The organism is Pelovirga sp. (assembly GCF_059864205.1).
The window spans coordinates 1-57,371 of record NZ_JCBCBS010000217.1; the positions used below are offsets into that span (position 1 = coordinate 1).

General features: G+C 53.7%; 54 protein-coding genes (1 of these 54 running past the window's edge). 37 read left to right on the plus strand and 17 right to left on the minus strand.

What is annotated here, in order from left to right; translation table 11 throughout:
• The coding region (locus AC6F7T_RS13480) for a U32 family peptidase (RefSeq protein WP_500719670.1) at positions 1-2,205 on the minus strand (2,205 nt) is incomplete at its 3' end.
• 235 nt (positions 2,206-2,440) lie between these two features.
• Here AC6F7T_RS13480 and AC6F7T_RS13485 point away from each other — a divergent pair.
• The 5 genes from AC6F7T_RS13485 (at position 2,441) to AC6F7T_RS13505 (ending at position 7,279) form a co-directional block, all read left to right on the plus strand.
• Positions 2,441-3,472 (plus strand): TRAP transporter substrate-binding protein DctP, encoded by a 1,032-nt coding sequence (locus AC6F7T_RS13485; RefSeq protein WP_500719672.1) that lies wholly within the window; start codon positions 2,441-2,443, stop codon positions 3,470-3,472.
• A gap of 197 nt (positions 3,473-3,669) precedes the next feature.
• On the plus strand, positions 3,670-4,692 hold the full coding sequence (locus AC6F7T_RS13490; RefSeq protein ID WP_500719788.1) for a TRAP transporter substrate-binding protein DctP: 1,023 nt from the start codon (positions 3,670-3,672) through the stop codon (positions 4,690-4,692).
• Between the two features lie 163 nt (positions 4,693-4,855).
• Positions 4,856-5,365, plus strand: a complete 510-nt coding sequence (locus tag AC6F7T_RS13495; RefSeq protein WP_500719674.1) for a TRAP transporter small permease subunit — start codon at positions 4,856-4,858, stop codon at positions 5,363-5,365.
• Position 5,366: 1 nt separating this feature from the next.
• Entirely contained in the window at positions 5,367-6,653 is a 1,287-nt protein-coding gene (locus AC6F7T_RS13500; RefSeq protein WP_500719675.1) for a TRAP transporter large permease subunit, read from the plus strand.
• Between the two features lie 200 nt (positions 6,654-6,853).
• Positions 6,854-7,279 (plus strand): universal stress protein, encoded by a 426-nt coding sequence (locus AC6F7T_RS13505; protein WP_500719677.1) that lies wholly within the window; start codon positions 6,854-6,856, stop codon positions 7,277-7,279.
• Between the two features lie 8 nt (positions 7,280-7,287).
• On the opposite strand, the gene AC6F7T_RS13510 is transcribed toward AC6F7T_RS13505, so the two are convergent.
• Together AC6F7T_RS13510 and AC6F7T_RS13515 are read right to left on the minus strand one after the other, a co-directional pair.
• Positions 7,288-7,965, minus strand: a complete 678-nt coding sequence (locus AC6F7T_RS13510) for a DUF480 domain-containing protein (protein ID WP_500719679.1) — start codon at positions 7,963-7,965, stop codon at positions 7,288-7,290.
• A gap of 180 nt (positions 7,966-8,145) precedes the next feature.
• The gene (locus AC6F7T_RS13515) at positions 8,146-8,706 is read right to left on the minus strand and encodes a Spy/CpxP family protein refolding chaperone (protein WP_500719681.1); all 561 of its coding nucleotides are present in this window, start codon (positions 8,704-8,706) and stop codon (positions 8,146-8,148) included.
• 228 nt (positions 8,707-8,934) lie between these two features.
• On the opposite strand from AC6F7T_RS13515, the gene AC6F7T_RS13520 reads away from it, so the two are divergent.
• Positions 8,935-9,642, plus strand: a complete 708-nt coding sequence (locus AC6F7T_RS13520; protein ID WP_500719683.1) for a response regulator — start codon at positions 8,935-8,937, stop codon at positions 9,640-9,642.
• Positions 9,643-9,648: 6 nt separating this feature from the next.
• Entirely contained in the window at positions 9,649-11,022 is a 1,374-nt protein-coding gene (locus AC6F7T_RS13525; protein WP_500719684.1) for an ATP-binding protein, read from the plus strand.
• A 311-nt stretch (positions 11,023-11,333) separates the two neighbouring features.
• Here AC6F7T_RS13525 and AC6F7T_RS13530 read toward each other — a convergent pair whose 3' ends face one another.
• From AC6F7T_RS13530 to nadA, 12 genes are all read right to left on the minus strand, one after another.
• Positions 11,334-11,915 (minus strand): methyltransferase domain-containing protein, encoded by a 582-nt coding sequence (locus AC6F7T_RS13530; protein ID WP_500719686.1) that lies wholly within the window; start codon positions 11,913-11,915, stop codon positions 11,334-11,336.
• Between the two features lie 127 nt (positions 11,916-12,042).
• Entirely contained in the window at positions 12,043-12,513 is a 471-nt protein-coding gene (locus AC6F7T_RS13535; protein WP_500719688.1) for a DUF1499 domain-containing protein, read from the minus strand.
• 7 nt (positions 12,514-12,520) lie between these two features.
• Positions 12,521-12,703 carry a 4-oxalocrotonate tautomerase DmpI gene (dmpI, locus tag AC6F7T_RS13540; RefSeq protein ID WP_500719690.1) on the minus strand — a complete coding sequence of 61 codons (183 nt, stop codon included), beginning with the start codon at positions 12,701-12,703 and terminating at the stop codon, positions 12,521-12,523.
• 9 nt (positions 12,704-12,712) lie between these two features.
• The gene (gene cls / locus AC6F7T_RS13545; RefSeq protein WP_500719692.1) at positions 12,713-14,131 is read right to left on the minus strand and encodes a cardiolipin synthase; all 1,419 of its coding nucleotides are present in this window, start codon (positions 14,129-14,131) and stop codon (positions 12,713-12,715) included.
• Positions 14,132-14,244: 113 nt separating this feature from the next.
• Positions 14,245-14,589, minus strand: coding sequence for a hypothetical protein (locus tag AC6F7T_RS13550; protein ID WP_500719693.1), 345 nt, complete (start codon positions 14,587-14,589; stop codon positions 14,245-14,247).
• Positions 14,590-14,698: 109 nt separating this feature from the next.
• Positions 14,699-17,518: an excinuclease ABC subunit UvrA gene (uvrA, locus tag AC6F7T_RS13555; protein ID WP_500719695.1), complete on the minus strand. Its 2,820-nt coding sequence runs from the start codon at positions 17,516-17,518 to the stop codon at positions 14,699-14,701.
• A complete protein-coding gene (gene pdxA, locus AC6F7T_RS13560) occupies positions 17,515-18,537 on the minus strand; it encodes a 4-hydroxythreonine-4-phosphate dehydrogenase PdxA (protein WP_500719696.1) in 1,023 nt (340 codons plus the stop codon). The genes uvrA and pdxA overlap by 4 nt, the downstream gene beginning before the upstream one ends.
• Positions 18,538-18,646: 109 nt before the next feature.
• Positions 18,647-19,486, minus strand: a complete 840-nt coding sequence (locus tag AC6F7T_RS13565; RefSeq protein ID WP_500719698.1) for a diguanylate cyclase domain-containing protein — start codon at positions 19,484-19,486, stop codon at positions 18,647-18,649.
• A 21-nt stretch (positions 19,487-19,507) separates the two neighbouring features.
• Complete coding sequence (locus tag AC6F7T_RS13570) at positions 19,508-20,458, minus strand: SurA N-terminal domain-containing protein (protein WP_500719700.1); 951 nt, start codon at positions 20,456-20,458, stop codon at positions 19,508-19,510.
• Positions 20,459-20,483: 25 nt separating this feature from the next.
• Positions 20,484-21,482 carry a peptidylprolyl isomerase gene (locus AC6F7T_RS13575; RefSeq protein ID WP_500719701.1) on the minus strand — a complete coding sequence of 333 codons (999 nt, stop codon included), beginning with the start codon at positions 21,480-21,482 and terminating at the stop codon, positions 20,484-20,486.
• Between the two features lie 64 nt (positions 21,483-21,546).
• Positions 21,547-25,035, minus strand: a complete 3,489-nt coding sequence (gene mfd / locus AC6F7T_RS13580) for a transcription-repair coupling factor (RefSeq protein ID WP_500719703.1) — start codon at positions 25,033-25,035, stop codon at positions 21,547-21,549.
• An 80-nt stretch (positions 25,036-25,115) separates the two neighbouring features.
• Positions 25,116-26,033, minus strand: coding sequence for a quinolinate synthase NadA (gene nadA, locus AC6F7T_RS13585; protein ID WP_500719704.1), 918 nt, complete (start codon positions 26,031-26,033; stop codon positions 25,116-25,118).
• Positions 26,034-26,269: 236 nt separating this feature from the next.
• Between nadA and AC6F7T_RS13590 the strand changes: the two genes are divergently transcribed.
• From AC6F7T_RS13590 to AC6F7T_RS13645, 12 genes are all read left to right on the plus strand, one after another.
• A complete protein-coding gene (locus tag AC6F7T_RS13590; RefSeq protein WP_500719706.1) occupies positions 26,270-26,641 on the plus strand; it encodes a twin-arginine translocase TatA/TatE family subunit in 372 nt (123 codons plus the stop codon).
• Positions 26,634-27,401 (plus strand): twin-arginine translocase subunit TatC, encoded by a 768-nt coding sequence (gene tatC, locus AC6F7T_RS13595; RefSeq protein ID WP_500719708.1) that lies wholly within the window; start codon positions 26,634-26,636, stop codon positions 27,399-27,401. Before AC6F7T_RS13590 ends, tatC begins: the two co-directional genes overlap by 8 nt.
• A gap of 232 nt (positions 27,402-27,633) precedes the next feature.
• Positions 27,634-29,112, plus strand: a complete 1,479-nt coding sequence (locus tag AC6F7T_RS13600; RefSeq protein ID WP_500719710.1) for an ATP-binding protein — start codon at positions 27,634-27,636, stop codon at positions 29,110-29,112.
• Entirely contained in the window at positions 29,109-30,476 is a 1,368-nt protein-coding gene (locus AC6F7T_RS13605) for a sigma 54-interacting transcriptional regulator (protein WP_500719711.1), read from the plus strand. The genes AC6F7T_RS13600 and AC6F7T_RS13605 overlap by 4 nt, the downstream gene beginning before the upstream one ends.
• 212 nt (positions 30,477-30,688) lie before the next feature.
• Positions 30,689-31,087: a response regulator gene (locus AC6F7T_RS13610; protein ID WP_500719713.1), complete on the plus strand. Its 399-nt coding sequence runs from the start codon at positions 30,689-30,691 to the stop codon at positions 31,085-31,087.
• 11 nt (positions 31,088-31,098) lie between these two features.
• A complete protein-coding gene (locus tag AC6F7T_RS13615; RefSeq protein WP_500719715.1) occupies positions 31,099-32,562 on the plus strand; it encodes a Do family serine endopeptidase in 1,464 nt (487 codons plus the stop codon).
• A 196-nt stretch (positions 32,563-32,758) separates the two neighbouring features.
• Positions 32,759-33,136, plus strand: coding sequence for a lipopolysaccharide assembly protein LapA domain-containing protein (locus AC6F7T_RS13620; protein WP_500719716.1), 378 nt, complete (start codon positions 32,759-32,761; stop codon positions 33,134-33,136).
• On the plus strand, positions 33,090-33,842 hold the full coding sequence (locus AC6F7T_RS13625; RefSeq protein WP_500719718.1) for an SDR family NAD(P)-dependent oxidoreductase: 753 nt from the start codon (positions 33,090-33,092) through the stop codon (positions 33,840-33,842). Before AC6F7T_RS13620 ends, AC6F7T_RS13625 begins: the two co-directional genes overlap by 47 nt.
• A 92-nt stretch (positions 33,843-33,934) precedes the next feature.
• Positions 33,935-34,660, plus strand: coding sequence for a hypothetical protein (locus AC6F7T_RS13630; protein WP_500719719.1), 726 nt, complete (start codon positions 33,935-33,937; stop codon positions 34,658-34,660).
• A 133-nt stretch (positions 34,661-34,793) separates the two neighbouring features.
• Positions 34,794-35,372 carry an isochorismatase family protein gene (locus tag AC6F7T_RS13635; protein WP_500719721.1) on the plus strand — a complete coding sequence of 193 codons (579 nt, stop codon included), beginning with the start codon at positions 34,794-34,796 and terminating at the stop codon, positions 35,370-35,372.
• Positions 35,372-35,722: a TraR/DksA C4-type zinc finger protein gene (locus tag AC6F7T_RS13640; RefSeq protein WP_500719723.1), complete on the plus strand. Its 351-nt coding sequence runs from the start codon at positions 35,372-35,374 to the stop codon at positions 35,720-35,722. Before AC6F7T_RS13635 ends, AC6F7T_RS13640 begins: the two co-directional genes overlap by 1 nt.
• Positions 35,723-35,725: 3 nt before the next feature.
• Positions 35,726-36,163, plus strand: a complete 438-nt coding sequence (locus AC6F7T_RS13645; RefSeq protein WP_500719724.1) for a DMT family transporter — start codon at positions 35,726-35,728, stop codon at positions 36,161-36,163.
• Positions 36,164-36,201: 38 nt separating this feature from the next.
• Here AC6F7T_RS13645 and AC6F7T_RS13650 read toward each other — a convergent pair whose 3' ends face one another.
• The gene (locus tag AC6F7T_RS13650; protein ID WP_500719726.1) at positions 36,202-36,573 is read right to left on the minus strand and encodes a DUF3024 domain-containing protein; all 372 of its coding nucleotides are present in this window, start codon (positions 36,571-36,573) and stop codon (positions 36,202-36,204) included.
• Positions 36,560-38,401, minus strand: coding sequence for a UbiD family decarboxylase domain-containing protein (locus tag AC6F7T_RS13655; RefSeq protein WP_500719728.1), 1,842 nt, complete (start codon positions 38,399-38,401; stop codon positions 36,560-36,562). The genes AC6F7T_RS13650 and AC6F7T_RS13655 overlap by 14 nt, the downstream gene beginning before the upstream one ends.
• 250 nt (positions 38,402-38,651) lie before the next feature.
• Between AC6F7T_RS13655 and AC6F7T_RS13660 the strand changes: the two genes are divergently transcribed.
• The 18 genes from AC6F7T_RS13660 to nuoH all read left to right on the plus strand — a co-directional run.
• Positions 38,652-39,275, plus strand: a complete 624-nt coding sequence (locus AC6F7T_RS13660; protein WP_500719730.1) for a TetR family transcriptional regulator — start codon at positions 38,652-38,654, stop codon at positions 39,273-39,275.
• A 429-nt stretch (positions 39,276-39,704) separates the two neighbouring features.
• The gene (locus AC6F7T_RS13665) at positions 39,705-40,040 is read left to right on the plus strand and encodes a hypothetical protein (protein WP_500719732.1); all 336 of its coding nucleotides are present in this window, start codon (positions 39,705-39,707) and stop codon (positions 40,038-40,040) included.
• Positions 40,041-40,049: 9 nt separating this feature from the next.
• A complete protein-coding gene (locus tag AC6F7T_RS13670) occupies positions 40,050-40,553 on the plus strand; it encodes a molecular chaperone TorD family protein (protein ID WP_500719734.1) in 504 nt (167 codons plus the stop codon).
• 92 nt (positions 40,554-40,645) lie between these two features.
• Positions 40,646-42,841: a molybdopterin-dependent oxidoreductase gene (locus AC6F7T_RS13675; protein WP_500719736.1), complete on the plus strand. Its 2,196-nt coding sequence runs from the start codon at positions 40,646-40,648 to the stop codon at positions 42,839-42,841.
• A 3-nt stretch (positions 42,842-42,844) separates the two neighbouring features.
• Positions 42,845-43,414 (plus strand): 4Fe-4S dicluster domain-containing protein, encoded by a 570-nt coding sequence (locus tag AC6F7T_RS13680; RefSeq protein ID WP_500719738.1) that lies wholly within the window; start codon positions 42,845-42,847, stop codon positions 43,412-43,414.
• An 11-nt stretch (positions 43,415-43,425) separates the two neighbouring features.
• Positions 43,426-44,601 carry an NrfD/PsrC family molybdoenzyme membrane anchor subunit gene (nrfD, locus tag AC6F7T_RS13685; RefSeq protein ID WP_500719739.1) on the plus strand — a complete coding sequence of 392 codons (1,176 nt, stop codon included), beginning with the start codon at positions 43,426-43,428 and terminating at the stop codon, positions 44,599-44,601.
• 140 nt (positions 44,602-44,741) lie between these two features.
• The gene (locus AC6F7T_RS13690; RefSeq protein WP_500719741.1) at positions 44,742-45,926 is read left to right on the plus strand and encodes a rhodanese-like domain-containing protein; all 1,185 of its coding nucleotides are present in this window, start codon (positions 44,742-44,744) and stop codon (positions 45,924-45,926) included.
• A 134-nt stretch (positions 45,927-46,060) separates the two neighbouring features.
• Positions 46,061-46,993 (plus strand): ATP-binding cassette domain-containing protein, encoded by a 933-nt coding sequence (locus AC6F7T_RS13695; RefSeq protein ID WP_500719743.1) that lies wholly within the window; start codon positions 46,061-46,063, stop codon positions 46,991-46,993.
• The gene (locus AC6F7T_RS13700; RefSeq protein WP_500719744.1) at positions 46,977-47,765 is read left to right on the plus strand and encodes an ABC transporter permease; all 789 of its coding nucleotides are present in this window, start codon (positions 46,977-46,979) and stop codon (positions 47,763-47,765) included. The genes AC6F7T_RS13695 and AC6F7T_RS13700 overlap by 17 nt, the downstream gene beginning before the upstream one ends.
• A gap of 108 nt (positions 47,766-47,873) precedes the next feature.
• Positions 47,874-48,770, plus strand: a complete 897-nt coding sequence (gene hslO / locus AC6F7T_RS13705) for an Hsp33 family molecular chaperone HslO (RefSeq protein ID WP_500719746.1) — start codon at positions 47,874-47,876, stop codon at positions 48,768-48,770.
• 371 nt (positions 48,771-49,141) lie between these two features.
• Positions 49,142-49,498: an NADH-quinone oxidoreductase subunit A gene (locus AC6F7T_RS13710; protein WP_500719748.1), complete on the plus strand. Its 357-nt coding sequence runs from the start codon at positions 49,142-49,144 to the stop codon at positions 49,496-49,498.
• A complete protein-coding gene (locus AC6F7T_RS13715) occupies positions 49,489-50,001 on the plus strand; it encodes an NADH-quinone oxidoreductase subunit NuoB (protein WP_500719750.1) in 513 nt (170 codons plus the stop codon). The genes AC6F7T_RS13710 and AC6F7T_RS13715 overlap by 10 nt, the downstream gene beginning before the upstream one ends.
• Before the next feature lie 36 nt (positions 50,002-50,037).
• Positions 50,038-50,520, plus strand: coding sequence for an NADH-quinone oxidoreductase subunit C (locus tag AC6F7T_RS13720; RefSeq protein ID WP_500719752.1), 483 nt, complete (start codon positions 50,038-50,040; stop codon positions 50,518-50,520).
• A 48-nt stretch (positions 50,521-50,568) separates the two neighbouring features.
• Positions 50,569-51,747, plus strand: coding sequence for an NADH dehydrogenase (quinone) subunit D (nuoD, locus tag AC6F7T_RS13725; protein ID WP_500719790.1), 1,179 nt, complete (start codon positions 50,569-50,571; stop codon positions 51,745-51,747).
• Positions 51,748-51,774: 27 nt separating this feature from the next.
• Complete coding sequence (gene nuoE, locus AC6F7T_RS13730) at positions 51,775-52,287, plus strand: NADH-quinone oxidoreductase subunit NuoE (RefSeq protein ID WP_191154327.1); 513 nt, start codon at positions 51,775-51,777, stop codon at positions 52,285-52,287.
• Between the two features lie 40 nt (positions 52,288-52,327).
• Positions 52,328-54,109, plus strand: a complete 1,782-nt coding sequence (nuoF, locus tag AC6F7T_RS13735; RefSeq protein ID WP_500719754.1) for an NADH-quinone oxidoreductase subunit NuoF — start codon at positions 52,328-52,330, stop codon at positions 54,107-54,109.
• A gap of 33 nt (positions 54,110-54,142) precedes the next feature.
• Positions 54,143-56,614 (plus strand): molybdopterin-dependent oxidoreductase, encoded by a 2,472-nt coding sequence (locus AC6F7T_RS13740; protein ID WP_500719756.1) that lies wholly within the window; start codon positions 54,143-54,145, stop codon positions 56,612-56,614.
• Between the two features lie 87 nt (positions 56,615-56,701).
• Positions 56,702-57,371, plus strand: partial view of an NADH-quinone oxidoreductase subunit NuoH gene (nuoH, locus tag AC6F7T_RS13745; protein ID WP_500719758.1) — the 5' portion only. 392 nt of this gene lie beyond the right edge of the window; only the first 670 of its 1,062 coding nucleotides appear in the window; it begins with the start codon at positions 56,702-56,704; its stop codon lies off the right edge, out of view.

Genomic DNA, 57,371 nt, shown 5'->3' on the forward strand with positions numbered 1-57,371 from the left:
TCTAAAGGAAAAGGGGGTTTCACTGAACAACCAGGTCAACCCCTGGCGCTGATGAACCCGGTAGGTATCGTTACGGTCAGAAAGAACCGGGCCTTCGCTGCGCAGCTGGCGGACGCGGATGCGCGAGGTCAGCAGGGGAACCCTCCCATAGACCATGAGGCTGGTGGGCACCGGCAGTTGGCGTGAGAGGATGGCCGCGAGGTTGTCGCGATCATCCTCGATATAGAGTTCAACATCAGCGATGTTCAGCGCGTTCCAGGCGGCGACCGCCTGGCTGTTAAGAGCAAAGAGGCGATAGCTGCTGTAGAGTTTGAGATCGGTGATCCCGTCAAACAGGGGGAAGTGGCCGAGATTGCTCAGGCGAAACCGGCGAAAGCCGGCCTGCACCAGGGTACGGATGGCCACTTGATGGTCCTGCCAGTCCTGGTCAAAAAGGACGAAGGGGAGGTCCCAGATGATCTGGTCGGCACGGCGACGTAGTTTGTCGGCCTGTTGCAAACTGTGGCTGTTGATCGGCAGCAGCAGGGCATCGATCAGCTCGTTATTGAGCAGATGCTGCTCGCGGGTATCGCCAAGTAGTGCCCGGAACTCTGACTTCCGGTGGGGCTTGCCGGCGGCCGGCAGCAGGGAAGCGACGGCGGCCTGGCGCTGATCGTGGCGCCGCCGCTGGATGTCCTGTTGGCGAGCCAGACGCAGATCGCGATAAAAGGTGCGGCGGATCTGTTTGAGCTGTTTTGGGGGGATGACAATCGCTGGCAGTTCGCCACAGATTAAGGATCCAAGAACGAAAGGTTCATCAGCGACAGCAGCGAACACCTGCTCGAGTACCGCTATATCCAGAGGTTGACTGGTGGCGGCAAAGCTGGTGAGGGGATAGGTAAAATCCATGCACTGCCGCTTGATCGTTGCGCGGATGGCAATGTCGGCGGCGGTCACGCTGATGGCGAGGTCAACAACCTCACCGGGCGGACGGCGATGTTCAAGTTTGCGGCGCGCGGCGGCATCGCTCAAGGTAAAGGCATCGGCACTGGCCACCATAAAGACGCTGTCCCCCGGGGAAAAACGCTGGTCAAAGGGGGAGAGGACGGTCACCTGTGTAGCGCCGGGGGCTTTTTTTACCTGGCGCGTGCCGCTGAACAATTGGCGCAGGGTAAAGGCGCTGCCGCTTTTGTCGTTGGCCGGCTGAATCCGTAGACGGTCACCTAAATGCAGCGGCTGTGATGTGGTAAAACTAAGGCGACTACCCTGGACCTGGCGGATTTTACCGATAAAGCGCCCGGTTGCCCCTTTTTGTGAGGGAATGGCCATATCATCCGGCTGGCTGCCGGAAAGAAAACCACGGGTCGGCTGGCGGCCGAAACTTTCCTTGAGTTGTTGCTTGGCAGCCGTGAGGACCTGTTTGCGGTCTGTTTCAGAGGCGTCCATGACCCGCCGGTAAGCCCCCACGACCTTATGGACGTATTCGGCGCTTTTCATCCTTCCCTCTATCTTGAAGCTGCAGATTCCGGCGTTTGTCAGTTGCGGCAGCAGGTCGATGGCGGAAAGATCATTGGGGGAGAAGAAAAACCCCTGCTGCTGGTGGTGGCGATAATTGCGGCGGCAGGGCTGGGTGCAGCGTCCACGGTTGCCGCTTTTGCCACCTAAAAACGATGAGAAGTAACACTGACCACTGAAGGAGAAACACAGGGCGCCGTGGATGAAATGCTCCAGTTCCATGCGCGTCTGGCTGCGAATAAAAGCGATTTCTGCCAGGGTCAGTTCCCGCGCCAGCACCGTGCGGGTAAAACCGAGGCGCTCAAGCATCTTGACACCGGCGACATTGTGGATGGTCAGCTGTGTTGAAGAATGTACTTCCAGGCCGGGAAAGTGTTCCCTGACCAGTTTCCAGATGGTTAAATCCTGAATAATGACAGCATCAACCGCGAAGGATTCCAGCGCTGACAGGGTATCGATCAGGTGGGACAGCTCGTTTTCGCGGATCAGGGTGTTGAGGGTGACGTAGAGACGTTTGCCATCGGCATGCAGATAGCTGGTCATACGTTCAATGTCGGCGAGGCTGAAGTTTTTGGCTTTGGCGCGGGCGGAAAAATCCTTCAGTCCGGTATAAACAGCATCGGCACCGGCATCAACAGCGGCAAAAAAGGCTTCGAGACTGCCGGCCGGGGCCAGCAGTTCGGGCTTTTGGAGGGTCTTGGAGTGGGGCATGGGGGGGCTTATCTCCACAATGATAAGAGTCATGCTACCATTAACACAGAGGAGACGACAGATGCAGCTGTTTTTCAGCCGCCAGCTTATACCCGCCAGCACAATCCGCTCTGTCCGGAGCGCCGGAAAAGGGGTGTGACCGCCACCGGTTTAGCGATCTAACTTATTGTTTTAAAGGCGAGATTGTGTTTTACTGTGCCATCCATGCCATACTGTTTTTTTAAGGAGAGAGATAATGAGACAAAAGTTGATGACAATTGGGTTGACAGCCTTGTTGCTGATCCCTGGTGCCGTTCTGGCGAACGATCCTCTGGCTGAGTGGCAGCCCCGGTTTGACCCGCGTGCAGCGGAGCATACCTATCTGCTCTCCTGTGTCGGTCATCCGGCAATTGAAGGTGTGCGTGTCGGTTTCCGCATCCGCGACCGGGTCTGGGAAGAGACCAATGGCCGCTTGTTTGTCGATTATCGCCCCATGTCCCAACTGGGCGGCGAGATGGATGTCATCGGCAAACTGCGAATGGGTGCTGTTCATGGCATGATGAGTTCTTCCGTTGCCGCCCCGAATATCTCTCCGCGTTTGGGTCTGGTCAATCTGCCATTTCTCGTTGGCAGTTTCGATCAGTTGCAGCAGTTTCGTCAAGATGCCGAGCTGTTTGAAGAGTATGGCGCTGAGGCGCTGAAATCCGGCATCCGTGTTGCTGATTTCACCGCCTATGGTGGCTATGGCTGGGCAACCCGTACCCCGGTGACCAGTCTTGAGGAAGCGAAAAGCGTCATTTTCCGCATTGCTCAGGCACCGGTTAATATCGATATGTATCGTGCCTGGGGGCTGCAGTTCACCGTCATGCCCTGGCCCGATGTGCCCCAAGCCTTGCAGACCGGGGTTATTACCGGTCTTGATCATACCCCGACGGTTGTCAGCACCGGGAATTTTTTCAACACCGCCAAACATTATACCCAGATCGACTATGCCCAGGGGCTTTACATCCACTTGATCAACGAGCGCTGGTTGCAGCGCTTACCGGCGGACTTGCGCGATACGCTGTTGCGCATTATTGCTGAAGAAAGTGGGAAGGCGCGACTGGCCGGCCAGGAACAGGACCAGCGTGAAATGGCGAAGGCCCGGGCTGCCGGAGTGTCTTTCTCCCGCTTGCCGGAGCAGGATCTGGCAGCGATGAAACAGCAGGTTGAGCCGGTGATCAACCAGTGGCAGGATCGTATCGGGGCTGACTTTCTCCAGCGGGTGCAGGAGCGCCTGAATAACTGATCGAGCAGGAGAGCATCCTGATTGAAAAAGCCGGGTTGGCCTCGCCTCCCGGCTTTTTTTGTTGACCTTAAAACACTGTAACAGGTATATATTGATCTGCTAACCTATTGAATTTACTCATGATTAACTTTTGTTTGTGTAGATCAAACCCTGTTTGATCATATCTTTTCTCTATGGGAGGTTTTGGTGTGAAAAAGATGATGTTTGTGGTTTTTCTTTTGTTGTTTGGTCTGGCCGCTCAGGGTGCGGCGAATGAGGATCCTCTGGCGAGCTGGCAACCCAAGTTTGACCCTAGTGGAGCCAAGTATACCTACATTCTTTCCAACATCTCGCATCCGGTTATCGAGGGAGTTGCTGCCGGCTATCGCATTCGCGATGTGGTCTGGGAGCGCACTAATGGTCAGATCTATGTCGACTATCGCCCCCTGGCACAATTGGGGGGAGAGCGTGACGTGATTAGCAAGCTGCGCCTTGGTGCTGTTCACGGTATGCTCAGTTCTTCGGTGGCGGCGGCCAATGTGGCCGACATCCTGGGCATTGTTAATCTGCCCTATGTTGTTGATACCTTCGACAAACTCGATACGTTCAGAGCGGACCCGGAAATCTGGCAACCCTTTGCTGACAGTGCTTTATCCGGAGGCATTTATGTTGCCGATATTACCAATTACGGTCCTTATGGTTGGGCTACGACGGTGCCGGTAGACAGCCTTGAGGCTGCCAAAAGTGTTAATTTCCGCATTGCCGAAGCCCCGGTCAATACCGATTTTTATCGCGCCTGGGGATTGAAGTTCACCGTAATGCCCTGGCCCGATGTGCCTCAGGCGCTGCAGACCGGGGTGATCACCGGTCTTGATCACACCGCCATCGTTTGTAATATTACCAAAAAGTTTACCGTCGCCAAGCATTTCACCGAGTTGAATTACGCTCAGGGGCTGTTTGTTCATCTGGTTAACAAGCGCTGGCTCGATCGCCTACCGGAGGATCTGCGCGTCATCTTCCTTGAAGTTGTCGCTGAAGAAAGTGCCAAATCGCGTGAAGCCACCCGCCGTCAGCATGATGAGCAGCTCGCGGCTGCTCAGGCTGCGGGGGTACAGATTCACCAACTCTCGGAAGCCGATCTGAACGAGTTGAAAAAAATGTCTGAACCGGTTCTGCAACGCTGGAGTGAGCGTATCGGTGCGGAATATCTCGAGTTGGTACGGGCAAAGCTTGGCAGTTAAAGATAATCTCTGTATAATCGCCCTCGCTATGACGGGGCCGGAGAGGATCCCTCTTTGGTCCCGTCTTTCGTTTGACCTCACCAAAAAGCGTAGAGACGATCTACACCCCGATACCACCTTTCCCAGCCGATATGGCAAAAGTTAGCGGAGCCGGACACGGACAATGCTGAAAAGAATCTTTAAAAAAATTGATCGTTCCTTGTTATTTGTTGAAGAATGGTCGCTGTTTATTGCGGTCAGTGCCGCCCTGCTGGCGGCCATGGCCAATGTCATCATGCGCAAGAGCGGGGGCGATATCAATATCTACTGGTCGGATGAGGTGGTGCGTAAGGTCATCTTTTTTTCTACCTATATCGGTGCGGTAACGGCGATTCGCAGTCGTTCGCTGATCCGTATTGATGCCCTGCCGCAGATTTTTCCGGTGCTCAAGCGACCGCTGACCCTGATCTCGCACATTGCGGTGCTGTTTTTTGCCGGGGTAATGGTCAAGCTCGGGTGGACCATGACGGTCATGATGTATCATGACCCGTTCGCTCGCACCAGTACGCTGCAGATTCCCGAATGGTATTTTTACGCGGTACTGCCGATCATGGGAGTGATGATGTTTTTTCGCACCCTGGTGGTGATGGTTGAGGACTGGCGTGGTATCCAGGATATGACCGGGGAGAGATGACATGGAAATGAGCTACCTGTTGATTCTCGCCCTGTTACTTGGCTGCCTGGCCGCTACCGTGCCGGTGTTTATGGCGCTGTTTTTTACCGGCACCTTTGGACTGGTGTTTCTCCTCGATATCGATCCACGTATTGTTATCGAGGTGTTGTATCGCAGCATGGATAAATTTGCCCTGGTTGTTGTCATGTTTTTCGTCCTCTGCGGCAATATCATGACGACCGGCACCATTGTCAAAAAGCTCATTAATACCGCTAATGTGATGGTTGGATTTCTGCCCGGCGGCCTGGCGATGGCGGGGATTCTCGCCTGCGGCTTTTTCGGTGCCATCTCCGGTTCGACCGTCGCTACAGTGGTGGCTATCGGCGGCTTTATGATTCCGGCACTAATCAAAAATAATTACGATGAAAAGTTTTCCGTCGGGGTGATGACCACGGCACCGATCCTTGGCGTGATCATCCCTCCGTCCATCGCCATGATTCTTTACGCCATGGTCAGTAATGATCCCTTAGAAGCTTTGTTTCTGACCGGCTTTATCCCCGGGCTGATCATTATGGCAGCGATGAGTCTCTACGCCTACATTGTCTGTAAGAAGCAGGGGCTGCAGACCACCGACCGACCGACCCTCAAGGAAGCTGGCAAGGTGATCCGTGAGAGCATCTGGGCCTTGTTGTTGCCGGTGCTGATTTTCGGTGGCATATATTCCGGTCTTTTTACCGCCAACGAAGCGGCGGTGGTCGCTTGTTTTTATGCCTTTTTTGTTGAAATTGTGATCCATCGTGATCTGAAACTGCGTGATGTCAAGCGCGTCGTTGTGTCTTCAGCGGTAACCTCAGCGACGTTATTAATCATCGTTGCCGGCGCATCGGTGTTTGGAGAATATCTCACCTTTGAGCAGATTCCTAACAAGATAGCCAATGCCGTGGTCAACAGTATCGATTCCCCCTGGGTGTTTTTGCTCGCCGTCAATATCCTGTTGCTGGTCATCGGCATGTTCATGGATATTATTTCAGCCACCCTGATCCTGACGCCGATCTTTCTGCCGTTATTGAGTCAGTTTGGTATCGACACCATGCACTTCGGTTTGCTGATGACTATCAATCTGGGGATTGGTTACTGTACCCCGCCGTTGGGGGTAAGCCTCTATATTGCCGGGGCGACGGTCAACCGTGACCTGGTCTATGTGTCGAAAGCGGTCATGCCCTTTTTGCTGATTCAATTGGCGATTCTGCTGCTCTTGACCTTCTGGCCCGATCTGGTGCTGTTTCTGCCGCGCCTGGTGTACGGTTGATTGTGATATGGTGCAAAAAGGGCGGTTGATCAAGGTTTGAGCTAGGGAGTGGTGCTGATACAGGAAAATACACGAAAGTCATGCCGATGCAGTTTTTGCCGCCCCCAAAGCCTCAACCATAAGAATGGCCGTGACACAGAGTGATATTTTATATTGGCGGCATAAGCAGATAAACCGTAGCAACGGCATAGGAGCGACTGATGAAGCCTCGGATACTAGTTCCGATCAACGATTCTGCGACCACTCATAAAACTATCGATGACATCATCAGTAAGCGCGAGAGGTTTGGCGCGCGCCTGGTGCTGTTGCATGTGATCAACGATCAATTGGCCTATCGGATGATCCCCGACTTTCAGATTGAGATGGTGCGCGAAAATGCCATGCAGGCAGCAACCGAGCGGATGGGGAAACTGATCGACAGGCTTCGCGCTGCCGGGCTGGATGTGGAACTGCGAATGGAATTCGGGATGCCGCGGCGGCTGATTCCGCAGATTGCTAATAACGAAGATTTTCAACTGCTGGTGCTGGGGCGTCGTAGTGGCCGTGGCGAGATTCGTGATGTGTTGTTCGGCTCCGTTGCCAATTACGTGTTGCACAATGTGCGCTGTCCGGTGCTGCTGTTCTGATCCCGCCATTATTCAAACTGTGACTTGAACTCGTCAAACTGGTTGAGAATGCTGCTGGTTTCCTCCTGCAGGCGGGAAATCTCCTGCTCCAGCAGGGAAACTTTTCCCTCCAGGTGGGTGAGACGATCACTGCTCGAGACGTTTGCCTCTGTTTGTTCCGACATTGTCCCTTCAGTTATCCCTACAGCTGTGGCCTCGGCGCGCAACAGATCAATATAGCGGCACTCCTTGCGCCCAGGCTGTCGGGGCAGTTGCACAACCAGGGGTGGTTCGGCAGTGCTCAGATCGCTCAGTACGGCTTCCACTTCGGCAAGGTCAGCAAAGGCCTGCATCCGTTCACAACGGCTGCGAATTTCGCCGATCGTCTGGGGTCCGCGCAACAGCAGGATCGCCAGCAGCGCCAGCGCGCTGCGATTTAAATGCAGCATTCCTTGAAGATGATGACAATAGCGCGGGGTGCGCACCCCTTCTGCAGAACGATAAATCAGCTGTCGGCGCCGCAGATCGTCGAGTCCCTGGACGACCTCTTCTTCGGTCAGCGCCATGACCGGATCGCGATTCGATTTCTGGTTACAGGCATTGGTCAGGGCATTCAGACTTAAGGGGTAGTATTCCGGCGTTGCCAGCTCTTTTTCGATCAGAGCGCCGAGGATGCGGATTTCAACGGGGGAGAGTTGTTGATGCATGGTTTTTCTTTCTTATCGGCAGACGAATTGATTAATTCAGGCAGGATTGATAACAGCATAAACTACCGGGCGTTGGCAACCGTTGAATGACGTCTGAACAGTTACAAAAAAACGACAGGCGATCACCATAATGGTACATCGCCTGTCGTTGCATCCTCAGCTGAAGTTGCAGATCATTGCCTAGATGCGTTGATCTTGATCACCACGGCAACGTGATTTTTCAGCGCCGCCGCAATTGCTGGACTGCCCACGCTTGCCGCAGAAATTGTCGTCCTTGAGTTCGCGCAGTTGTTCAAACTTTAGCTGTTGCTCCGGGGTCAGTAGCGCAGCAATCTGCTGGCGGTGCTTGGCACCCTCCACCATCATCCGGGTTTTCAACTCGGCGTGTTCTTGCACTGCTGCACGGATACCGGCCTCATCAGTCTCATTAGCGCTGGCGACTTCACGCAGCTGCTCACGACTGGCCTGCATTTTGGTACGCAGGACTTGCTGTTGTTGCCGGTGCTGTTCGCGCAGGTTCTGCAGTTGTTGTTGCTGTTCTTCGCTCAAATCGAGGATGATCGCCATTTTTTGTTGTTGTCCTTGCTGGCGTTCCTGGCGGTGTTCGTTCGACATACTCTGCGACGTCCGTTGGCCGTCTTGACAACCGCGCATTCCTGGACCACCGGACCAGCTAAAGGCATGAGTGCCGACCAGTAGCAGACCAACAATAAGCAGACCGAATAAGATTGTTCGTTTCATGATTTTCTCCTTTTTATCTGTGGGTTGGTTGAATCTGTTGTGCTTCTATGGCTAGACCATAATCAAAACCAGGGTAAATGTGGGTTAAGAGCTGTGAGGTTTATGTAAAGTTAGGTAAAGCGGTTGTGCCCGAAGGTCTTTACATTTCTTTACAGCACAGGCAATCGTCAGCAGGTATGATAAGAAGGCTATCGATAGGATTGTTGTCCAAGGCTTACAGGAGTCGCAATGGAACGGATTCTGGTGATCGATGATGACATGGAGTTGTGTGAACTGCTCCAGGATTATTTAGCAGGGGAAGGGTTTCAGGTAGCCGCAGTTCATCGTGGCGATGAGGGTGCCGAGGTGGCAACCGGACAGGCATATGATCTGGTGGTGCTGGATGTCATGCTGCCGGGGCTTAATGGTTTTGATGTCCTGCGCAGGATTCGTGAAATAAGCCGTATTCCGGTGATCATGCTGACGGCACGTGGCGAGGAGATCGACCGCATTGTCGGATTGGAACTGGGTGCTGACGATTACCTGCCCAAACCCTTTAACCCGCGCGAGCTGGTGGCGCGTATTCGTGCAATTCAGCGCCGGCTCGAGGGCTCTTTGCGGAGGGGTGGCACAAAACTTAAAGCGCAAGGGGAGTATCGGGTCGGTGATCTGGTTCTTAATACAACAAACCGCACCGTCAAGCAGAATGGTCAGGTGGTGGAATTGACCTCAGTGGAGTTCAGTCTGCTCGAAGCTCTGCTTGCCCATGCGGGTGAAGTTATCAGTCGTGAAGATCTGGTGTCACAGGTTTTGGGACGACAGCTTTCAGCCTATGATCGCAGTATCGATGTCCATGTCAGTGCCCTGCGTAAAAAGCTCGGCCACAGCTACCAGCAGACCGAACGGATCCGCACTGTGCGGGGAATCGGCTACCTTTATTCCTTGACGGAGAACTGAATCTCGATGCGCAGTTTGTTTTTGAAGATATTTCTCTATTTTCTCCTGATTATCGTGCTGGTTACCGCATCGGTGGTGATGCTGACCTATTTTCGCGATCAGGAGTTTCCACCCCTGGCCCATCAGAGTTTTTCCCGACGGGCGATCACCGAATACGGACGTGAAGCGATTCGCGCCTACGAGAGCGCCGGGATTCCGGCCGTGGATCAATATACCGAACGATTATTGCGAGAATCACAAATCGAGCTGATTCTCTTTGATAACCAGCTGCAGCTGCTAAGTCAGCGCACTATTCACCGCCGGGTTCAACACATGGCATCGCGCGCTCTGCGCAGTGGTGAGGTTGTGCTGCCGATGCAGGGGGCGCATAACGGCATTGCCGCGACGGTAAAAGGCGCCGGTGGCAACGACTATATCGTTGTTATCACCCTGCCGGAGCGACCGGCGCCGCGCGATTTGTTTAAGGTGATGACCCATGGTTTTCTGGGTGCCCAGCTGTTACTGCTGCTGGTTATCACCGCAGTGGTCTGTTTTGTCCTGGCGCGTTCCCTGGCGGCACCGATCAGTCGTTTGCGCCACGCCACCCATCGTTTTGCTGCCGGTGATCTGGCCACCCGTATTGGTGACCAGATAAAAGTCAAGAATGAGCTCGGGGGGCTGGCGCGGGATTTTGATGATATGGCAGCTAAAATTCAAACCCTGATCTCCAATCAACAGCAACTGCTGCGTGATCTTTCTCACGAGTTGCGCTCCCCTCTGGCGCGTATGACCGTGGCGCTGGAGCTGGCGCGCCAGCAGTCAAGTAACGCCGCCGGCGAAAAAGCCCTGGATCGTATCAGCCTTGAAGCACAGCGGATGAATGAAATGATCGGCCAGCTGTTGGGGTTAACGCGCATGACCAGCGGTATTAATGAACAGCGTTTTGCCCCCCTTGATCTACAGGAGCTGCTGGCTAAGGTGGTGGAGGATGCGGATTTTGAGGCGGCGGCCCGTCAGTGCCGGGTTGAGCTTGAATCATCAGGATCGGCAGCGATAAACGGTTCGGCTGAATTGCTGGCGCAAGCTTTGGAGAATGTCATCCGTAATGCGGTGAAATACACCACCGAAGCTGGAGAGGTTAGGGTTTCCCTGGCGCCGCAGGGGCGCTTCTGGGAGGTCAAGGTTTCCGACCAGGGGCATGGTGTCCCAACGGCTGCGCTGGAAAAGATCTTCGATCCCTTTTACCGGGTTGCCGATGCCCGCGATCGCCAGAGTGGCGGCACCGGCATCGGTCTGGCTATTGCCAAAAGTGCCATTGCCCTGCACGGTGGCAGTATCCGGGCGGAGAATCAGCAGCAAGGCGGTCTATTGGTCACAATCCTTATCCCAATGAACATATAAATATATGAATATTTGACTTTGTATGAGGTTTCATCTACAATCATCCTAAATCCAAACAAAGGAGTAAAGAGATGGAATGGGCACTTATTCTCGGTATCGTTGCCGTCTGGTTTATTTTGAACCGCTGGATTCTGCCGCGCTTAGGGATACAGACCTGAATGTCTGACAGTTGTCAGCTTCCGCGTGACGGAAGCAAGAAGACCGATTCAGCAGAAGGTAAAACCACCGACAGCAAATAGCAGGCTGTCCCCGCAATCGTGCAACAAAGACAGCAAGCACATTGAATAAATCACCTACAGCCCAGAGGATGCTTATCCTGTGGGCTGTTTTTTCTGTAACAGCAGAATGCGATCATCGTCGCAAGCGAGCAAGGTAAACCCGTAAACGCGGCAGATATGCTCGAAGGTGCGCCGATGATAGAAACTGACATGGGTTGGATCACACAGATAGCGCCAGGTAGGCAGATCGATGTTTTCATGCCAGAGTGAGGTCATGACAAACAGATAGCCATCTGGTTTCAGCAGTTGACGCAGCTGTTGCAGTTCCCTGGTAGGGGTATGAAAATGCTCGAAGCATTCGGTTGCAAAGATGAAGTCAAATGGTCCTGAAGGCAGCGCGGGGAAAAACAAGGGATCATAATTGTCGCAACTAATGTCTTCACGTTTCAGCAAAACACTCAAGGTCGGTCCGGGACCACAGCCGAAATCGAGGCCGCGCATGGTTGGATTCAATAACGGCAGAGTGGGGTTGATAATGCGCCGCAAAAAAGTCACATAGCCGTGGTGCTCGGGGCTGTTCTGGTGATGCTGGTAAATATCTTTTTCCCGTTGCAGCGTAGGTCGTCCTTGCGCATCAACAAAAATCAGATCGCAACCGTGACAGTGCCAAAACAACCGTCCTTTTCGCGTGCGATGGACAAGAGCTTTGTTTCCGTCACATGTACACAGGGGGCAGGGATAATGACCAGCTGTCTGCGCTTGTTGCATCACAGCTGTTGAGTACAATTGGTAACTTTTCCAGTCAATGTAGTACCTCCTTTTTACGCAGTGTGGTTCGCAACTCTTCTACTCGTCGGCGATTGGCACCAAAGTCGTAATAGCCCAAGCGTGCGGCGGAACGCATGGCGATGATCCCCTCTTCCGGGCGTAGATGCAGTTCGAGGTCATCAACAAAACCAAAAATAGCACTGCGGCATTCGACATGCAGATAAACATCACTGACAGCAATAATCCGGGTCCGGGGCAGAGCGGCTATCTGTTCACCAACTGCCTGCCAGGCTTGCCGGGCTGAGACGGCAAGGACAAAGGGCGGGACCTGGTGCTTGAGCGAATCACAATCACTGCAGACACAGTTGGGTGACGCGGGACAGGGGGAGAGTCTGTCTGCAGTGACGCCGAGGTTTGTTGGCCGACTGCCGGCGCAGGAAAACAGGAACAGGCTCAGGGACAGCAGCAGGGGCAGTGATTTGAACGGAATCGTCCGTCTGGCCATGGGGTTATCAGCGATCCGCAATCAGGGTGCCGCCGACAGCGACCTGATCGGGAGCATTTTCGCGCAGCATGACAATGATGGTCGATTCCGGGAGTTGATAGGCCGCTGCAGCGAGGCTGCTCAGTTCAGCAACAAGGGTGCGTTTTGTTTCCAGGCTCAGCGGCGGGCCATCGAGGGTGATAATCGGCATCCTTATCTCCTACAGATAGGGGGAAAAAAGTTTGAAAAAAGAATCACGCAAGCGCGCAGCCAGGGGACGGCTGTCCACTTCCTGCAGGGTCACCTGGCGGGATCTCTCACGGGCCTGATCAACGTGCTGACAGAGCTCGGCGACGGTGTGCTGGTCAAACACCTCAACGTTGAATTCAAAGTTCAGCCGTAAACTGCGCGGATCGATGTTAGCGGAGCCGATCAGGGCATATTTGTCGTCAATCAGCAACAATTTACTGTGGACAAAAGGAGGAGGGTGAAAATAAACGCGGGCATCATGTTCCAGTACCTCAAACAGATAGGCGTTGGCGGCCCAGCCGACAAAGGGAAGATTGTTCTGGGCGGGCAGGATGATGTCGACGCGTACGCCACGCAGGGCGGCAACGTTGATGGCAGCTAACTGTGCGCGCGATGGAATAAAATAGGGGGTTATAATACGGATGTGGGACTTGGCGCACGACAGGGCTCCGATAATGATCCAGTTGAGCTTTTCGTGGGGTTCGTTGGGTCCGGCGCTGATGCCGCGACAACAGGCTGTCCCCATGACCGGTGGCCTGATCCATTCCCGCGGTGCGCGTTTTTCTTTGGTGGCATAGTGCCAGTCTTCCATGAAAGCATCGCGCAGTTGCTCACAGATCGGACCCTGCAGGCGGAAATGGATGTCAATGACGCGGATGGAGTCCCGAGTTGCTTCGGCCAGATGGCGTTCGCGGATATTAATGCCGCCGGTAAAGCCGATCAGGCTGTCAACGATCAGCAATTTGCGGTGATTGCGCAGATTGAAATAAAAGCTGTGGAGCAGGCGCGGAGGCAAAAAGGTAATGACCTTGACTTTCGTACCGCGAAAATGGCGGCGCACTTTGTCATAGGAATAGAGTTCACCAAAGGCATCAATCAGAATGCGCACGTCGACACCACGATCGGCGGCAGCGGTTAACTCCCGGACAAATTGCATACCGAGGCTGTCAGGAGTAAAGATATAGCTGGAGAAAAATACCGATTCGCGGGCGTTGCGGATTGCGTCAAGCATGGCCGGGTAGGTCTGTTCACCGTTATGAAGAATGTCGACCTGATTGCCACTGACCAGTGGTCGGCGGGTGACGGCGTCGGACAGGGTAATCAATGTTCGGCTGGTGTCATCATTGGGGTAGCCGGCAATGTCTTGCGCAGTGGGGGGGACATTGACATGGAGCCAGTGCATCCCCTCTCCCTGCTCCTGCAGTTCGCGCGCCCGCGTGCGGATGCGGTTAACTCCGAGGAGCCAGTAGAACAGTGCACCCAGGCCGGGCACCGCAAGACAGGTGACAATCCAGCCGAGAGCGGCGCGTGGGTCGCGTTTGGTGAGCAGGGCATGTCCGGCAGACAAGATCGAAAGCGCCCAGAGGATAGCTACCAGCAATGTCAGCATTGACGCTCCGGCAGTGAAAGAGATAAATAGTTACGGAACGTTAGCAGTTTTCATTAAGGAAGTCCAGAACGCTGCTTGAATGGATTCGGACGAAAGCCCTGGCGATCACCAGATTAACGCAGGGAGGTGCCGCAACGTGGACAGGTCAGTACGGTGTTGGTGGAGACCTTGTCGCCACAGGTGGGGCAATTGAACCAGTGGCGGCAGAAGCGGCATTGATGTTCAGAGAGTCCCTGTTTCTTTTTGCACTTGGGGCAGCGCCGGTACATTTTGCGTTGGGACAAATAATCTTCAAAGAACAGACCGCAGCGCCCACACTCCTGCGCCCCCGGTTTGACGGTTGCTTCACAGCCGGGGATCGGGCATTTAAATACGGCTTTACACTCTTTGCACCAGTAGCCGCCGGTCAACAGGGCACCACATTGACTGCACTTTTTGTTGCCTGACTTGCTGATCATTCTTTACTCCACAGGGGTCATCCAGGGCCGCTAAGGTTGTGATCCAGATGTCATCATAGTTGAGATTGACAGGAATGCCAAGGGAAAGAACCTCCCGCCGCTTTTGCCCTTAGTCGGCAGTCTTAAGGCTGTCACGCAGATAGCGCCCGGTATATGAAGCATCACAAGCGGCAACCTCTTCCGGGGTTCCCGCAACAATGATGCGTCCGCCACGGCTCCCCCCTTCCGGGCCGAGATCAATGACGTAATCGGCGGTTTTGATGACATCGAGATTGTGTTCAATCACCACCACGGTGTTGCCGGTTTCGATCAGGCGATTGAGCACCTCCAGGAGTTTGTGGATGTCGGCAAAGTGCAGACCGGTGGTCGGTTCGTCGAGGATATAGATGGTTTTTCCCGTGGCCCGCTTGCCCAGTTCGCGTGCCAGTTTGACCCGTTGAGCCTCGCCACCGGAGAGGGTGGTGGCGCTCTGCCCGAGCTTGATGTAACCAAGGCCGACATCCCTGACGGTCTGCAGCTTGCTGTGAATCCGCGGGATGTTTTCGAGAAACCGGCTGGCCTGGTTGACGGTCATGGCCAGCACATCGGCAATACTCTTCCCCTTGTATTTGACTTCGAGGGTTTCGCGATTGTAGCGCGCTCCTTTGCAGACATCGCACTGGACGTAGACATCGGGAAGAAAATGCATCTCAATCTTGATGATGCCATCACCGCTGCAGGCTTCACAGCGCCCGCCCTTGACGTTGAAGGAAAAACGCCCCGGCTTGTAACCGCGAATTTTCGCTTCCGGGAGCTGGGCGAACAGGTCGCGGATGTCGGTAAAGACCCCGGTGTAGGTGGCGGGGTTGGAACGTGGCGTACGGCCGATGGGGGATTGGTCGATATCGATGACCTTGTCGAGCTGTTCCAGACCATTAATCTCCTTGACCGGTCCGGCTTTATCGCGCGCCCGGTGCAGGCGCTGGGCCAGGGTTTTATAGAGGGTTTCGATAACCAAAGAGGATTTGCCGGAACCGGAGACACCGGTAAAACAGGTCAATACCCCCAGGGGGATACGGGTATCGACAAACTGCAGATTGTTGGCACGGGCGCCTTTGATTTCGAGCCAGCGCTCACTGGTGCGCCGCTGCGTCGGTATCATGATCCGGCGCCGGCCGGACAGGTAGTCTGCAGTCAGGGATTCCGGGCAGGCCATCACCTGTTGCGGCGTTCCCTGGGCGACGACGCGGCCACCATTGACTCCGGCCGCCGGGCCCATATCAATGACGTGGTCGGCTGCACAGATGGTCTCTTCATCATGTTCAACCACCAGCACTGTATTGCCGAGATCGCGCAGGCGCTTGAGGGTGGTTAGAAGACGCTTGTTATCGCGCTGGTGCAGACCGATGGAGGGTTCATCAAGGATGTACAGAACCCCGGTCAGGGATGAACCGATCTGGGTCGCCAGGCGGATCCGTTGTCCCTCCCCCCCGGACAGGGTGCCGGCACTGCGATCCAGGGTCAGATAATCCAGGCCGACATGGGAGAGGAAGGAGAGGCGTTCGCGAATCTCTTTAAGGATGCGGCGAGCAATCTCCATCTCTTTGGGGGGCAGGGTGAGATCCTGGAAAAAGACTTCGGCATCGGTAATCGACATGGCGGTGGCCTGCTGGATATTCTTGCCGCCAATGGTAATGTGCAAAGCCTCGGGACGCAGGCGGGCGCCGTTGCAGGTCTGGCAGGGGATGACATTCATGAAACGTTCGAGGTTTTCCCTGACACCGTCGGAATCGGTTTCATGGTAGCGGCGTTCCAGGTTGGGGATGACACCTTCGAAGGGTTTTTCATAAAAATGGCGGTTTTCTCCCTGGTCGTAGAAAAAACGGATGCTCTCGCCGCTGGAGCCGGAGAGGATTACCTGCTGCACGGTCTCGGTCAGTTGATTGAAGGGGGTGCGCATGTCGAACTGGTAATGCAGAGCAAGCGCCTCGAGCAGCGCCTGATAATAAAAGCCGGTGCGGCTGTCCCAGGGGACCACGGCGCCGTCACGCAGGGACAGTTGCGGATTGGGAACCACCTGCTCGCGGTCAAAGAGCATGCGCGTGCCGAGCCCGCTGCAGTCGGGGCAGGCGCCATGAGGGTTGTTGAAGGAAAACATACGTGGGGTGATTTCCGGGTAGGACAGACCACACTCGATACAGGCATGGCGTGCGGAGAAGAGCATACTGTTGCCTTCGGGAACCTCGACGCGTACCAGTCCGTCGGCTAGTTGCACCGCCGTTTCGATTGATTCAGCCAGACGGGATGAGATATCAGGTTTTACTACCAGCCGGTCGATAACGACCTCCAGTGTATGTTTTTTGTTCTTGTCGAGGGTAATGGGATCACCCAGTTCGTACATCTCTCCATCAATACGTACGCGCACATAGCCGGCCGCCTGCAGCTGGGCCAGCTCTTTGCGGTATTCCCCTTTGCGCTCGCGGATGATGGGGGCCATTACCATCAGGCGGGTCTGTTCCGGCAGCAGCATGATCTGGTCGACCATCTGCTCCACGGTTTGTGCCGCAATTTTATGACCGCAGCGATGGCACAGAATGTCGCCGACCCGGGCATAGAGAAGGCGCAGGTAGTCATAGATTTCGGTCACTGTACCGACGGTGGAGCGGGGGTTCTTCGAAGTGGTTTTCTGTTCGATGGAAATGGCCGGTGACAGGCCGTCGATCTGGTCGACATCGGGTTTTTCCATCTGCTCGAGAAATTGACGGGCGTAGGCCGACAGGCTTTCTACGTAGCGGCGCTGTCCTTCGGCATAGATGGTGTCGAATGCCAGGGTGCTTTTCCCTGAGCCGGAAACCCCGGTAATCACCACCAGTTGGTCACGCGGGATGTCGATATCAATATTTTTCAGGTTGTGCTCGCGGGCACCGCGGATACGGATATGGTCGATCATGGTTTTCTGTCGGTTTCGTTAAAGGGTTGAGGGCTCATCGTTGCCGCCATGCGCAGTGCGGCACAGAGGCTGGCGGTACTGGCGCTGCCGCTGCCGGCGCGGTCGTAGGCGGTGCCGTGATCGACGCTGGTGCGGATGATCGGCAACCCCAGGGTAACGTTTACCGCATCGTCAAAGTGCAGCAGTTTCAGCGGAATCAACCCCTGATCATGGTACATGCAGATAACCGCATCGGCGCTATTTTCGTGTACGGCAAAATGGAACAGGGTATCGGCACTGTGCGGGCCGCTGGCGGCAATTCCTTCAGCGCATGCAGCTTCAATGGCAGGCACGATCAGGCGTTGTTCCTCATCACCAAAAAGCCCTTCTTCGCCGGCGTGGGGATTCAGGGCAAGAACCGCCAGGCGTGGCTGGAGCAAGGCAAACTGACGCTGTAACGCCTTATGAGTGATGCGCAGGGTGGTGAGGATTGCCTCAGTTGTGAGCTGTTGTGCTACCGCTGCCAAGGGCAGATGGGTGGTCACCAGACAGACCTTGAGACGGGTGCCGGCGAGCATCATCACTACCTGTTGTACCCCGCAGCGCGCGGCGAGAAATTCCGTATGTCCAGGGAAGCGGAACCCGGCGGTGTTAATCGCTTTTTTGTTGATCGGACAAGTGACCATGGCGTGGGCACGCCGATCGAGACACTGTTGTGCTGCCATATCGATGTAGTTGGCCATGGCGAGGCCACAGGCGTGATCCGGTTGCCCGTAAGTCAGGCTGGCCGCGGTCAAGCACGAACCGGCTTCAACCTCGAGCAGGTGGCCGTTGAAATCGAGGTGACACACGGGACCGCCCTTATCCAGATCCCTGGCTTCTATCCCGAAAATTCGCCCGGCCTGTTTAAGGGCAGCAACATCGCCGATCACCCGCACCGGTAGCGGCAGGGAGACCAGGTCGCCGGTGAGCAGGGTTTTGACAATCAACTCGGGACCGATCCCGGTCGGGTCGCCCATGGTGATCAAAAGTGGTGTCATTTTGTGTTCCTTGAGTCAGATCATTGCGCAATGAATCAATATAACGGAAGCACAAGGGAGGAAACAAGGAAGAAGGCAGAAAAGCCGGTTGATCTTTTTTGAGGGGTTTTTAGTGTCTTGGCTGCGACCGTTCAAGCTGGGTAATTGCGTGCTGCATCATGCTGTGGGAATTTTCCGGATCGGACGGGGTCGGATTGACTATCGCTGTCGTCCAGGGAATCCTTTGCTCCGGGAAGCTGGCGCGCAGACTGGCGAGTATCCGTTCAAGCAGCTCGCCAGACCTTTCCCTCGGGGTTTCCGGCAACAGAATGGCAAAGCGCTGACGCTGGTAGCGGCAGAGCAGATCGGATGACCTGATCTGGCTTTTGATCACCCGGGTAACGCGCACCAGGAAGGGTTCCAGGAGCTGCTCATCGTTGCGCTGGCGTTGGGCCAGCTGCGGTTCAAGTAGCAGCAGACTGACCGGACGTCCGGTCAGTCTGCTGCGTGACAGTTCCTTGCCTAAAAAGGTGTCAAAGTAGAAGCGGCTGTAAACCTTGTGTTCTGCCGCAATCTGTTCGTTAATACCGCTAATGACTGGTGGTGGACTGAGCAGAGGCGATGCAAGCAGGGACTGCACGACTTCAGTGAGGGTGTTTTTGTTGGCCTTGTCATCGACATAGCTGCTTCCCACTGGCAAGCGCAGACGAATAATGGATTTGTCCGTGGTAAAACAGAGCACCCGGCAGAATCCTTTGCGCACCAGATCTGCCCAGTGTGGCAACTCTGCGCCGGTGGTTTCCAGTTCACAGCAGATCAGATCGGCCGAGGTGTTTTTGACCAGTCGGTTTAACTCCTTCGGGGTGGTACAGAAATAGAGTTGATCGAACAGCTGCAGATCACTGATCCGTTGCGCCAGGCGCTGGCGGCAGTTTTCTTGTGAAGCAAAAATAATCGTGGATGTTGGCATCGTGAACCCGCTCCGGCAGTCTTATAGCCGGCGATCGATGTAGGCGTTACTGCGCAATTCTTTTTCCCACTCAATAAGGCGTGCTTCGGACTTTTCCCGTCTGAGGCGTTCTTCGATGCTGCGTCTGGCGCGTTCGAACGCCAGCTCGGTCCCCGAGCGGCGATCGTTTATGACAAACAGGTGAAGTTGCTGATTAAGCTCTGTCGGGACACTGACATCGCCTACTTGCAGATTCTGCAGGGCCTGCTGCAGCGCTGGCGCAAGGTCAGTCAACACCAGCTCCCCCATGATGCCGCCATCAACACTGTCTCCAGCTTCCGCAAGAACCGTATCGAATGACGTGCCGCCAAGCAGTTGCCGCCGGCTTTTGTTGGCCTGCTCTTCGATGCGAGCATTATCGGCACTACTGCGGTCCGCAGGTAGAGCAAAACTGATGCGGCTGACAAAGACCCGGGTCTGGGTGTCGAATTGATCAATATGTTCTTCAAAATAGCGACGAACTTCGCTACTGGTGACTTGAGCGCGGTAATTGACTTCCTGCGACATCAGCTTGTAGCGCAAGATCTCGTCATGGATTTGTTGGCGATAGGATTCCAGGGTCATCCCTTCAGCGGCGAGGGCTATCTCCAGGGAGGCTGGGTCGAGATTATTACTGGTCATGACATCGTCAATGGCGGCGTTAACTTCCTGGTCGCTGACGCGCAGGCCAAGCTCCTTGCTGCGCTGCTGGAGCAGACGATCGTTAATCAACTGCTCAAGAACCTCCTGACGCAGTTCCTGCAGCTCCTGGTCGCTCGGGGTGCGAGAAAGATTCTGACGTGACAGCAGTATCTCAATGGCTCGTTCAAGCTGGTAGCTGGTAATGATGTCGGCGTTTACCACGGCGACAACGTTGGAAATGGTTTGCGCCGCCAGTGGGCCGGCGCTCGCTAACAGCAATATCAGCAGACACCCGAAAATATATTTTTTCATCTTTGTTCCTTTAAAGCCTTCGGGGCTAATTCGGGAGGATTTGCTCCCAGTCAATGACGACTTCAGTATTCCGGCGTAAGCCTGTCAGCCATTGCTGCAGCAGTGCTTCCTCCTCACGATGGTAAAGCAGGTCTCTTATTTCTGCGGCGACAGCTGCGAAAGGGCGCTGTCCGGCGTTACGTTTCCGATCAACCAGCAGCAGGTGAAAGCCGTACGGACTTTCCACCGGGTCACTAACCTGGCGCAGCGGCAGAGAAAAAATGACCGCATCAAATTCCGGTGGCAGTGCCCCCGCAGAGAAATAACCCAGCAGACCACCCTCTTCGCTGTCGGGTGAAAGGGAGTGCTGTTTGGCAAGGGTGGCGAAATCTGCGCCATCCTGCAAGTGTTTTTTTATTTCCAGAGCTTCTTCGCGGCTTGCCAGCAGCATTTGATAAACGTGTACCTCGGCGGGGCGCTGAAAATCTTCGCGGTGGTCGCGATAGTAGGCTTCCATGGCGGTTTCAGAAATTTCGATGCGCGGACTTACCACCCGCTCTGTTATTTTGCTGACAAGCAGGCGAAAACGTAATGACTCGCGCCACAAATCGGGATTGATGTCTGCGTCACGCAGATTCTGTTCGAAGTCCTCACGGCTGTGAGTGCCGCGGATGCCGGCCAGGGCCGCATCGAATTCGTCAGGAGACAGCCGCACATCGAGGCGAGCGGCCTCAGCAAGAATCAGTTCGCGGTCGATCAGTTGGGTTGCTGTTTGCTGCTGCAGAAGTAACTTTTCCTGCGCAGAAAGGCCATCAATATCAGGATAGATCATCAGTAGCTGTCGGTTAAACTGTTCAAGGCTCACATTGCGTGAGCCAACCGTGATAAACGCTGCGGTGGTTGTTGACTGTTGCCGCGTAGAAGTTGCCGCAGGTTTTTCCTGGCAGGCCAGTAAATTAGCGGCGAGAATTAACAGGATCAGATAGCGGACAATGACGGACAGAGTGGTCCTCCATGGGGGTGATGTGCTCCCCGAAAGTAGCATGAAAGTGTTCTGAAAATCAGCATTTTTTGTCAATAGCTGCAGCACCTGTCCGAAAGCTGTTCCGTTACCCGAGTAATTGTCGCAGTTCCTTGCGCGTCTGGATCAGTAATTCGCCAGGATTATGGCGACCGATCTCAATAGTGAGGCGATAATCGTTGCCGAGTCGAAAGCGGTCCGCCTGTTCGGTGACCAGCCGGCGAATCTGCCCGGGGGAAACCGGCGTGGTGGCGTGAAACATCAGGCTGAGGCGTCTGCCGTCGTATTCCAGCAGTTCAATCCACAAGCTTTTAAGCAGGATGCGGATACGCATGGAACCAATCAAGGTTTCGGCAGCAACAGGGAGCTCACCAAAGCGGTCACGCAGTTCGTCGACCAGATCGAATAGCTGCTCCTCCTCGTCGGCTGCTGCCATGCGCTGGTAGAGCTGCAAACGCTGATTGGGATCGGGCACGTAGGATTCCGGCAGGAAGGCAGAGAGGCCGAGGCGGATTTCCGGGTCGATGCGCTCCTGGTGTTCGTTGCCGCGTAACCGGTCAATGGTCTCTTCAAGCAGCTCGCTGTACATTTCAAAACCGATGGCAGCGATTGGTCCTGACTGCTTGCCGCCGAGCAGGTCACCGGCGCCACGCAGTTCAAGATCGTGGCTGGCAATCCGGAAGCCGGCACCAAGTTCGGTCAATTCCTGCAGAATTCGCAACCGTTCGCGCGCTTCCCGGGTCAAAGCGGCTTCGCCGGGAATCAGCAGATAGGCGTAGGCGCGGCGATCACTGCGGCCGACCCGGCCGCGCAACTGGTAGAGTTGGGAGAGCCCGAAATGGTCGGCGTGATTGATGATCATGGTGTTGGCACGGGGGATATCAAGGCCGTTTTCGATGATGGTTGAGGCCAGCAGCAGATTGGTTTTGCCACTGACAAAATCGAGCATCACCTGTTCCAGTTCTTTCTCCGCCATCTGGCCGTGACCGACAGCAATAGCCGCTTCGGGAACAATCTGGCGCAACTGCTCAGCCATGGCGTCAATGCTCTGGACGCGATTATGAACAAAATAGACCTGTCCGCCGCGGCGCAACTCGCGCAGAATCGCCTGGCGGATCAACTCTTCGTCAAAGCGGGTCACATAGGTACGGATGGCGAGGCGATCGACCGGAGCTGTTTCGATGACCGACAGGTCACGCAGGCCACTCATACTCATGTGCAGGGTACGCGGAATCGGGGTGGCAGTGAGGGTGAGGATGTCGACTTCGGCGCGGAGCTGTTTGAGTTTCTCCTTGTGAGCGACACCAAAGCGTTGTTCTTCATCGACAATCAGCAAACCGAGGTCTTTGAAACGAACATCGCGCTGGAGCAGGCGATGGGTTCCGATAAGGATATCGATCTTGCCGGCCGCCGCGGCTTCGAGGGTGACGCGATTCTCGGCGGTACTGCGGAAGCGTGAGATCATGCCGACGCGGATCGGAAAATCCTCCAGCCGCTGGCTGAAACTCTGCCAGTGCTGACGGGCCAGCACCGTGGTCGGCACCAGTACCGCCACCTGTTTATTATCCAGAACGGCCTTCACCGCAGCACGCATGGCGACCTCGGTTTTGCCGTAGCCGACATCACCACAGATCAGGCGATCCATCGGTTTGGCAGACTGCATGTCCTCCAAGGTCTCATTGATCGCCTGGAGCTGGTCGCTGGTTTCCTCATGGGGGAAGGTTGCCTCAAATTCGCGAAACAGGTTGTCCGGTGGTGAAAAGGCAAATCCCTGACGCAGTTCGCGTCTGGCGTAGATCTCCAGCAGCTGGCGCGCCAGCTCTTCGACCGCAGCGCGTGCCCTGATTTTGGCTTTTTCCCACCCCTGCCCGCCCATCTTGTCAAGCTTCGGGGTGTGCCCTTCGGCACTGACATACTTCTGGATTTTTTCGATGCGTTCAACCGGCAGATAGAGGGTGTCGCTGCCGGCGTACTGGAGATGGAGATAATCGCCTTCGATAGCGCCGGTTTTTAAATGAGTGAGGCCACAGTAGCGAGCAACTCCGTGATCGGTGTGGACGATGTAATCATTTTCCTTGAGTTCAGCGAGGCTGCCCAGCAGTTGCCGGGCGCGGCGCGCCCCGCTCTGGCGGCGATGGCTGCGGCGACCGAAGATATCCTCTTCACTGATGACGGTGAGCTTGTCATCGGGCAGGCTGAAGCCGACACTGATAGTGCCGATGCCGAGGCACGTTTGACCGGGCAGCAGACCATTAAGTTGCTGATCGGCTTCAATGTCGAGGTGGATATCATGGCCGGCAAGGAGTTCCTGCAGGCGTTCGGCCTGGCTGTACTGACGGCAGACCAACAGGCTGCGCCAGTTGTCGCGGCGCGTCTGTTGCAGGCGCGCCACCAGCGGTTCAAGGCCGTCCTGGCCACTGGCAGGTTTGGCCCGCAAGCTGTCGTTACCAAAGCAGTTGAAGAAAAAACGTTGGCGCTGATCTTCCAGTTGCAGCAGATGCAGTCGCGATAATTCAACGCGGTCCGTCGTATTGAGTAACTGGCTGACTTCTGCCGGTTCGAGATAGAGAGACTGGCGACTGGCATGGGGCTGTCGTTCGCTCACCATGCGCTTTTCGCCGTGCCTGATGTCCTGGTTGAACTGATCCGCCTCACGTTCCAGTGCCGGGGGATCGATCAGCACCAGTCGGTGCTGGTCAAAGTAGGCAGCAAGAGGGTCCAGCTCAGGATAGTTCAAAGGCAGCAGGAAGGCGCGACCAGGTGACAGAATCCCTTCGCGCAACTCGGTCATAATGGCTTCGCGTTCAGCACGGGGAATGGAAAGCTGATCGCAACGCTCTTTGAGTTTGTGGGCCAGGGTTTCCAGAAAGGGACCGTGAAGGATCATTTCCCGGGCCGGGATAAGGGTGACCCCCTCCAGGGTAGACTTTTCCGAACGCTGGGTGGTGGGGTCGAAGGGACGGATTTTTTCGACATAATCACCGTAAAAATCGATGCGCAGAGGAGTTTTGCCGTCGGCCGGAAAAATATCGACCAGGTCGCCACGCACGGCAAAGGTGCCCCGATCCTCGACCAGGGAAACTGGCTGGTAGCCAAGCTGCAGCAAGGCGTCGAGCAGGTTCTGGCGCCGATATTCTTCGTTCACCAGCAGGGGTAATACCACCTGGTTGAGAACCTGACGCGGAATAACCCGCTGCAACAGTGAGCGGATTGGCAGCACCAGGGCTTTTAAGCGGCTTGCCGCCAGCGCCGCTAGGGTCGCCAGGCGCATGGCCTCAAGTTCCGGATGGGGGGTCAGGGGATCGTAAGGATTCATCTCCCAATGAGGAAGAACCCCAATCTGCTCGGTGCCGGGATGAAAAAGACACAGATCGTTGGCCAGTTGACGCGCCTGTTCCTGGGTGGGACAGAGGATGACCGTTAGCCCCTGCTGTTCATTCAGCAGGCGCGCCAGCAACAGGGCTTCAGCGCCCTCCCGTAGACCAACAATATCGATGGTCTGCGTAGCTCCGCGAATGGCGTCAAGACAGGAGCGCAGGGTAGCGTTACGGATGTGGGTGGTTTCGGTCTGGCTCATGGGCTTGTCGTTTTCACAAAAGGAACGGGCGTGTCAATGACACGCCCGACAGGCTGAACGTTCCGGTCACATTGATCAAATCAGTCGCGTGGGACTGCCAGCATTCTTTCCAGGGCTGTCAACGCCCGTAAGCGCACCGGCTCAGGTACGGTAATGCGCGGCTCCAGGGTCTCCAGACTTTTAAGGATATCGTCCAGGCTGGTCAGTTTCATGTTAGGACAGATCAGCCCGCGGCTGGGAATGATAAATGTTTTGTCCGGGTTCTCCTTGCGTAAGCGCCAGAGTATCCCTTCTTCAGTGCCGACAATGAAGGTGGTTGCCGGATTGCTGCGGGCGAATTCGTACATGCCGCTGGTTGAACAGATATGATCGGCCAAATCGAGAATTTCCGGTCGGCATTCCGGGTGAGCCATAAATAGAGCACCAGGGTTGTCGGCTTTGGCTTTAACGATTTCTTCAGTTTTCAGCCGATCATGGGTCGGACAATAACCTTCCCAGAAGATGTAGTCTTTTTCCGGCACCCGGCGGGCAATATAGCGGCCGAGGTTGCGATCGGGCACCATCAGCAGTTTTTTCGCCGGCAGCGAGCGGGCAACGCTGATGGCGTTGGAGCTGGTACAGCAGATGTCGCTCTCGGCTTTAACCGCAGCGCTGGAGTTGACGTAGGTAACCACCGTAGCATCGGGGTGCTGCGCTTTAAGTTCTTTGAGCCCTTCGGTGGTGACCATGTCGGCCATCGGACAGCCGGAATCGAGGCGCGGCAACAGTACGGTTTTATCCGGCGCTAGAATTGCAGCACTCTCGGCCATAAAATGGACGCCGCAGAAGACAATTACTTCACAGTCGGTTTTGGCGGCTTCCATCGACAAGGCGAGGGAATCGCCGGTGATTTCTGCCACCGCCTGGACTTCGTCACGTTGATAGTTGTGGGCGATCAGCAGGGCGTTGCGCTCACGCGCCAACTGGCGGATCTGTTGTTGTATAGCCTCTTGATTCATTGCCTTTTTACCTTTTGTGAAGGGTCGTAAAATGAGCCAAATAATAGATCAAACCCCCTGATATGTCAATTGTTTCACCTTTTTGTTGGGCGCTTGACAGGTGGAGCGCAAGGGGATATTCTCGCCCCAGTGCAGCGAAGACAAGTGCTGACATGGGTGTCTTTCCCTGTGATAACAGTACCCTGCTCCGTTCTCATGGCGATCCATGACGGCGTAACGACGAAAGGTCGATAGATATGTTCGGAATCGGGATGACGGAAATGATTCTTATCGCCGCTCTGGCGCTGGTGATCCTGGGTCCGAAAAAGCTCCCTGACCTAGCGCGCTCCCTCGGCAAGGGGTTCGCCGAATTTAAACGCGCGACCAATGAGCTCAAGAGTGCCATGGACTTGGAAACCGAGAAGGAAGAAGAGCGTTACAAGGCCGAGTTAAGGGAAAAATATAAGGGAAAAGCTGCCAGACTGCAGGCCGAAAAAGCAGCAGAAGTAGTCGCTGCAGAGGAAGAGGTAAAAGCGGACGGAATGTCTCCCGAAACACTTCCGGGGATGGATATGGCCGACAAGCAGCAGACGGATAGGGAAGATAAGGAGAACGCGCCTCATGCCTGAGGGAATGGCCATTACTGATCATCTGTCAGAGCTGAGAAAGCGCCTGGTGTATGCTGCGATTTCCTGGCTGGTGGCATTTCTCGGTTGTTACGCATTTGGGGAGCGGATTTTCGAAGAGATTGCCCAGCCGGTACGCGCCGCCCTGCCGGAAGGGAGTTCGCTGGTGTTCATCAGCGCGACGGAACCCTTTTTCACCATTCTCAAGGTGTCCGCTTTGGCCGGACTGGTGGTGGCCTTCCCGGTCATTATCTGGCAGGTATGGATGTTTGTTGCGCCGGGACTCTACGGCCACGAAAAGCGTTTTGCTATCCCTTTTGTGATGATCAGCTCGCTGTGCTTCGGTACCGGCACCTATTTCGGTTTTTTCCTGGTGTTCCCGATGATCTTTTCCTTCCTGGTCAATTACGGTACTGCCGTCAGTGGCGTCGAGGCAATGCTCTCGATGGGAGCCTATCTGACCCTGGCAACACGTCTGCTGATCGCTTTTGGACTGGTGTTTGAGTTGCCCATTGTTATTTTCTTTCTGGCGCGTATGGGGATCGTCGACCATATCTGGCTGGCAAAAAACCGTAAATATGCACTCCTGGTGGCGTTTATTGTTGGTGCCACCCTGACCCCTCCCGATCTGATTTCCCAGGTTTCCATCGCTGTTCCCTTTGTTATTCTGTACGAGGTCGGGATTCTCGTTGCCCGGCTGTTCGGTAAGAAAAAAGAGGTCGATGAAGCGCTCGATGATGAAGTGGCAGCGGAATCTGATTAGTTCCGTCATCATAAAAGTCAATTTTCCACCAAGACTCCAAGTACTCCAAGAAAAGCTGAAACTTGAGTTGTTAAAGGCAAAAGACTTCATTTTATTAAATCAGAATTGCCTCTTTTGACGCTCTTGGTGTCTGGTGATTTTCGCATAATCTGTTCAAGTCAGTCATCATCTTTCCAAGGACACTCAGGCTGGTAGCGATGTTCATGAATCTGTTACAGGTGGATAATCCGCAATGCGTCTGACCATCAAAATCACCCTGGCGATTCTGCTTGGTGTTGTGCTGATCTTTTCCGTTTACAGCTACCTGTCGATCCAGCGCGAACGTGAACAGCTCAAGCGTAACCTCAGTCGCGAAGCCCGTCATATTGGTGAAAGTTTGCGTGTTATCGTGACCGAGCTGTGGCAACAGCGCGGCGAGGACGAGGCTCTGGGTTTTCTGCTGCGCGCCAATCAGGGGTATTCCGAAACTCTGGTACGCTGGGTCTGGATCAGGGAGAATAGCCCCCTGTCTCATCAGCCCCGTGTTCCCCTTGCCCACCTTGATCGTCTGCGTTTTGAGGAAACTGTGACCCTGATGGCGGCCTCGGATGAAGGGTACGATTTTCTCTTAACCTATCTGCCGGTGCTTATTCCTGGGGGGGATATGGGAGCCATCGAATTGACGGAATCGATGGAAGAAATGCACGACTACATCCAGGAGAGTTTACGCCGCTCGGCAATTGTGGTGGCGGCCCTGGTAGTATCGGGTCTGTTGTTGATGACCGTGCTTGGCAGTATCTGGGTCGGCAGACCGATGCGCAAGTTGCGCGCCCAGGCTGAGCGCATTGGCACGGGGGATTTTACTACCAGCGTCAATCTTTCCGGCAGTGATGAACTGGCCGAGTTGTCTAGTACCATTGAGCGGATGCGCGGGCAACTGGCCCAGGCGCGTGATGCCGAACAGGCAGCCCAAGCGGCAAAATTTGAGGCGCTGGAAAAATTACGCCACACCGAACGGCTGGCGACCCTTGGTCAATTGTCAGCGGGGATGGCCCATGAACTGGGAACCCCCCTTAACGTCATTGCCGGCCGCGCCAAGCTGATTGCCCGTGAAGGGTTGCCGGCCGAGGATATTACCCGCTCGGCAAATATTATCCATGAGCAGGCACAGCGGATGACGGGCATTATGCGTCAGTTGCTGAGTTTTGCCCGGCGCGGCGAAGCACGTAAACAGCCCGTTGATATCAACCTGGTGATACATGCCGTGCTGCCATTACTCGAACCGACTCTCAATAAACAGCAGGTCGAATTCTGTGTCGAAGATACCCCGTCGGAACTGTTGGTATACGCCGATGCAGCACAATTGCAGCAAGTGTTGCTGAACTTGATTCTCAACGGTATCCACGCCATGCCTGCAGGGGGCAAGATCACCTTGTCGTGTTTTGCTGCTACGACTGTCACTGTCCCCGACAGTGTCGCAAACCCTGATCAATCATGGGCCTGCCTGCAGGTCACCGATGAAGGGAGCGGCATCGATCCCGAGGTTCAACAGCGCATGTTCGACCCCTTCTTTACTACCAAGGATGTGGGTGAGGGTACCGGGCTGGGATTGTCGATTGCTTACGGTATCATCCAGGAACATGGTGGCTGGATCGCAGTTGACAGTGTTCCAGGTAACGGAAGCAGTTTCCGTGTTTATCTGCCACTGGCCTGCCGGGGCGGAGCGGCATGAGCGAGACAAGTTTGCCGGGGCGCATCCTGGTTATTGATGATGATCGAGCGCTGTGTGATCTGCTGAATGAGGATCTGCAGCAGCGCGGTCATCAGGTGTGGACAGCGCTGAAGGTGGCTCAGGCGCGTGAGGTGTTGAGCCTGCACCCGATCGATATTGTTCTGACCGACCTGAACATGCCGGAAATCAATGGCATCGACTTCTGTGCCGAACTGCACCAGCGCCGTCCCGATTTGCCGGTCATTATCATGACGGCCTTCGGCAGCCTTGAAACGGCGATTGCCGCGTTGCGGGCAGGAGCATACGATTTTGTCACCAAACCGGTCGATCTGGATCTGCTCAGCATTTCCCTCGATCGTGGTTTACAACATCGCCATTTGCAGGAAACGGTGCGCCGCTTGCAAGATCAGGTACGCCGCCAGCAACCGAAGGACGACCTGTTCGGCGAGAGCCCGCCGATGATCAAGCTCAAACAGCAGATTGCCCAGATCGCCGGTCTGGATACCTCGGTGCTGCTGGCGGGGGAAAGCGGCACCGGCAAGGAGCTGGTTGCGCGTTCTTTGCACCACCAGAGTCAGCGCGGCAGTGGCCCTTTTGTTGCTGTCAACTGTGCGGCGCTGCCGGAAAATTTGCTGGAAAGTGAGCTCTTCGGGCATGTTCGCGGTGCTTTTACCGATGCTCGCGAAGCACGCAAGGGTCTGTTCGTTGAGGCTGCAGGCGGCACTCTGCTGCTTGACGAGATTGCTGAACTGCCGTTGGCGCTGCAGCCTAAACTGTTGCGGGTGCTTGAAGACCACCGCGTCCGGCCGTTGGGCGGCAGTGGCGAAATCGCCTGTGATGTCCGGATTATCGCCGCCAGTCACCGTGATCTGGGTCAGGCCGTGGCGGCCGGACATTTTCGCAGCGACCTTTTCTATCGTCTGAATGTGATCCAGCTCGAACTGCCCCCTTTGCGCCGGCGCGGAGATGATATTCTGCTACTGGCGATGAAGTTTATCCAACAGATCAGTAAGCGTTTTGGCAAATCGGTGCTCGGTCTGGCGCAACCAGCGGCGGCTTGCCTGCTGGCCTATTCCTGGCCCGGCAACGTGCGTGAGCTGCGCAACACGATTGAGCGGGCTGTTGCCCTGACCCTCCACGACACCATTACCGTTGATGATCTTCCCGATGTCGTCCGTCATTCTGCCGGCAGCGCGCCGCTACCGGCCAGCCTGCATAACGGGCAGACGATTATTCCTCTGGAAGAGATGGAGCAGCGTTACATTCAGCAGGTACTTGATCGGCTGGATGGCAACCGTACTCTGGCTGCTCGCCTGCTTGGTGTTGACCGCAAAACCCTCTATCGCAAGCTTAAGGACAACTGATCCCTCCCCAAATTTTCTTAGTAGTTCGGGGCAATATGCCCCATCGAGTCATCCTGCCCCACCCTGTCACAGGTTAACCGCCTGAAACATCAGTGATTCCCTTTGGCACAGCCTTTGCTCATAGAAGTATACGCCTATAAAAGGGATAGAGCTATGTTAGCTGGCTCTATCAGATATGTCACTTTGTTACCGGAGATAAATGTAAAGCGCCCATGGAAGCTGTTTGCCTTGATCTGACCCCGCGTGTACTTCTCGCCGAAGATGATAAAGAGTTGCGTGAGCTGCTCGCTCTGGTGCTGGAAAATGCCAGCTACGAGGTGTGTCAGTGCAGTAACGGAGAACAGCTCTTGGCCAGGCTTACAGAGCAGCGATCTTTCAATCTGGTGATCAGTGATATCCGCATGCCTGGATTAGACGGCCTCGAAGTTCTGGCCCGACGCAGTGGTAAGATGCAGGAGATCCCCTTTATCTGCATGACCGCCTTCGGTGATGAGCGTATCCACCGCAGGGCGCGGGATCTGGGTGCAGCGGCTATCATTGATAAACCTTTTGATCTGGACGAGATGATGGAACTGGTCGCGCATGTTTGTCTCCGCAGCGAGCGCAATTAAAGGAGTCGATCATGGCAAAAAATAAATATATTGGAATTTTAGCGTTGTTGCTGACCCTGCTGGTTAGTGGATTCTCTCCTCTGTCGGCACAAGACAGCGGTCTTGACAGCTTGCGTGAAACGGGTAAAGCCTTTCGCAGTGTTGCCCGGGATGTTTCGCCGGCGGTTGTCTACATCCAGGTGGAAAAGGAAGTCCAGGTGCGCAGCCGTGATCCTTGGACTAACCCCTTTGAGGGCAGCCCCTTTGGTGAAGAGTTTTTTCGCCGCTTTTTTGGCGAGCCACCGCGGGGAGAAGCTCCGGATCGCCCTCAGCGCCGAACGACAGGTCAGGGCTCGGGCTTTTTAATCTCTGCTGATGGCTACATCATGACCAACAATCATGTTGTCGGGGATGCTGACAAAATCACCGTGCAATTTCAGGATGGCCGGGAATTTGAGGCCGAGCTGGTAGGTGCCGACCCTCCCACAGATGTCGCCCTGATCAGAATCGATGCGAAAGAAGAACTTCCTTACATCAAGTTGGGTGATTCAGATCATCTTGAAGTTGGTGATTGGGTGCTGGCCTTTGGCAATCCCTTTGGTCTGTCTCATACCATGACCGCCGGGATTGTCAGCGCCAAAGGGCGCAGTGGCATCGGTCTGACCGATTACGAAAATTTCATCCAGACCGATGCCGCAATCAATCCGGGTAATTCCGGCGGACCACTGGTCAATCTGGACGGTGAGGCGATTGGCATGAACACAGCGATCTTCAGTCGCAGTGGCGGTTACATGGGCATTGGCTTCGCTATTCCCATCAATATGGCCAAAAATATTTATCTGCAGCTGGCTGAACACGGCAAGGTTACCCGCGGCCGTATTGGCGTCTACATTCAGGACCTGACCCGCGAACTGGCGGAATCCTTTGATATCGATCAGCGCCAGGGGATACTGGTATCGCAGGTGATGGAAGGTTCTGCAGCAGAAAAGGGTGGACTTAAACAGGGGGATGTCATCATCAAACTAAACGGCGCTGAGGTTGAAAATGTTGCTGCGTTTCGCAACCAGGTGGCTTTGACCCGTCCCGGTACCACCATTGAACTGGAAATTTTGCGTAAGGGTAAAGTGCGCAAACACAAGATCGTTGTTGATACCATGGAAGTCGAAATCGCCGCAGGGGAAGGAGCGCCGGCTGCTGAAGCCGGCACGGATGCCTTGCCCCAGATCGGTTTGCGGTTGCAGAAGTTGACCGCGGAGTTGGCCGAGCAGTTCGGCTATCAGCAAAATCGTGGGGTGTTAGTGGCGGCGGTTGAACCTGGATCGGTAGCCGCGCGCGCTGGTATCGAGGCCGGTGCCCTGATTGAAGAGGTTAACCGGGCCGATGTTAATGATCCTAAGGAGGTTGTTTCTCTGATCGAAAAGAGTAAAAGGGATACGGTTCTGTTGCTGGTCCGGCAAGGCAGTGGCAGCCGCTATATTGCTTTGCGCTACAGATAGGAACATAGGTCAACCGGGGCTCTGCTCAGCGTCGGAAGGCCATCACATACTTTTATTGAACGTTACCTCCTACGTTCATTTTGGGGAATCAGCAGGGTTCCCCTTTTTTTTATCCAAAATCTGCGTTAAAAGCAGTTAGACTTAATTCTTGTCGGAATCATGTGGCGTGCGGTTCGGAAATGACAGGAGCCTATTAATGAAATTCAAGCTTATTGTGTTCACAGTGTTGCTGGCTGTGGTTCTGGCTTTTGTATACCAGAACAGTGTCCCGGTGGCGGTGCGTTTTTTCAATGGGGAGTATGTGCTGCCTTTTGCCTTGTTGCTGATGGTGGTTCTTGCTGTCGGGGTGCTGCTGGGAATGCTGCTGGTATTAAGGCGCCAGTCCTATAACAGAAAGAAAAAGACTGCCAAAGAAGCCCAGCAAAAGGTGGCGGCTGCTACAGCTGCCAGTGATGCCGGCCATGCCGGTCAAGATTCAGTGACCGAACCGCTGGCGCAGGAAACAACCGTTGTAACAGGAGAAGATCATGAGTCAAACAATACTGATCACCGGGGCAACAGCAGGGTTTGGTAGCGCTTGTGCCCGTCTGTTTGCCCATCATGGCTGGCAACTGATCCTTGCTGGCCGCCGCGCCGAACGCCTGCAGGCGTTACAGCAGGAACTCGGAGACGCGGTCAGCGCTATCTTGACCCTTGATGTGCGTGATCGAGGGGCGGTGTTCACCCAGCTTGGCGATCTGTCTGCTGTCGATGTGTTGCTCAATAATGCCGGTTTGGCCCTGGGGCTGGAACCCGCCTGGGATGTTGATATTGATGACTGGGATACCATGATCGACACCAATATCAAGGGACTGACTTACTGTACCCGGGCGCTGTTGCCACAGATGGTCAAGCGCAACAGCGGTCATGTCGTCAATATCGGGTCCACCGCCGGTAGCTGGCCCTATCCGGGTGGTAATGTCTACGGTGCCACCAAGGCCTTTGTGGAGCAATTCAGCCGTAATCTGCGTGCTGATTTGCTTGGGAAGCGGGTGCGGGTTACCTATATTGCGCCGGGAATGGCCGAGAGTGAATTTTCCCAGGTGCGCTTCAAGGGGGATACGGACAAGGCCGCCCAGGTGTATCGGGGAGTTACCCCCTTGCGCCCTGAAGATATTGCCGCAACCGTCTACTGGGTGGTCACCCAGCCCTCCCATGTCAATATTAATGCCATTGAATTGATGCCGGTTCAGCAGAGCTGGAATGCTCTGGCGGTTCAACGCGATGAAAAAAATCCCTAAAGGACAGGGCGGCTGCTGTCGACAGGTAGGTGGAAAGGTTGTTTTTTTGGTTTTTCAGCCGGTTGCTCAATGCCAGCGAGAGATGGAAGGCCATGGCCGACTTACGTGTCACCGATACCCAGGGTTATCTGCTCTACCGTGAAGTGGAGCCGGTCCAGCCCTATCCGCGCATCGACCCGCAGCAGCCCTATGATGAAAAACCCCGTACCCAGGATCAGGCGCGGGAAAAAAAAGACACGCACCTGCGCCGGCGTTTTGTTGCCATGCGGCACTTGATTGACCGCTTAAAAGAGTTCGGACAGCTGGAACGGATCAATTATTCGACGCTGGTGAATAACCTGGGAAACATCGGTGTTGCCCACGCCGACAAAGAGCTTTTTGAATTGCTGCAAGCCCACCAGGTGCCTGACTCTGGACTTAATCATCTGGCCGCCCAGATTCGCCCCTTGATCGTCGCCCCTGATATTGGCTTTGGCCCACCCCTCGAGGTCGAGCAAAATGTTCTCCCCTATTTCAGCAGGGGGTTATCGGCGGTGCAGCTCCGCTATCTTCATCTGGAATTGTTGCCGGGTCAGGAAGGGCCGGTGCTGGTCGATGCCATTGCCCGTGACGGATCATTTCGTTGTGCCACCAGACGTTTACGGGTGGAATTTCACCCGCAAGTCAAAACGCAGTACGATTGCGCCCTTGTGATCGACATCCGCATTATTGTCGCTGTCGGCGAAATGGACGAGGACAAACGTCGTGCCATCCTTTTTGAACGCTTCCCCGGTGTTTTTGCACTCTATACTGACAAGCAGATCAGCCTGTCGATATGACAGGGCGCTGTTAAGGGTTTTACAACATCCTGTCAGTTTCTGTCAGGATATTGTAAGGTATGCTGGTTAAACACCAGCAGGCTTTGGACTCAAATCACATAGGAATGTCATAAAAGCAAAAAAGGAGCGAATCATGGCAGAAATTAGAAATAAATTTTGGTTGGAGGCTTCACACACAGCGCTGCTGGTTGTCGATGTCCAGGACAAATTGGTAGGGGCAATGGATCAGCAACTTTATCAGCAGTTGCTGCAGAATGTGCCATTGCTGATAGCAGGTTTTAAGACCCTTGGCTTGCCGATGATCGCTACCGAGCAGTATTCAAAAGGGCTCGGACACACGATTACCGAGTTGCAGAGTGCTACCGAGCAAAGCTGTATTGAAAAACTGACATTCAGTTGCTGCGGTGATGAAGGTTTTGTTTCGGCCTTGCGTGAAACCAATGCCCGACAGATCGTTGTGGTTGGTATGGAAACCCATGTCTGCGTATTGCAGACAGTGATCGACCTACTTGATCAGGGGTATGGTGTCCACCTGGTACGCGATGCCGTCAGTTCGCGCTTCGCCAGTGATTATGCCACTGCCCTGGAACTGGCAGCTGCCGCCGGTGCAGTGATTACAACAACGGAAACGGTACTATTTCAGTTGATCAAGGTGGCCGGTAGTGATGATTTCAAGGCCATTTCCAGGCTGGTTCGACAGCGGATAAAGTAATGGAACTTAATGACGCAGAGCTGCAGCAGTTTGGCAAAAAGCTGCTGCAGTTGAAAACGGATATCGAGCAGTTGCTGACCGACTCTATCGACAGTAGCCGCCCTGTTGATCTCGAATTATCCATTGGTCGTCTGTCCCGGGTTGATGCGATGCAGCAGCAGGCCATGGCTAAAGCCAATCGTGAAGGACATCAGCGTCGTCTGGTACTGATTGATGCTGCCTTGCGGGCATTGAAAGGTGGACGTTACGGATTGTGTCGCAGCTGTGAAGAGCCGATCAGCTTAAGGCGTCTTGAGGCACGACCCGAGACCCCTTTCTGTATTGAGTGTCAGACCGAACGCGAGGGGTAGCAGATGTCGAACCTGGTACTCATGCTGTTGATTGCCTGTGGTGGTGTAGCTGTTGCGATTCAGCCCTCGATTAATGCCCGGCTGGCGCAAAAGACCGGCTTTCTCGAAGCTGCCACTATCTCGTTTGCCGTCGGCACCCTGGTGTTGCTGCTGATTTCTCTGCTGTCCGGTCAAGGAAGCTTCCGGCGGGTTGTTGAGGTGCCCTGGTGGCAGCTCACCGGCGGGCTGTTTGGGGCTTTTTTTGTGACCATGACGATTATCGGGGTGCCGCGCATCGGCACCACAGCGGTGCTGGCTTTAACGATTGCCTCCCAACTGGCCGCCGGTCTGGTGATGGATCATTATGGGGTTTTCGGCATGCGCGGAATCCCCGTTGACGGCAAGCGTATCCTTGGCATTGCGTTGCTGTTGATTGGAGTCTTCCTGGTGTGCAAGAGGTAGATGGGTAGTGGGAAGTGGGAAGTGGGGAAATAGGTAATTTAGTCGTGCCGGAAAAAGCGTAATGGATCCTGGTTGATGGCGGTCAGCAGTTTGTCCAGCTCCAGGGTCGGACCGACGCCCAGATAGAGCTGCCAGTGTGAACCGTTCTGGTGGTGCAGGCTCCACTGGTTCAGCTCCGGGTTGAAACGCAGTTGGGCCATAGGCCGTTCGTGGGTTGTTGTCGTCTTGCCTGTTCCCATTCTGACTTCAAATAGATGAACCTGTAAACCGGCAAAGCGATAATTCAGCTGGCGCGGGTTTATCGGGCGTTGGCCTGCGCTTCGGCAAAAATCATCAAGTTTGCGCAGCGCACTTTTATGTAAAAATTCCGGCAGTTCGCTCATAGTGGACCCTTTGTCAAATAATGCCATGCAGTGGCCCCCCCGCAGCTCCAAGTTCGTCGACCTGCTTTTCGATATGCGGATCGTCAATCAAGGGCGGCGCATGGTGCGGCTTGATGCGCGCATCGATCACCACAGAGCCATCACAGCCCCAGTGCTTGTTGCGATTCCAGGCTGCAATACCGTAAAGATCATTGGCCGGGTTGGAGCGGGTAAAGGTGACCCACAGCCAGTTGTTCAGGGTAGCAGAGCAGAAATCACTGTCGTTGACAACGATAATCAAAGGAAACCTGTTGATGGGATGATCGCTGGCGTAATAGCTGCACAGGCGCAGCAAATCTGGATCTCCTTCGCTGCTGTGGGCGCTGCAGGTTGGCCCGTTAATCAGTAGAATGCCGGCAGTAGCCAGGCGTGGAGCCGAAAAACCGACCGGTAGATCAAGCTCAGCTGGAATCTGTACAGGCAGCTCGCGGCGTTTTCCCCCCGTCGCGGCCATCACCACTTTTGATCCCTGGTTCAGCCCGTGGCCGCTGTAGTCGAGGGTGTCGATGGTGGTCGCGGTATGAAAATGCAGGTCGCGGCGCCAGTCGATACGTTCAAGAAGGTGCTGGAAAAAGGCTGGAATATCGTGAATATCGAGGTCGGGATTGTCGTTAGCCGCGACCATCAGCAGATACTTGGCCAACGACAGTTGCCCCTGTCCGAGGATAGCGCAAGCCTGGGTCAGCAGTTCCTGGGGGCGATCGGTCTGGTCGAAGGGGGTGTAACGCTCGCTGCCGATTGCCAGCAGCAACGGATGAACACCGGCAGCGTCAACCGCATGGACCGCTTTAATGCCGGGGAGCACATCAGGGATCAGCGCGCCGGTAAGTTCGTGGATAAAGGCGCCGAAGCTGGTGTCTTCCTGGGGAGGTCGGCCAACGGTGGTAAAGGGCCAGATGGCATCAGGCCGATGATAGACCCGTTCCACCTTGAGGACGGGAAAATTATGGGCCAGGCTGTAATAACCGAGGTGATCGCCGAAGGGCCCTTCCGGTTTTAGTTGCTCAGGATCAACGGTGCCGCAGATGACAAAGTCAGCCTCCGCCGGCATCGGCAGAAATCCTTCCGGTTGCACCATGGTAAGGCGCTGGCCGCCCAGCAGTCCGGCGAAGGACAGCTCCGGCATCCCCTCCGGCAAGGGCATGACCGCAGCGACCGTGAGGCTCGGCGGGCCGCCGACAAAAACATTGACCTTGAAGGGCAATCCCTTGTCAAGGGCCTCGCGCTGATGCACCCCAATACCACGATGCAGTTGATAGTGGAGACCGGCTTCGCGATCCGCTTCATAGGCGTTACCGGAAATCTGCACCCGATACATGCCCAGATTGGCATGACGCAGACCCGGCTTTTCGGCACTTTCGCTGTACACCTGGGGCAGGGTAATAAAGGCTCCGCCGTCGTCGGGCCAGCTCTTGATCTGCGGCAAGGCCCTCAACGTGGTTTGTCCGGCAAGGATCGGGCCGTTACTGATCTTGCGGGGCAAAAGATGCAAGGCTCCCAGCGGGGCATTGAGGAGAGCCGCAGGAGAGCGCAGTAGATGTTTAGGGTCGAGCTTGAGTTTAACCAGGGTGTCGATGCGGCGCAGCGTGTCGCGAAACAGAAAGCGGGTACGTTCCAGGGTGCCGAAAAGATTCGCGACAGCGGCAAAGCGGCACCCCTTCAGATGGGTAAACAGCAACGTCGGACCCTGGTGTTGGTAAACCCGGCGTTGAATCGCTCCGGCCAGCAGATCGGCATCAATGGGACGGTTGATGCGGATCAGTTGTCCGGTTTGTTCAAGATCGTTGAGTGCTTGTCGCAGAGTTTTGTATCCCATGAATAGTCTTTCTGCTAAGGGTAAAATTAACCGCTGCTCCAACTTCGGCGCCTGAAGTGACGGTGCTTAGCGAGCTCTTTTTCCTTCGTCCCTTGTTTATATGTCAGAAGCGCCTGAAAGGCAATCAGAGCACACTTTCCAGATATATGAATAATTAAATAAAAAAGAGAAAATGATGCTTGCCTGATTTTATTGTTGCTTTTTAAAAAAAGAGAAAGAATAATCGTTCAAAATTTATGGAGTGTTTACAATGCAACATGTCAAGGCGCCGATAAGTCCCCCTGGCCGACTTAAAGTACGTACTATCGATCCGGAAAATAAGGCCCGCTGTGTTCTCGAGTCTGCCCGCCAGCTCTTTGTCCGGAAGGGCTACCATCGGGTTTCAGTACCGGATATTGTTCAGGATTCAGGTGTCAGTACCGGCGCCATCTATAATTTGTTTGGCAGCAAGGAAAATCTGGCGGCGACGGTGCAGGCGGAAACCATGAAGGATTTTCACGCGATGTTTCTGGAACGACTGAGAGACCGTGAAAGTACTTACGATAAGCTGCACGCCTTTGCGGAAATAGTCTTTGAGGTGACAGAAAAAGATCCCACCAGGATGGAGTATCTGTTGTTCATGCGCCACGCCGATTTTTTGGAGGACATGCCGCCGGTTTGTCTGACCGAACCCTTTCGCCTTGTTAGGCAGATCGTAACCGAGGGGATGTCGCGCGGAGAGGTGAAACAAGGGGATTTTTTTGTCAGTGCAGTGAGTTTTACCGGAATTATTCTGCGCGCGGCGCAGCTTAATTTGCAGTGTGTTCTGCCCAGGCCCTTGTCGGAGTTGAGCGCCGAGTTTATTCAGAACGCCTGGGATGCCATTAAAGCGTGAGAAACAAAAACTGTGTAATTGCGCAGTTTGTCAGTGCGCGTGACCACGGTTTTTGTTGACAGTTGAGGGTGAAGCAGTTACAGTTGCGTTAATGTTTTTTACAAACAGGTTTAATCAGCCCCAAGCGGGTATTTTTTATAATCAGCAATAAAAAAGAACATTCTTTCTATAACAGTGTTTGATTTTACCGCGATGGTACCATTTGACATTGTTATTTTGTATCTGTTCAGCACCGGGCCTTTGGATCCTGCGGCAAGGGTTTTTGTCGCCATGGACGGCGACAAAAAGCGGTCATGGATGACCCGGCGGGAAACAATCGCGTCCCTTGACATGGGATTCAAAGGCCCGGTGCAAGGATAGAGCTGAATAGCAACGTTATTTTTGGCGCAAACTTTAGAACGAACAATCTGTCTAAAAAGGAGTCTCATCATGAAGAAAGTATTGGTACTTATTGTTGCAGCAGCCTTGACCCTTCCAGCCGGTGCAATGGCTTTTGATATCAGCGGTTGGGAGAGTGCCAACAAGGATCGTGGTCAGTGGGCCTGGTTTACCGGACAAGCACAAAAATGTGATGAACAGATCCCTGTTCCCGGAGCGCACACCCGTGCCGAATGGCAACAGCTGCTCACGACTGACAAAGACAAGCTTCCCTGTGGTGGCGCTGGCTTGACCCAGCGCGCTATCAATCACGTATTTTTGTTTCTTCACAGCCACGCTTCTGATTCCGATGATCCGATGAATCAGAAGCCTGAATCCTGCGGTTAAGTTGACTTTGTGACAACTCAAAATAAACAGCAGATTGGTCAACGCCTGCTTGAACTGGTCGCGTTGCTTGATTATCCAACGGCCGAGATCGCTGAGCTTTGTGGCTTCAGCTTTGAGAAGTTGGAAAACTGTTATGTACGTTTATTCATCAACGATCTCGGCGGAGTTAGCGCTCCTCCTTTTGCCGGTTGCTATGTAGAAAAAGAAGATCGCCTCAATTTCATGTCGCGATTCAGTGGCTTTTGTAGAGAAGCGGGCATAGAGATTGATGCTTCTTTTCCGCCCGATTACATACCAATGATGGTGGAAGTGTTGGTGTTAATGTTGTCGGTAGAGGGCAGTGAGGCTGATGTCCGCTCCCTGGTATCCAGTTTTTACCAGCGTTGGCCCCGTCTTTTTGCCGAGACCCTGAAAGAACACGATAAGACGGGCCTCTATGCTGATGCAGGTAAAGAGCTTTGCCGGATAATAGAAGAGCTGCCTGAAATTCTTATCTTTAATGCCGCGACTTGAAAATATTATTGCTTCGCGCCCTTGCGGGAACAGGGGGGGGCAAGAACCGGGAAGTCCTGGGAATATTAAAAAATCAAGGAGATTGACTGAAAATGAGCATATCTCGCAGGAATTTTCTTAAAGGCTCGGTTGCGGGGATCGGCTGCTTAGGCTTGGTCCCGGTGGCAGGGATGCGTTTTGCCGGCTGGGCGGAGGCTGGGAAACAGCCAAGTGGGGTTCTCAATTATGTTGCCTCGAGCTGTGCCATTTGTACCAATAAATGCGTTTTCCGCGGGCAGGTTGTCGATGGTGTCATCAGGCGTCTGGAGCCGGAGCCGGAGTTTACCAAAGCACGGGGGATGATGTGCGCGCGCGGTAATGCAGGCGCAGCGACCCCCTATGACCCGGACCGGGTAAAATATCCGCTGATCCGCACCGGTAAGCGCGGAGAGGGCAAGTGGAAAAAAGCCACCTGGGATGAAGCTTATGCTTATATTGCCGAAAAAACCAACAAGGTCGTTGCGGAAGAAGGGGGCCACCGTTCCTGCATTGGTTTTGTTTCTTCCGAAGGCACTTACCACGAACATTACTGGAACCAGTTTCGCGAAATTTTTGGTTCGCCCAACTCCTTGCGTCATCCAACCCTCTGTCTGAGCTCCAATATTCGCGGTAACATGTCGGTTTTTGGTACCTATCCCTGGGCAGATGTAAAAAATTCCCCCTATATCATTCTTGCCGGGGCAGATCGTGCCGAGTCCTTCTTTACTCCTGACACCATGGACATGTTCGGCGATCCCAGAAAAACGATCATCTGTCTTGACCCGCGTTTTACCAGGACGGCGGCTAAAGCCACCAGATGGTATCCGATCAAGCCGGGTACCGACATGGCCTTTGCTTTGGCAATGATGCATGTGATCATTGGTGAAAATCGCTATGACAAAGAGTTTGTGAGTAACCATTGTGTCGGCTTTGACGAGTTGGCGCAGCATGTCAGGCAATACACGCCACGTTGGGCCGAGCTGGAAACAGAGATTCCGGCGGCAGAAATTGAGAAAATAGCCCGTGATTTTGCTTCGACTCCGGGCGCTGTCTACTATCCCGGCCGTCGTTCCGGTTGGCAGGGTGAAGATGTGCAGATGCGTCGGGCTGTCGCCATGGTCAATGCCATCTGTGGCAGCTTTGATCGCCCCGGTGGCCTGATTCCTAATGCGTCGATTCCGCTGCGGAACTATTTTTACGAGCCGGCCTGGTACGACTTGACCAGACCGCGACTTGAAGCGGATGACGTAACCTTCCTTAATCCCCGTGATGGCTCCTGGATTGCCTGGCGCGAGCGTGCTTTGAGGGCTGATCCGTACGCTATCCGTGGATTGTTTATTTACAAACAGAATGTGGTTGACTCGGTTCCGGATCGTAGTAAGACACTAGAACTATTCGATAAACTCGACATTATCGTTTCTATTGATACCTACATGAGTGATACCGCCTGGCATGCCGATGTGGTATTGCCCGAGTCAAATTATCTGGAACGCTTTGATCCGCCCTACAGCCTGGCCGGCATCGTGCCTTATGTCGTGATTCGTCAGCCCCTCATCCAGCCTCTGTATGATACCAAGCCCGGTTTTGACATCATCAAGGGACTGGCCGGGTATTTTGCCGATGAGGATGGTGACTTCCTGAATGAGTATTTTGAAGGGGACGTTGAAAGTCATGCCCGCAACTTCATGGCCGACTATCCCGGTAGTCTGGAAATGCTTAAGGAAAAGGGCTTTTTCACCGATGGCCGCAAAGCGGAAATCGGCGCCTATCGCAGCGGTAAAAATGCCATCAACACACCGAGCGGAAAGGTGGAGTTTTACAGTGAAGATTTTGCCGGCCGTGGTCTCGACCCGCTGCCGACCTATAAGCCAGTCGAAGAAATCCCCGAAAACCGCTTCCGCTTTTTAGTCGGGCGCCATGCGATTCATACGCACTCAATGACAGCGGCCTTTCCGGAACTGAACTGGCACATGTCGGAAAACAGCGTCTGGATCAATACCAAGTCAGCGAAAAAGCTCGGCATCAAATCCGGGGATACCGTGCAGATGAAAAACCGCACCGGTGGTGAAGTGAAGATTAAGGCGAGGGTGACCGAGGCCATTCGCCCTGACTGTGTGTTCTATGCTCATGGCTACGGCAGCCTTTCCAAGGCCAAGCGTCTGGTTCATGGCAAAGGAGCGGCCCAGGCAGCAATTCTTGAATCACATTTCGAGTCGATTTCAGGTAATGCGCTGATGCATGAAACGATTGTAGAAATAAGGAGGGTTTAAGCCATGGCCGGAGCAAAAAACAAACACTGGGCGATGGTCATCGACTCAGCAAAATGTATCGACTGCAAGGCCTGTGACGTTGCCTGTAAGCGTGAAAATGGAATCGAAGCCAATGGGCGCCGCGAAGTGTACCGTAACTGGATTACCTCCAAGGGTGTTGAGGGGACTTACCCGAACCTGAAGCAGCGTTTCGAGCCAAGTCAGTGCCATCATTGCGCCAACACCCCGTGCTATAAGGTATGCCCGACCAGCGCGACCTATAAAAATGACGATGGGCTGATCATGATGGATTATAAGCGCTGTATCGTCTGCTCAACCTGTATCGCAGCCTGTCCCTATGACGCCCGCTACGTATCCAAGCAGAAAAAAGCCATCGATAAATGTACCTTCTGTGCCCATCGTATCTACACCGGGAAATTACCGGCCTGTGTCGACACCTGTCCGACGAAAGTCAGGGTTTTCGGCGATTTAAACGATCCTGAGAGTGAGGTTTCCAAGATTCTGGCAAGTCGGCATTATTTTGTCATCAAGCCGGAAGCCGGAACCAAACCAAATCTCTACTACCTGACGTGAGGTGCAAAGATATGAGTACACTGATTGGCAGTGCAATCCAGAATGTGAAGAGTTCTTTTTCTCCCCGCGGAGTCGTATGGACCCTTTGGGCCGGAATTCTGGTTGTCATTGGTCTGGCAGCATTGGTCAATTACTTCATCCATGGTCATGATGCCTACGGCACTTCGCGACAGGTACCATGGGGCATCCTGATATCAACCTATGTTTTTTTTGTGGTTTCGAGTACCGGCCTGTGTCTGGTCTCATCCCTGGGGCACGTTTTTGGCTTCAAGCAGTTTGAGGTGATCGGTAAGCGCGCCATTGTCATGGCAATTGCTACTATTCTTGCCGGTTTTGCCGTCATTGCAACAGAGATCGGCTATCCCTTCCGCATGTTGATTTACAATTTTGTCTCCCCCAATTTTGCTGCGGCCATCTGGTGGATGGGTACTCTGTACGGCTTATATCTGCTGTTTATCCTGTTGGAATTTGGATTTATGATGAAAGTTCATCATAAATATGCCGGCTATGCGGGGTTGGCGGCCTTTGTCGCAGGGATTGCCGCACACTCCAATCTCGGTGCCGTTTTCGGACTGCTTGACGCGCGGAAGTGGTGGAGTGGTCCCTTTTTGCCGATCTATTTTATCCTTTCGGCAGCAGTTACCGGCTGTGCCATTGTCCTGCTGCTATTTGCCGTACGTTATATGAAGGAGAAGATGCCTGATAATGTGCGTGACACCATGTTAACGATCAGCAAGCTTTTTTGCTTCCTGCTCGGCGTGCTCATTTTTTTTGGTATCTGGAAGTTGTTCTCTTCACTGTATGCCGGAGCTCCAGGAAAATACGAGGCAATGATGGCACTGGTCAATGGACCACTTTGGGTCAGCTACTGGGGTTTCGAAGTGTTTCTGGGGATGGTATTACCCTTTGTGCTGATTCTGGTTACTAAGGGCAAAAATCTGGGAGTGGCAGTCTTTGCCGCAGCCAGCAGCATGGTCGGAATTTTCTTCATGCGTTACAACCTGGTTGTTGCCGGTCAGCTTAAGCCGATGCGCTATGATCCCGAAGTTGTGGGTGCCGGTGGATTGGTCAGTTATGCACCAACGATAACGGAGATTGGCATTGTTTTGGGAGGCATCGGCCTGTGTCTGCTGATGTATATCGCGGCCAATATGATTTTTAATCTGGACGCTGAAGAGCATCATTAAGGGCAGGTTACAGCACTAGTCGTTGCCCGCTTTGATGATCACAGGATCTGGCGAACGGATTATCCTAATGCGCTGATTTTATAAAGAAATTAGCTGCATTGTATTTCATAACCCCGTAACGCGAAGGAAAGGAGTCAAGGATGCGATTTTTGCGAGTCACATTGCTGCCACTTGTCGCCCTGCTGCTGTTTGCAGCCGGCTGCGCGACAACCGCACCGACAGCGGCAGTAACGCCGTCGGCGCAGGGGCACACCAAACTGGTGGAACAGGATCCCAAGATTGCCATCACCACCCAGGAGGTCATGGCCCTGTTCAAGGAAGTATACGGCGATGCCCCGCTGATCCAGGCAACTCTGGATAAGAACGACACGTTTGTCTTGGTGGATACCCGTCCTATTACCCGTTTTACGGCGGACACGGTGCCGGGGTCTATCCATATTGCGACCCCGAAATTTGAGACAGATATCCCCAATTTGCCTAAGGATAAACCTGTTATTTTCTATTGTGGTGGTTTGGCCTGTCCCTTTACCAAGGCTGCAAGCGAAAAGGCACAGGCTCTCGGGTTTACCAACATCAGCGCCTGGTACGAAGGAGAGCCTGGCTGGACCGCGGCAGGAAACTACACCATTATTCAAACTGGCCCGATAAAAGCGCTGGTTGATGACAGTGCCAAGGGTGGATTTGCCTTGATTGATGCGCGCCCCCATCTGGTCAGCCAGAAAGAACATATCCCCGGATCCATTTCAATTCCCTGGGTTTTGTGGGAACAGAAAAAAGGCCTGTTGCCGACGGACAAAGATACCCTGTTGATCTTCTACTGCGGCGGTCATCACTGTGACTTGAGTCATAAGAGTGCCAATGCCGCACTGGCTATGGGCTACAAAAAAGTACGCGTTTACGCTGAAGGTATCCCGGCCTGGAAAAAAGCCGGTCACGGCACCTGGGGTAATGATGCCAGTGGAATCGTTGAGGTGCCTAAAGGGCCTTCCCCAACGATCAGTAAAGAGGACCTGCATAAAGGAATCGCCGCCGGCAGTTTGTTTATCGTTGACGTGCGGAGCGAGCGTGAGTTCGACGAAGGTCATATACCCGGTGCTACTCTGATTCCAGATGGTGAGTTCTACAATAATATCGAAGCTGTTATTGCCAAGTTGCCAATCGACAAAAAGGTTGTCTTTGTCTGTGCAACTGGCGCACGTTCCGGTGGTGCCTTTTTCGCTCTGCAGGATGAGATTGAAGACGGCAACTACAAGAACGAAAAAGGCGTTGTCTATCTTCCGTACGCGGTAGAATACAAGGCCGATGGTACTTTTGAAATCAAGTAACCCTTAAAATCAGATGGTTATTAAAAAAACAGCTCACCTAATGTGGGCTGTTTTTTTGGGGTCAAAGGGTGTTGATAAATTCAATAGTTTGAATGCTGTTGCATAAGGCGGAGACGATAGATATAGTTCGCACCATGAATGCACTCGAAATCACCGATCTATACAAAGAGTTCGCCGGTATACCTGCCGTCAAGGGCCTCTCTTTTGCCATTCCTGAGGGGGAAATCTTCGGCTTGCTTGGCCCCAATGGTGCCGGCAAGAGCACGACCATCAACATGGTTGCCGGTGTCGTCAGGATTGGCCGGGGACAGGTTCAGGCTTTTGGCTATGATAACCAGAAAGACTATCGCTATACCCGCCGCTTGCTCGGGGTTGTTCACCAGGAAATAGTCATCGACAATTTCTTCACCATTCAACAAGCGTTGGAAATTCACTCGGGCTACTACGGAGTCAAGGATGATCCTGCCTGGCGTAATCTGTTGATCGATCGCCTCGGGTTGCGCCCTCACCTGGGCAAGGTGATGATCAAACTCTCAGGTGGCATGAAGCGGCGCTTTATGATCGCCAAGGCGCTGATTCACCGTCCGCGCCTGCTGATTCTCGATGAACCTACCGCCGGGGTTGATGTCGAGTTGCGCCACGGACTGTGGGAGTTTGTCAGGGAAATCAATAAGAAGGGCACAACGATTTTACTGACGACGCACTATCTTGAAGAAGCCGAGCAGATGTGTGACCGCATCGGCATCATGCATCATGGTGAAATGATCGCCCTTGAGCCGACCCATGATCTGGTGCGTAAACTTTCCAATCGACGTCTCAAATTGTGGCTTGAAGAGCCATTGGCTGTGCTGCCCGCAGGGTTGGAGGCGTATGCCCCCAACGTTGAACATGGTGGGGCGGTTCTGGTGCTGAATCTCCCCGCCGGAGCCAATGCCGGCACCATGCTTAAGCAATTGTGCCAGTCGGGGTTGAATATCCGCGATTTCGAAACCGATCAAAGCGGGTTGGAAGAGGTTTTTATTCAATTAACCGGCATGGGCGGAGGCAATAATGGTTCAGCAGCCTGATAATCGTTTTTATGCCTGGCTGCCCTTCGTCACCCTGTTGCGTAAAGAGATTCTACGCTTTCGGCGCGTTTCGACCCAGACCCTGCTGGCGCCGATTGTTACCGCTTCTTTGTACCTGTTTGTCTTTGGCGCCACCCTGGGTAACCGCTTAACGGTGCTGGAAGGGTTCAGCTATGCGCAATTTGTTATCCCCGGCCTGATTATCATGGGAGTGATTAATAATTCCTTTGCCAACACCTCATCATCCCTGTTTATGTCACGTTATCTCGGCGGGATTGTCGACCTGCTGGTGACACCGGTGACGCCACCGCAGTTCATCATGGCTTATACCCTGGCGGCGATGTTGCGTGGTCTGCTGGTTGGCTCGGTGGTGCTGGTGATTTCCCTGCTGTTCGCTACCCTGCCCTGGGAATATCCGTTGCTGGCAGCCTTAATGGCGATGATCGCCAGTTTTTTGTTTGCTCAATTCGGCCTGATTGCGGCGATCTACGCCCATAATTTTGATACCCTGTCGGTCTATACCAATTTCATGATTCTGCCGCTGATCTATCTGGGTGGCGTGTTTTATCCCATATCCATTCTGCCGGCTCCCTGGTCGAGCCTCTCCTATCTGAATCCCCTGTTTTATCTGATTGATGGGTTTCGCCATGCGATTATCGGTGTTGGCGACACCAGTTTTGCCGTTGCTTTTGGAATCAGTGCGTCTATGGCGGCTACCCTCTTTGCCTGGGCGGCCTGGTTGATAGGTAAGGGTTATCGATTGCGCTCATAACGGCAAGGAGGTGGCTTGCGGCGCGAAGCACCGCACGGCCCCAGGTTGGTACCTACGCTACGGCAGATTTAAACCAAAAACCAAAGAAAAAACCAAAGGAAAAGACTGATGGGGAATAGCGAGGAGGATGTCCTGGCGCAAGATATGTTGTGGCGGGTTGTCAGTGCCGATAAATGCTTTCGCGGGCTGGTTGCGGTCACTACACACACGGTTAGTGAAATCTGCGCCAAACAGCAGACCGATCTGACTGCAACGGTTGCGTTGGGGCGCCTGTTAACTGGTGGCGCACTGATGGCAGGACTGTTGAAGGGTAATCAGCGCTTGTCCCTGGCCGTTGAAGGTAATGGCCCGATCGGACGAATGGCGGTCGAAGCTGATGCCCGGGGGCGTTTGCGTGGTACCATCCGCAATCCACTACCGGGTTTGCCCCCTCGTGCCGACAAATTTGATGTGGCTGGAGCCATTGGCAGGGCCGGTTTTTTGACGGTAACAAAAGATCTGGGGCTGAAAAAGCCGTATCAGAGCATGGTGCAATTACAGACCAGTGAGGTTGGCGAGGATCTGGCCTGGTACCTGAGTAGTTCGGAGCAGGTTCCGTCCTGTCTGGGGCTTGGGGTTGAGTTTGATAGCACGGGTGCTATAGCCGCTGCCGGGGGCTTTTTGATTCAAACCCTGCCGCCGGAATTGCCGGAAAAAATTGATTCCCTGGTTGACCGCATCGAAGGTTTGCCGCCAGTCACCAGTATGCTGCGGGATAAAATTGCCCCGACAGAGATTCTTGCCCGGATTTTCGGGAATAAAAGCTTCGCTATCTGTGAAAGTATTCCTTTGTGCTTTTTCTGCCCCTGCAGTCGCGAGCAGATAGAGCAGATGCTTATTGGCCTTGGCTCAGAAGAATTGTTGAGCCTGGCCCAGCAGCATCAACCAACCAGCGTGCGATGTGAGTACTGTTGCACGGAATATTTGTTTGACGCGGAAAAGTTACAAGGGATTGCGCAGCAATAATTTGTAAATCGCGGATTAAACTGTTCGATAGAGGCAACTGTAAACACGATGGTTTTGGTCGGGATTAAAAAATCCTTGAGGTATCAAAGGCGTATGCTTCAGGTGTCATTTCTGATGCTGCAGATTGCTCCAGGGACCGCCACCAGGTTAGTTGATAAAAACACTCTGAATTTTGTTAGAAAGCAAAAACTATTGTAATTACAATGTAAAGAAAGCGACACAGGTCAGACCAATTGCATACAGTATACTGTATTTTTTGCTTGACAGGGTTACGCCAACTGTCTTAATTTCCGTCACACTGTGGCGCTAAAACCTGTTTTGACGGCGGCCGCGACACGTCTACAATGTCTTGAAAGGAAGGAGCGTTTCCTATGTTGGATCTCTATTTGCCGATAATTGTAGTCATCGGCATCGCTTTCGCGTTTGCAATCGGTTCGGTGGTGTTGTCGAAGCTCATCGGAGTCAAGCGTTACAGCGAATTGAAAATGTCTCCATATGAGTGTGGTGTTCCGCCGATCGGCAACGCCAACGAGCGCTTTTCCGTCAAATTCTATCTGGTCGCCGTTGCGTTCATCGTTTTCGACGTCGAGGTAGCCTTTCTCTATCCCTGGGCCATTATGTTCAAGCAGTTAGGCTGGTATGGTGCTATCTCAATGGGGATTTTTATTTTCGTGCTGGTTATCGGCTTTATCTATGACTGGAAAAAAGGAGCTCTGGAATGGGAGTAGTGCAGCCCACAACATTAGGTAGCGGCTTCATCACAACGAGCCTTGATAAGCTGGTTAACTGGTCGCGAGCAAGTTCCATGTGGCCCATGACCTTCGGTCTCGCCTGCTGTGCCATCGAGATGATGGCAACCGGTGCTGCGCGTTTTGACCTTGACCGCATGGGGATTCTGTTCCGCGCATCACCACGTCAGGCTGATGTGCTGATTGTCGCAGGGACCGTTACTAAAAAAATGCTCCCGGTCATCAAGACCGTTTATGAGCAGATGCCCGAGCCGCGCTACGTCATTGCCATGGGTGCCTGTGCCTCCTCCGGTGGTATTTTTGATACCTACAGCACAGTTCAGGGGATCGACGAGCACATTCCGGTTGATGTTTACATCCCCGGTTGTCCGCCCCGCCCCGAGGGGTTGCTCTACGGGTTGATGAAACTGCAGGAAAAAATTCGCACAGAGCGCAATACCTTCGGTGCGGCTATCGGCATTGGTGACGTAATTCGCAGTTAGGCTTGACGGCCGACTGTTCATGACAGGAATAAATCGATGAGCGATCTAGCAATTGTAGACAAACTCAAGGCGAAATTTTCTTCCGAAATCATCGATGTAGTCGAGTTTCGCGGAGAAACGACGGTTACCGTCAACAAGGAAAAAATTGTCGATATCTGTACCTTTATGCGAGATAGCGGCGGCTACAACCTTCTTTGTGATCTGTGCAGCGTTGACTATCTTGGTCAGACTCCTCGTTATATGGTCGTTTACAACCTCTATAACATCACCACCAAAGAGCGGCTTCGCCTCAAGGCACCGGTGGAAGAGCAGGACGCCCAGATTGCCACGGTGAGTACTGTCTGGGGTACCGCCAACTGGATGGAGCGGGAATGCTGGGATCTGATGGGGATCACTTTTGTTGGTCACCCTGATCCGCGCAGAATTCTGATGCCTGCAGACTGGGTCGGTCATCCGCTGCGTAAGGATTATCCTGTTCAGGGTCCGGATCGTGAACCCTATCAGGGACGGCTTTCTTAATCTACAGGTGACAGGCATAACCACAACTGGGTGAGGCATACAATGGCAGTGAAAAGCAACGAACTAATGACCATCAATATGGGACCTCAGCACCCGTCAACTCACGGGGTGTTGCAGTTGATTCTGGAACTTGATGGTGAAATTGTCCGCAAGGCAACTCCGCACATCGGTTATCTGCACCGCGGTGTTGAGAAGCTCTCCGAGCATCGCACCTACCACCAGGTTATTCCGTTGACCGACCGGCTCGATTATCTGGCCCCCATGAGCAACAATCTGGGCTATGTCCTGGCGGTTGAGAAGTTGCTTGGTATCACGGATCAGATTCCTGAGCGGGCCAAGGTTGTCCGGGTATTGCTGACCGAGTTGACCCGGCTTAAAAGTCACCTCGTATGGCTGGCGACCCACGCCCTGGATATTGGTGCGATGACCGTTTTTCTCTACTGCTTTCGTGAGCGTGAGGTGATTACCGACCTGTACGAAAAGATTTCCGGCGCCCGGATGACCTCTAACTATTTCCGGGTAGGTGGTCTCTCTGCTGACCTTCCCGCCGGTGTTGAGCAGGCAATGCGTGAGTATGCGGAAGGGATGCCTGCCCATATTGACGAATATGAAGGGCTGCTCACCGGCAACCGGATCTGGCAGAAGCGAACCATCGGCGTCGGTACCATCACCGCCGAGGCAGCCATCGATATCGGGATTACCGGACCGGGCCTGCGCGCTTCCGGCGTTGACTGGGATCTGCGTCGCGACAATCCCTACAGCGGCTATGAAGACTATCAATTTGAAGTTCCTGTTCGTCAGGAAGGGGATACCTTCGCCCGTTACAAGGTGCGACTCGACGAGATGCGCCAGGCGAGCCTGATTATTCTTCAGGCCCTAGATAAGCTGAAGCCGGGCCCAATCCTGGCAGATTGTCCGAAAGTTGTGCTGCCGCCAAAGCAGGATGTGGTGAATACCATCGAAGGTTTGATTCATCACTTCAAAATCATCACTGAAGGGTTTAAGCCGGAAGCTGGGGAGGTTTACCAGGGGATCGAAGCGCCTAAGGGCGAGCTTGGCTACTATCTGGTATCTGATGGCAGTGCCCATCCTTATCGCATGAAGGTGCGCCCACCGTCCTTTATCAATCTTCAGGGATTGCCACAAATGGTGGAGGGCCGCCTGCTGGCTGATGTTATCGCCGTTATCGGAACCCTTGACATCGTTCTTGGTGAAATCGACCGTTAATCTACCCGCTTGTACTATGAGGATGCTATGACAGAAAACGTGCAGCAAGCTGAGGAACAGGTCGAAGAACTGGAAGAAATAGATCTGACCGCAGCAAATGAGGTGATCGACAAGTACATCGATATTCATGGCAATCTGATGCCGGTCTTGCAGGGGATCCAGGAAGCTTATGGTTATATCCCGGAAGCAACGGTTCATCTGGCTGCCGAGCGGCTCAATGTCTATGCCAGTCAGATTTACGGAGTATTGACCTTTTATGCCCAGTTTCATCTCAAGCCGCGGGGTAAGTACATTATCCGTGTCTGCATGGGGACTGCCTGCCACGTTAAGGGGGCCGGTCGTATCGGCGACGCGATTGTTGAGAGACTGGGAATTAGTCATGCGGAAACCACTGAGGATCTGAAATTTACAGCGGAGTATGTCGCCTGTATCGGTGCTTGTGGAATGGCCCCCGTCATTATGGTCAATGATGCGACCTACGGCAGCATTACTGTCCAGAAAACTGCCGAAGTTATTGAAAAATACAAGGCAATGGACTGACTCAAAAAAGACACCGCTTTTGGTATCGAGGAAAGATTCTATGTCCGAAACTGCAGAAAATCTGAAGGTCCTTATTTGTACAGGAACAGGTGGACTAGCCTCCGGCGCTGCATCTGTTGTCGCAGCCTTTGAGGCGGAGTTTGAAAAAAAGGGTGTTGCCGCCAAGATCGGCAGTGCCTGTGATGTCAACACCACCGGCTGTCGCGGCCTCTGTGCTAATGATGTTCTGGTTGACATCTGCAAGCCGGGGGAAGAGCCGGTCACCTACGATTTTGTGACCCCTGACCTGGTTCCCCAGATCGTTGACGAACATGTTCTGGGAGGCAACCCGGTCGAAAAAAAGGTGGCAGGCCCTTATTACCACCAATTCCTCGAAAAGCAGCAACGCATTATCTTCTCCCGCTGCGGCACCATCGACGCTGAAAGTCTTGATGATTTTCTTGCTCATCGCGGATTTACCGGTATCCAAAAAGCCGTCACCATGAGCCAGGACGAGGTCATTAACGAGGTTAAGAAATCCGGTCTGCGTGGCCGTGGCGGTGGTGGCTTCCCGACCGGTCTGAAATGGTCCTTTGCCAAAGGATCTCCGGGCGATACCAAGTATCTGATCTGTAATGCGGACGAGGGTGACCCCGGGGCCTTTATGGACCGTTCAGTGCTTGAAGGCGACCCCTATGGTCTGATCGAGGGTTTGATGATCGGCGCCTATGCTATCGGCTGTAAATTTGCCTATGTCTATGTGCGCGCTGAGTATCCCCTGGCGATCAAGCGCTTGCAGCTTGCCATTGATACCTGTTACGAAAAAGGATTTCTTGGTAAGAACTGCATGGGATTAGGCTTTGACCTTGATATGCGCATCAAGGCCGGTGCCGGAGCTTTTGTCTGTGGCGAAGAAACGGCGTTGATGGCCTCCATCGAGGGACAGCGCGGCATGTCCCGTCCCCGTCCACCATTTCCAGCGGTGCGCGGCTTGTGGGGCTATCCGACCAACATCAATAATGTTGAGACCTTCGCTAACGTCGCTTACATCTTCTATAACGGCGCTGATTGGTTTTCTTCTATCGGTACCGAAGGCACCAAGGGAACCAAGATTTTTGCTCTGACCGGCAAGGTCAAGCACACCGGTCTGGTTGAGGTTCCGGCTGGAACCACCATGAAGGAAGTCATCTACGATGTCTGTGGTGGCATTCTCAATAATCGCAAATTCAAAGCGGTACAGGCTGGCGGTCCTTCCGGTGGTTGTCTGCCGACCGAGGCCCTGGATGCCGAGGTTGATTACGATTCGCTGATCAAAGCCGGTGCAATGATGGGTTCCGGTGGTCTGGTGGTGATGGACGAGACCACCTGTATGGTTGATATTGCACGCTTCTTCCTCAATTTCACCCGGGTTGAGTCATGCGGTAAATGTATTCCCTGTCGCATTGGCCTGAAGATTATGCTCGAAATTCTCGAGCGGATTACCCAGGGCAAAGGACAGGAGGGCGATATCGAAATGCTCCAGGATATGGCCCACGATATCAAGAAGAGTTCGCTCTGTGGTCTGGGCCAGACCGCTCCGAATCCGGTTTTATCAACCATTCGTTATTTCCGGAACGAGTATGAGACCCATATCAAGGATAAGGAGTGTCCATCTCACAGCTGTAAGGAACTGTTGCACTTCCGCGTGATCGAAGACAAATGTAAGAAGTGTGGTGTTTGCCCGCGCGTTTGTCCGGTGGATGCAATTGAGTGGGAAAAGGGCAAAGTCGCCTATATCAACCTGGATAAATGTACCCGGTGTACTTCCTGTTACGATGCTTGCCGTTTCATGGCGATTGATTGATCGCGTTCACAGCTTGAAATATAAGAGGTCAAGATGGTTAATCTAACGATTGACGGAAAACAGATCACAACCGCCAAAACGTCGACAATCTACGAGGCGGCCAAAGAGAACGGTATCTATATACCGGTGCTCTGTTATGCCAAAAAACTTCTTCCTTATGGCGCCTGTCGTATCTGTCTGGTCGAAGTAGAGCAGATGAAGGGGCGGTTGATCCCCTCTTGTACGACGCCGGTTACCGAAGGGATGGTGGTTACGACTACGTCCGATGAGATTAACAAGGTCCGCAAAACCGTTCTTGAATTTCTCCTCGTCAATCACGTGGTTGAATGTCCGGTGTGTGATAAGGGTGGTGAATGTGATCTGCAGGATCTGACTTACGAATATGAGGTAGTCACCAACCGTTTTCAGGGGGAAAAGTTCGATTTGCCGACCGACGAAGTCAATCCCCTGATTGAGCGCAACATGAACCGTTGTGTATTGTGCGGTAAATGTGTTCGGGTCTGTGACGAAGTGGTTGGCTACGGCTCTTACTCTTTCATCAACCGTGGTTTTGAAACCAAGATTGCCACCGCTTTTGATCGAGGATTGAATTGCGAGTTCTGTGGACAGTGTGTGTCCATGTGTCCCGTCGGTGCCATTCTGCCGCGTCCATTTAAATTCAAAGCACGACCCTGGCAGCTTAAAGAGATCGATACGGTTTGTGGCTATTGTGGCAACGGTTGTACCGTAACCCTCGGAGTCAAGGACAATCAGGTTCAAACCATCCGCTTCAATGAGGACACCGGTGTCAACCATGGCAACCTGTGTATCCGTGGACGCTTCGGCTATTCCTATGTCAACGATACCAAGCGTCTGATTAAGCCTTTGATTCGTAAAGGCGGTGAGCTGAAAGAGGCAAGTTGGGATGAAGCCCTTGCAACTATCGTTGAAAAGTTCAAGTCGGCCGGTAAGGACCTCGGTATTATCAGTGGTGCACGCCTGACCAACGAAGAGTTGCTGTTGCTGAAACGGATCAGTTCAGCGCTTGGTACCCATCACCTTGATCACTCCGGGGGTGAGTGTTACCAGGGGCTCACCGCAGGTTTGAATGAAACCATGGGGATCAGTGCTTCAACCGGCACCTTTCCACAGGTTGAGAAGTGTAACGCCATTCTGGCTATCCGTTCCGATTTTTACGAGACCCATCCGGTATTCGGTATGGTCATAAATCAGGCCATTCGCCGCAATGATGCACAATTGGCAGTGATTGCTGACAAGCGCGGCAAGTTAAGCAAGCTCCCTAATGCCCGCACCCTGATGCATAAGCCGGGCTGCGAAATCAATATGATCAATGCCCTGTGCCAGGTCATCATTGCGGAAGGGTTGGCAAAAACAGATGATTTGCAAGGATTGGCTGAACTAACCAAGGCGTTGGCAGACTATACTCCTGAAGCTGTTGCCAAGATGGTCGGCGCGGACGCCGAAGCAATCAAAAAAACCGCACGCGAATTGGTCGGCGCAAAAAATGCGGCCATCGTTGTTGCTTATGGCTTGCCCTATACCGCACACAGCAAGGAAATCGCCGTTGCAGCTTCAAACCTGGCACTGCTGACTGGAATAGCTGGACGCGAGGGCTCAGGATTATACCTGTGTGGTGAAAAAGCTAACAGCCAGGGAGCTATAGATCTGCAGATTACCCCAGGTCCTGCGGGACTGGGAGCACAGCAAATGCTCAACAGTGCAGCTGAAGGTAGCCTGCCGGTGCTTTATCTGGTTGGTGAAGATCCCGTTGTTACCTACCCTGATCAGGGACTGGTCAAAAAGGCCCTGGAGAAATCGTTCCTGGTGGTACAGGATCTGTTCCTGAGCGATTCAGCCAAATATGCTGATGTCGTCCTGCCGGCTGCTTCCTTTACCGAAAAAGATGGCACCTTTACCAATGCTGAACGGCGCATTCAAAGAATTAGAGCCGGTATAAAATCACCAGGCGAAGCTAAATCCGACTTTGCTGTGTTTCAATCCCTACTCAATAAGTTGCAGAAATCTGCTCCGGCAACACCGGCGGCGGCTTTTGACGAACTGGCTGGAGAGGTTGCCGGCTATGCCGGTATCGTCTATGAACAGATCGGTCCTCAAGGTGAGGTCTGGGGTGGAGAGACCCTGGCTCCGCTCAAAAAAGTTCTTATTCCGGTTGCCGGCAATGAACCTCTGCAGGCTGATTATCAATTGGTCGTTGGCAGCGCGCTGTATCACAGCGGCTCGATTTCGACGCGCTCAAAGGGTCCCATGTCCGTTTGTCCGGAACCCTACATTGAGCTTGGCCGTGACGACGCAGCAACCTTTAAGATAAAAACCGGCGACGTGATTCAGCTCAAAGCTGCAGGAGTGACTATTCAGTCCAAGGCCAAGGTTGATAACCGCTTACCAAAGGGCGTGATTTTCGCTCCCTATCATTTTGCGGCTCTAGGTTTGAACAAGATCTACACTGGTCAGTCTGTTATCGCAGTTGAGCCATCAAAGCTCTGAACAGAAAATACAACATTGTACCGTTGATAGTTTCTATCGACTTAAAATCGGCAGAAATGCCATAGCTGAAGAAGGAAGAGGATGGTCATGACGCCAGAAGTTCTGACACTCTCGAACACACCGGTTCTATTTACCGTTGCGATGCTGCTTAAAATCGCGGTGGCCTTTGTGGTCATGATTTTAATTGTTGCTTATGCGACCTATGCCGAGCGTAAAATCATCGGACGTATGCAGACTCGGCTTGGGCCGACAATGACCGGTCCAAAAGGTTTATTGCAGCCGATTGCCGACGGGTTGAAACTCTTTTTTAAAGAGGATATGACCCCTTCCCAGGCTCATCCGTTTGCTTTTGCCCTGGCGCCGATGATGCTGTTGGCCCCGTCTTTCGTCGCAATTGCCGTTATTCCTTTCGGCGGCGATCTCCACTTTACCTACGATGGTATCCAGTATGTTGTGCCGATGCAGATCACCGATCTGAACTTTGGTGTGCTGTTTATCCTTGCGATGGCCGGCTTGGGGGTCTACGGAATCGTTCTGGCAGGTCTGGCATCCAATAGTAAGTATGCCTTGCTGGGCGGCATTCGTTCGACCGCGCAGATGATTTCCTACGAACTGGCGGCCGGACTTTCCATTGTCGCCGTCTTCATGCTGTCGGAAACCTTGAGCCTGCGCGGCATCGTGCTGGCGCAGCAGGGACCTCTCTGGGGTATAGAAGCCCTGAAGTATATTCCCAACTGGTATATTTTTAGCCAGCCAC

Bases quoted from the DNA above. Each gene is read 5' to 3' on its own strand.
- AC6F7T_RS13485 (WP_500719672.1), top strand. From the start codon at position 2,441: ATGAGACAAAAGTTGATGACAATTGGGTTGACAGCCTTGTTGCTGATC.
- AC6F7T_RS13490 (WP_500719788.1), top strand. From the start codon at position 3,670: ATGATGTTTGTGGTTTTTCTTTTGTTGTTTGGTCTGGCCGCTCAGGGT.
- AC6F7T_RS13495 (WP_500719674.1), top strand. From the start codon at position 4,856: ATGCTGAAAAGAATCTTTAAAAAAATTGATCGTTCCTTGTTATTTGTT.
- AC6F7T_RS13500 (WP_500719675.1), top strand. From the start codon at position 5,367: ATGGAAATGAGCTACCTGTTGATTCTCGCCCTGTTACTTGGCTGCCTG.
- AC6F7T_RS13505 (WP_500719677.1), top strand. From the start codon at position 6,854: ATGAAGCCTCGGATACTAGTTCCGATCAACGATTCTGCGACCACTCAT.
- AC6F7T_RS13510 (WP_500719679.1), bottom strand. From the start codon at position 7,965: ATGCATCAACAACTCTCCCCCGTTGAAATCCGCATCCTCGGCGCTCTG.
- AC6F7T_RS13515 (WP_500719681.1), bottom strand. From the start codon at position 8,706: ATGAAACGAACAATCTTATTCGGTCTGCTTATTGTTGGTCTGCTACTG.
- AC6F7T_RS13520 (WP_500719683.1), top strand. From the start codon at position 8,935: ATGGAACGGATTCTGGTGATCGATGATGACATGGAGTTGTGTGAACTG.
- AC6F7T_RS13525 (WP_500719684.1), top strand. From the start codon at position 9,649: ATGCGCAGTTTGTTTTTGAAGATATTTCTCTATTTTCTCCTGATTATC.
- AC6F7T_RS13535 (WP_500719688.1), bottom strand. From the start codon at position 12,513: ATGGCCAGACGGACGATTCCGTTCAAATCACTGCCCCTGCTGCTGTCC.
- dmpI (WP_500719690.1), bottom strand. From the start codon at position 12,703: ATGCCGATTATCACCCTCGATGGCCCGCCGCTGAGCCTGGAAACAAAA.
- cls (WP_500719692.1), bottom strand. From the start codon at position 14,131: ATGCTGACATTGCTGGTAGCTATCCTCTGGGCGCTTTCGATCTTGTCT.
- AC6F7T_RS13550 (WP_500719693.1), bottom strand. From the start codon at position 14,589: ATGATCAGCAAGTCAGGCAACAAAAAGTGCAGTCAATGTGGTGCCCTG.
- uvrA (WP_500719695.1), bottom strand. From the start codon at position 17,518: ATGATCGACCATATCCGTATCCGCGGTGCCCGCGAGCACAACCTGAAA.
- pdxA (WP_500719696.1), bottom strand. From the start codon at position 18,537: ATGACACCACTTTTGATCACCATGGGCGACCCGACCGGGATCGGTCCC.
- AC6F7T_RS13565 (WP_500719698.1), bottom strand. From the start codon at position 19,486: ATGCCAACATCCACGATTATTTTTGCTTCACAAGAAAACTGCCGCCAG.
- AC6F7T_RS13570 (WP_500719700.1), bottom strand. From the start codon at position 20,458: ATGAAAAAATATATTTTCGGGTGTCTGCTGATATTGCTGTTAGCGAGC.
- AC6F7T_RS13575 (WP_500719701.1), bottom strand. From the start codon at position 21,482: ATGCTACTTTCGGGGAGCACATCACCCCCATGGAGGACCACTCTGTCC.
- mfd (WP_500719703.1), bottom strand. From the start codon at position 25,035: ATGAGCCAGACCGAAACCACCCACATCCGTAACGCTACCCTGCGCTCC.
- nadA (WP_500719704.1), bottom strand. From the start codon at position 26,033: ATGAATCAAGAGGCTATACAACAACAGATCCGCCAGTTGGCGCGTGAG.
- AC6F7T_RS13590 (WP_500719706.1), top strand. From the start codon at position 26,270: ATGTTCGGAATCGGGATGACGGAAATGATTCTTATCGCCGCTCTGGCG.
- tatC (WP_500719708.1), top strand. From the start codon at position 26,634: ATGCCTGAGGGAATGGCCATTACTGATCATCTGTCAGAGCTGAGAAAG.
- AC6F7T_RS13600 (WP_500719710.1), top strand. From the start codon at position 27,634: ATGCGTCTGACCATCAAAATCACCCTGGCGATTCTGCTTGGTGTTGTG.
- AC6F7T_RS13605 (WP_500719711.1), top strand. From the start codon at position 29,109: ATGAGCGAGACAAGTTTGCCGGGGCGCATCCTGGTTATTGATGATGAT.
- AC6F7T_RS13610 (WP_500719713.1), top strand. From the start codon at position 30,689: ATGGAAGCTGTTTGCCTTGATCTGACCCCGCGTGTACTTCTCGCCGAA.
- AC6F7T_RS13615 (WP_500719715.1), top strand. From the start codon at position 31,099: ATGGCAAAAAATAAATATATTGGAATTTTAGCGTTGTTGCTGACCCTG.
- AC6F7T_RS13620 (WP_500719716.1), top strand. From the start codon at position 32,759: ATGAAATTCAAGCTTATTGTGTTCACAGTGTTGCTGGCTGTGGTTCTG.
- AC6F7T_RS13625 (WP_500719718.1), top strand. From the start codon at position 33,090: ATGAGTCAAACAATACTGATCACCGGGGCAACAGCAGGGTTTGGTAGC.
- AC6F7T_RS13630 (WP_500719719.1), top strand. From the start codon at position 33,935: ATGGCCGACTTACGTGTCACCGATACCCAGGGTTATCTGCTCTACCGT.
- AC6F7T_RS13635 (WP_500719721.1), top strand. From the start codon at position 34,794: ATGGCAGAAATTAGAAATAAATTTTGGTTGGAGGCTTCACACACAGCG.
- AC6F7T_RS13640 (WP_500719723.1), top strand. From the start codon at position 35,372: ATGGAACTTAATGACGCAGAGCTGCAGCAGTTTGGCAAAAAGCTGCTG.
- AC6F7T_RS13645 (WP_500719724.1), top strand. From the start codon at position 35,726: ATGTCGAACCTGGTACTCATGCTGTTGATTGCCTGTGGTGGTGTAGCT.
- AC6F7T_RS13650 (WP_500719726.1), bottom strand. From the start codon at position 36,573: ATGGCATTATTTGACAAAGGGTCCACTATGAGCGAACTGCCGGAATTT.
- AC6F7T_RS13655 (WP_500719728.1), bottom strand. From the start codon at position 38,401: ATGGGATACAAAACTCTGCGACAAGCACTCAACGATCTTGAACAAACC.
- AC6F7T_RS13660 (WP_500719730.1), top strand. From the start codon at position 38,652: ATGCAACATGTCAAGGCGCCGATAAGTCCCCCTGGCCGACTTAAAGTA.
- AC6F7T_RS13665 (WP_500719732.1), top strand. From the start codon at position 39,705: ATGAAGAAAGTATTGGTACTTATTGTTGCAGCAGCCTTGACCCTTCCA.
- AC6F7T_RS13675 (WP_500719736.1), top strand. From the start codon at position 40,646: ATGAGCATATCTCGCAGGAATTTTCTTAAAGGCTCGGTTGCGGGGATC.
- AC6F7T_RS13680 (WP_500719738.1), top strand. From the start codon at position 42,845: ATGGCCGGAGCAAAAAACAAACACTGGGCGATGGTCATCGACTCAGCA.
- nrfD (WP_500719739.1), top strand. From the start codon at position 43,426: ATGAGTACACTGATTGGCAGTGCAATCCAGAATGTGAAGAGTTCTTTT.
- AC6F7T_RS13690 (WP_500719741.1), top strand. From the start codon at position 44,742: ATGCGATTTTTGCGAGTCACATTGCTGCCACTTGTCGCCCTGCTGCTG.
- AC6F7T_RS13695 (WP_500719743.1), top strand. From the start codon at position 46,061: ATGAATGCACTCGAAATCACCGATCTATACAAAGAGTTCGCCGGTATA.
- AC6F7T_RS13700 (WP_500719744.1), top strand. From the start codon at position 46,977: ATGGTTCAGCAGCCTGATAATCGTTTTTATGCCTGGCTGCCCTTCGTC.
- hslO (WP_500719746.1), top strand. From the start codon at position 47,874: ATGGGGAATAGCGAGGAGGATGTCCTGGCGCAAGATATGTTGTGGCGG.
- AC6F7T_RS13710 (WP_500719748.1), top strand. From the start codon at position 49,142: ATGTTGGATCTCTATTTGCCGATAATTGTAGTCATCGGCATCGCTTTC.
- AC6F7T_RS13715 (WP_500719750.1), top strand. From the start codon at position 49,489: ATGGGAGTAGTGCAGCCCACAACATTAGGTAGCGGCTTCATCACAACG.
- AC6F7T_RS13720 (WP_500719752.1), top strand. From the start codon at position 50,038: ATGAGCGATCTAGCAATTGTAGACAAACTCAAGGCGAAATTTTCTTCC.
- nuoE (WP_191154327.1), top strand. From the start codon at position 51,775: ATGACAGAAAACGTGCAGCAAGCTGAGGAACAGGTCGAAGAACTGGAA.
- nuoF (WP_500719754.1), top strand. From the start codon at position 52,328: ATGTCCGAAACTGCAGAAAATCTGAAGGTCCTTATTTGTACAGGAACA.
- AC6F7T_RS13740 (WP_500719756.1), top strand. From the start codon at position 54,143: ATGGTTAATCTAACGATTGACGGAAAACAGATCACAACCGCCAAAACG.